Here is a 57,671-nt window from a genome sequence, read left to right as displayed (position 1 = left end):
ATCCATAAGCGATGAAATACCAATATAGACTTGTTCTTTCACCGACATACCTTCTTCTAAAAAATCAATTCGACCGAAGTAAGGCACTTTCTGCATCCGACGCAGTGTAGACAATCTTTTAGAAGCATGTTTGTGTGTGCTTTGACTGACAGACAGTGCTTGCGTTTCTTGTCTTAAGCCGATAATCGTCTCAAGGTAATCATCAAAGGTATCCATATTGACCTTAATTTCGTCCCAAAAATGTTTGCGAATATTTACTACTTCATTCTTACGCTGTAAAGTTTCTTTCTCTAACTTACTCAGTTGCTCTGAAATAGTCTCCATAACAATGTCCAAACGTTGTTGCTCTTGCTGAAACTCCGACTTCATCGCATTCACTCCTTAAAAATTAAAGTATATGGGTTGACTTATGAAAAACAATGCTCTATAATTAAAATAGAGATATTATACACTTTTAAATAAGAAAGTGCCTATCTATATAAATCTAACACATGCTCACATTTTTATCAATGGATTGAGCATTTTTTCTATTATTATAAATTGATATCCCAAACACTTCTAAGATGCCACTTAGAGGTGTTTTTTATTTAGAAAAAAGCACCTCTCTAAAAATTTAGAACGGTACTTTCTATTTTGGTAACTCATGCATTAATTACTTACTTTTTTATTTTTGGGTACAAACCACACTACAATAAATGCTATGAGCGCTATTACAAACATAAAGAAATAAGTAGAATTAGCTACTATTGCATACTAGTTAATGGTTTCCTGCAATGCGAACATAAGTGATAGCAAGTAAACATGATACAATTAATGTAAGAAGAACAGTTGGAGTGACGAAAATGAGTAAACGAGAACAACAAAAACTACAACGTCGCCAAAATATTATCCAAATTGCCAAGGATTTATTTTTAGAGCAAGGCGTTCAAAACATACAGATGCAAGACGTGGCAGATGCCGCTGGGGTTGGGATTGCAACAATATTTCGGTACTTCCCTAAAAAAGAGTATTTAGTTATCGCTGCTTCCAATTCTATTACAAATGAAATGGCGACAGATATAGGACAAATTGTCGAGCAGACGATTAGGGCTTTTGAAAAAATCGAGCAAATTTTAGATTATTATATAAGCGGCTCAAAGGACCCACAGCTACGTTTAGCAAAGTTTTTTGAGTCCTTTGATTTATATGAAAAAATGGCTGCTGAATCAACGGAGCAATATGCGGAATACTTATTTGCACGAAGCAAATTAGCTACTATCTTATTAGCATTAGCTGAGCAAGGCAAGAAAGATGGCTCATTAAGAACAGACATTGATTTAGATGTTTTTATTATAACGATGGTGCAGAATTTCAGTTTATTTACATTTAAATCAAGCCTAACAACCCATGATACGAACCTCTCTACATTCCTTTCAGCGGACAAGCAGCTCACGATGATAAAGGATGTATTTTTAACCTATATTCGACCACAATAATTGGGTAGTCGTTTGAATTGACATTCCAACTAGAAAGTTGTTAACTAGGAAGTATAAAGTGATAGTCAACTATCACATTTTAAAAATGAGGTTTAGGGGGCTTTTTATATGAGTCGTTTATCAGGTAAAGTAGCAATCATTACAGGCGCTGCACAAGGTATGGGTGCTGCACATGCTAAATTATTCGTAGAGCAAGGTGCAAAAGTTATTTTAACAGATTTAAATGAAGAAAAAGGCCATGCATTCGCTACTGAATTAGGTGAAAATGCAATTTTCGTTAAACAAAATGTTACTTCTGAAGAAGATTGGGCTACAGTCATTGCAAAAGCGGAAGAAGCATTTGGTCCAGTAAACGTATTAGTTAACAACGCCGGCATTACGATGGCGAAAAATATGCTTGATATGACATTAGAAGAATATCGACGCATTGTAGATATTAACCAAGTATCTGTATTTTTAGGTATGAAAGCTGTGGCAGCTTCAATGATGAAAGCTGGTGGCGGTTCAATAGTCAATATTTCTTCAATGAACGGTTTAGTTGCTGGTGCTGTAGGATATACAGATACAAAATTTGCAGTACGTGGTATGACAAAAGCAGCCGCAATCAATCTAGCTCCAATGGGCATTCGCGTAAACTCAGTGCACCCAGGCGTAATCGCAACGCCAATGGTTGTACAAGAAGATACAAAAGCAGCAGTAGAAGAATTCTCTAAACACATTCCATTAAAACGTGTAGCAGAACCAGAAGAAGTATCGAATATGGTACTATTTTTAGCTTCTGATGAATCTAGCTATTCAACAGGCTCAGAATTCATTATCGACGGCGGATTAACTGCACAATAATAAGTGATCCACAACTGAAAAAGTGTTAGATTGACTGCGTCAATCTAACACTTTTTTTGTTAATTGTAATGCCTACGTTTAGTATTATTGAGAAGATGCTATAGTTAAAGCATAATTAGTATTAATATCTTTTACTATAGGGGCTGAATAATATGCAACCATTTACTAAAAATGTAATAGCTGTCTTAAAAAATATACCGAGCGGTAAAGTTATGACTTATAGCCAAGTTGCAGCATGTGCTGGCAGTCCTAGAGGAGCCAGACAGGTGGTAAGAATATTACATACAATGAGTGAAAAATATAATCTTCCTTGGCATCGTATTGTAAACATCAAAGGAGAAATTACCTTTAAAAATGCAGCCCATCAAAAGGAATTATTAGAAAGCGAAGGGATAATTTTCACAGATTCTCTTACACTCAACCTAGAGGACTATCAATATAAAATCGGTCCTATGGATTTTGATTTCTGAACTAACTTTATGAATCGGTCCAATCATCCATCTACTAGTTCAAATGGTAAATCCCTTGTCTCCTTGTGAAGGGGTATTTGAATTACCTAAAAGCAACTGTTGCCATTCCTTCCTTATTAAAACCCCATGGTAAATTACCATTTTTATGTACAAAAAACACTTCATTTCAACCATATATTTTAAATAACAACCTTTTAACATGTCTCCCTCAATTTACAGCTCTAAATCAAATGGCATATTACACTTCAGATTAGCTAAAAACTTCATTCAAACATCTATATTTTCGCAAAAAGTTACTATGTATAATTTTACCTTACATTACAATAAAACTAAAATTATGTATTGTATTCACTAGTTTCCATTTTTGTTATATACTATACGCTAGAATAATAAAGGAGCTTACAAATATGGCAAAAAATATTAATTTTTTATTGCAAGTTTTTTTCTTTTGCCATCAAAGACCAGACCGCTCATTCCATTTTAAAGGTAAAAAGTTCCCTTTATGTGCAAGATGTACTGGGATGGCTGTAGGATATCTCTTATCCATCATGTTAGTGATACTTTTAGGTTTAATAGATTTGCGGATTATCATATTACTAATTTTACCAATGGCTATTGATGGTTTTGGACAATTATTTGGTAAATGGACAAGTACTAATAATAGACGGTTCCTTACTGGATTATCGGGTGGTATCGGTATTATATATATTTTCTACATTATGGGTTACCAATTTTTTTTATTGGGTCAAAATGTTGGAAGGAATTTACAATGAATTATTGGAGGTACTATTATGTTTTGTAGAAACTGTGGCGAACAAATTTCAGAGCACGCCGAAATTTGTATTCACTGTGGTGTCCGAGTAAAAAATGCAGTTGGGGATGACAAACCAAACTGGGGTATTAACATCATTACACTTTGCTGTGTACCACTTGTTGGATTAATTATGTATTTTATTTGGAAAAATGAAAAACCAGTTGCGGCTAAATCCGCTTTAATATTCTTCTTCATTAGCATAGGAGTTATCGTATTATTCTATATCGTAATGTTCATTATTGGACTAGCAAGTCAATAGCACGAGGGCATAGTTATGTATTGTACTCACTGTAGTGAACCTATTGCTGCGTTAACGGAAATTTGCACGAAATGTGGTGTACGGCCTTACGTCACTAAAAACTTCTGTCACTCATGTGGCTCTAAGGTAGATTGTAATCAAGCCATGTGTATTGCTTGCGGCTCTATGCTAAAAGAAATTAAAAAAACGCAAGCTGCAGAATCTTATCATCCAGCGATTATAGGGATTTTAAGCTTTTTCCTCGTTGGATTAGGACAAATAATAATGGGACAAATTTTTAAAGGGTTAGTTATGTTAGTCGTTTCTTTTATATTAACATTGATAACCTTAGGATTATCTTCTTTTATTATTACACCTATTAACGTGATCGATGCTGTCCTGATTGCAAATAAAAAACGACAAGGGAAGCAAGTTGGCAAATGGGAATTTTTTTAATATGTAGGGGGTTTTACAATGTTTTGTCCTAATTGTGGTTCTAGCATTGATGACAATGCCGAAATTTGTATACATTGCGGTGTTAACGTATTAACATTTCACAAACAAAAGACTGTAGCAAAAGAAGATGCACCAAATATTTGGATTAATGTACTCAGCTTATGCTGTTTCCCTCTACTTGGTTTTATTATCTATTTTGCATGGAAAGATACACAGCCAAAAGCAGCAAAATCAGCTTTAATATTCGCGGTAATTGGTCTAGCTATTTCAATTATTGTAGCGATTATTTCATTTGTAATAGGCTTTGCAACTGAAATGATGAATGATAGCTATTATTACTATTAATTACAATAGAACACTAACTGTATGAAACAATTAAGAAGGGTAGACATTGAAAAGTCTCCCTTCTTTTAATGTATTGCTATAAATAAAAGCAACAAGCGTAAAATGTATGTACAAACTCATTGTTTTTTATTCACTATTGTACTTCTTATGTTTAATTTGATTTAACAAGGTTGCCGTCTTTATCAGTAAATTTACCAACGATAATTATAATTAAGTCTACTAGTGTCCAAATACCTAAACCGCCTAATGTAATAAACATTAGTATCCCTGTACCTATTTTGCCTACATAAAAACGGTGAACACCTAAACTACCTAAAAAGAAGCAAAGTAATATTGTTGCTACAAAACTTTTGTCTGACATGAAAATACCTCCGATAATTTTATAAATACTATAAGTTCCCACCAAATAATTATATTACATATTAAGGTTTTTTTAACATTTTTTTCTTATACCTTTTTCCGCATTTTTATAATTATATTCTAGTTATTCAGTAACTAGAATATGCTATATAAGTTCCAGTCAGACAGGTATTTTTTACTTAATATACCTATTAACGCCTTATAACATAAAAAAAGACATATTCATTTTTCTTTGAATATGTCTTACGAAGAGCAATCTTTTACTGTGTCATTAGTTTAATTAGCTGTTTATAATACGTATGATGTTCTTGAAGTTCCTCATGTTTTCCTGAACCCGTAATAAGGCCATCCTCAAACACTAAAATTTGATCGGCATGTACAATTGTAGATAAACGGTGTGCAATAATAACGGTTGTACGTCCCTTCATAACATACTCTATTGCCTTTTGTACCGCTCGCTCTGAGTCATTATCAAGGTTAGATGTTGCTTCATCTAATAATAGGATGGCTGGATTTCGGAATAATGCACGTGCGATTGCTATCCGTTGTCTTTGTCCCCCTGATAATTTAATTCCCCCTTCGCCTACTTCTGTATCTAATCCTCTTTCAAACTGTTGAACAAACTCCCATGCGTAGGCATTTTTTAATGCCTCTATAATATCTGTTTCTAAAACATCACTTTTTCCATATGTTACATTATCGCGAATTGTGCCATTCATAAGTGGAGCTTCTTGCGAAACATATCCAAATAAGCTACGCCACTCCTTTAAATGGATTTGTTCAATTGGCTGTTCTCCAAATCGAATAGTACCCTCTGTAACATGATAAAATTGTTCTATTAATGAAAACATTGTCGTTTTCCCTCCGCCACTGGCACTAACCAATGCGGTTGTTTTACCAGCTGGAATCGTAAAAGAAATACCTTTTAAAATTGGATTATCATTGTATTGAAACACAACATTTTCAAAAGTAATTGACTCATTGGAAGACACAATAGCATTTTTTCCATGTCCTTCAATTGGTTCATTTAAAATTTCTTGTAATCGTTCTGTCGCACCCATTGCCTTTTGCAGCGAAGTGAAAAATGTTGCCATTTGTGTAAATGGAATAATGATTTGAACAAGGTAAATAATGATCGCTACAAGTTCACCTGCAGTAATCGCACCTGTTGCTACTTTTGCGCCGCCATAGCCGAATAATAAAATGAGTACCACCATCATAATAAACGTCATAATGGGTGATAACACGGCTAAAATTTTTGATTCTTTTAATCCAAATTGATACAAATGTTGGATTTTTTCTTCTCCATTTAGCTGCTCATAATTTTCTGTTTGCGACGTTTTCACGAGTCGTATATTCGTTAATACACGCCCCAACTGTCCTGTAAAACTAGCAAGCTCATCTTGATTTGCCCTCGCGATTTTATGAATACGTTGTCCCAGAGGCAAGGTCAATAAAATGGCTACCGGCACTGATATTAGCATCAATAATGTCATTTTCCAATCAATGATGATTAATATGATTACCGCACCAACGATGGCAAATAAGCCCGAAATAAAACTAATTAAATGATCTGTAATAAGTTCCTTAATAACATTCGTATCTTGCGTAATTCTGCTCATGGTTTCCCCAGATTCATGTGCATCAAAGTAAGGAATACGTAACCGTAAAACATGCGCCCATACCTTCATACGCAAATTAGCCACAATTCTTTCCCCAAGCTTACGCATCATATAAAACGTTACACCACTAAGTACAGCCTGGAAAATAAGAAATACACCTACTAATAAAATGGACTGCCATGAGAAACCAATCGTTGAAAAATCATTAATCATTCTCATCGTAAATAATGGCACAGTCAATCCAATAAGTGTTTCAACAATACTCAGTAAAAGAGTGCCTATCGTCAGTTTCTTTGATAATCGATTGCTATTCACAAGCTGCCAAATGCCTCGTACTGAATTATTCATCAGCTTCCCCCCTATACACTCCTAGTCGTTCAGCCTGCGAAATAAACCATTCTTCCTCTTCCTTTGTAAAAGGTGTAGGGAATAACCAATCATTAAGCTCAATATCTTCATATTCCTTTAATACTTCGACTAAATCTTCTACCATATCTTGTGGAATTAATGATAATAGCTGCTCCATTAGTGCTTTTAAAGAATCATCTTGAATCGGTTGGATATATGCCTGCTTCAATTGATTAGCTAAAGCCATGTATTTTCGATTAAATTCAATCATGTTTATTCCGGAAAAGTCGTATAGTCGCTCGATTAACTCATCAGGTAACTTACCTCGCCAATAGTCTCGTTGCTCATCCTCTTTGAGTAAGTTAAATATCATCGTTAAAAAAATGGATGTATCAATGGCTTCTTTTTGTTTTCCTATGTTAATCGCCTGATCCAAGCTCGTAATTACCCGATCGATTTGATTTCGCTTCTTCTCTAATTGGCGTTTTTGAAACATTAAAGATTCGATTAACTGCTGTTCCCCGTTCTGTAAAATATCATCTATCTCCTCCAAAGAATAATCTAAATATTTTAATGTGACGATTTTTTGAAGGGTCTCTATGTTACCATCATTATAATAACGATGCCCCGATTCTGAAATATAGCATGGTTCTATCAATCCCTTTTCACTATAAAATCGTAAAGCCCGTACCGTTAGCCCTGTCTTCTTTGCAAATTGCCCAATTGAATACATATTTTCAGCTCCCTTTCCTCCAGTATAAAATCTATCGTTACGTCAGTTGCAACTACTTTCCTCAATAAATAAAAAAGAACACCCATTTCGTGTTCTTTAGTGAATGACAATCTATATTATAATTATTAGCAATGTTGACCGAGAAATAAAATTGAAGAGGGGATAGATGATGAACAATTTAATTCAACAAATTAAAGCATGGGTTCTTAATTCTGATGAGAAACTCATTCTTGGTATTTCTGGTCATGGAGCTGCTGGAAAAACTACCTTCGCTCACCTATTAATGGAGGAGTTAAAGACAGATGTTAACTTTCTTAATACAGACCCCTATATAGTAGATTCAGCAATTCGAAAATATGCTGATATTGATTCCATATAAAGAAATTTCATATCGTTCTAAAATGACTGCCTGCCATCCTGCAGCACATAATATCTCCTCTTTAGAAAGAGATATTTGTATGATAAAAAACAATATGGATTTGTTAACGATAGATACACATTATTCACCTAGCGAAATTTTATCTTCACAAAACCAGTTAACAATTGTAGAAGGTATGTGCGTTGCATTTACTAATCCAAAATTATTTGACCTTCTCATATATTTTTATACTGATGGTGATACAGAATTCGAAAGAAGAGCCGTAAGAGATATAGAGGAAAGAGGTATGGCTATCGATTATTTAAAGCAATCTCACAATAATCGCCGTATGCAATACGAAATCTTTATGCATCCATACAGTCAAAATTTCGATGTCATTATCAAAAGTACTAAAACCGAGCCAACGATTATTGAGAAAAATACATTTGATGTTAAAGTCATTGAACCTACTATTTAAATAAAGCCAGCTAAAACGTTGAAAACAAACGTTTTAACTGGCATTTTTTTAAAACAGCACTTACTTATGATAAGGCTCTCCCTTAATAATGCGAAAGCTTCGGTAAATTTGCTCAATCAAGACTAGCTTCATTAGCTGATGTGGTAATGTCATCTTGCCGAATGATTGTTTTTCGTCGGCACGTTTGAGGACGTCGTCGTGTAGGCCGAGTGAACCGCCTATGACGAAGGCAATTTTACTTTTTCCATACGTCATCAAGGACTCGATATCGGCTGCCATTTCTTCAGATGTTTTCATTTTGCCGTTAATGGCAAGGGCGATCACGTATGTATCTGGGCTTAGTTTTGCAAGGATCCGTTCGCCTTCTTTTTTCTTCACAATTTCCATTTCTGCCTCGCTTAATTGCTCCGGTGCTTTTTCATCAGGCACTTCCGTTAACTCCATTTTGGCATAGCCACCAAGGCGTTTTACGTATTCGTCGATCCCCATTTTTAAGTACTTTTCTTTTAGTTTTCCGACTGATACAATTGTTATATTCACACGTTATCCACCTTTACATTTCATTTACAAACAAATTATCCACAAAAGTTATCAACATATCCACAAGTACTTTCTATATATTGTGTAAAGTTATTTACTTGATACAATATATTCTGCTGGCTGTTCGCAGTAACTACATTTTGTGGATAACTTTTTTTCCTTTTCTACTTTATCCATAATTGGGAATACTTTTTGCTCCGCAACAAACATGTCTAAAGCGTGATCTATATGCTTTTCGCAACTGAATTTTTCCATTTTTTCATGTCTCCTTATTTTCCGAAATTTCCACAAACTTATGCACAATTCGGTCTATGTTATCCACAACCTATTGTAACAAAGGAATAGCAAGTAGGAAAGAAAGGCTTTCTCTCGCTACTTGCTGTGTAAAGTAATTATGCACAAATTTCTAGTTATCCACATCTATATTTGTAAATTCTCTTAGTAAAATACATCTTGCGGATTAATTTTTTAAATTAAAAATCGGTAGTAGATTTTACATCTACCACCGATTAGCTTAGATTAGCTTATTACAATGAATCGCTATTTGTTAATGTTAGTGTTAATTCCACTAACTTACCTTCGCGGTATACTTTCATTGTTAATGTATCACCAATTTTTTTGTCGTTGTACAAATGCTTACGTAAATCAATCGAAGTTTCGATTTTTTTACCGTCCATTTCAACAATTACATCATATTGTTTCACGCCTGCTTTTGAAGCTGGTGAGTTAGCGATAACATCTGTAATGACAACACCTGTTGTAATTTCTTTAGGTAATTTTAATGTTTGTTGTTGGTAGTACGCTGGTACGTCTGTTAAATCGACTAATGAAATCCCCATCGTTGGACGTTTCATTTCTCCATTTTTCTCTAATTCCTGAATAATTGGAATCGCTGAGTTGATTGGAATTGAGAAGCCCAGACCTTCCACTGACGATTCGGAAATTTTCATGGAGTTGATGCCGATTAATTCACCAGCTAAGTTCACTAGTGCACCACCACTATTACCAGGGTTAATAGCAGCATCTGTTTGTAACACTTCTTGTTGCCAATCCGCAACTTTGTCGCCATTTAAATCGACTGGTACTGAACGGTCTTTACCTGAAACAACACCTGTTGTTACAGAGCCATAAAATTCTAAACCTAGTGGATTCCCGATTGCAATCACTGTTTCACCTTGTTTTAGTACATCTGAGTTACCAAATGTCGCCACTGTTTTAACATCTTTTGCACTGATTGAAATAACAGCTAAGTCTGTCCAAACATCGCTACCGACTAATTGTGCCTCTTCTTTTGAGCCGTCTTGCATTGTTACTTCTAACTGTTTTGCGCCTTCAATAACGTGATTATTTGTGACGATAAAGGCTGTATCACCTTCTACTTTATAAATAACACCTGAGCCGCTTCCTGTTTCTTTATCTTGGGTTGTTTGCTGATTCCAAAAACCGCCACTTGCCACTTCTTGAATATTGGTAATACCTACAACAGCACCTGATGCTTTTTCTACAGCACCTGTAACATCAGTTGTTACTTCTGTTGCAACCTGATTGATGGTTGGCTCATTTTTACCAGAACTACTTGTTGTTGTCCCCGGCATCTGATTGACAAGCCCAGGAAGCATTAGCCACACGAGTAATGCACCGATAATAACCCCTATTAGACCACTAAAGAAATAGCCACCTTTTCCTCCGCCGCCGTCTTTCTTTTTAGAACGCTTCGCTTGCATTTCTTTTTCCTCACGTTCCAATCTCTCCTGTAGAGGGGATTTTTGGATTTCATCATTATTTAGAAAATCACTGTTTTTGTCATCATCATTTAAATAACTCATGTTCCTCATCCTTTCGTACAACTTCTATCTATTAATTCTTGCCTTTATCATACGATTCAAACATTAAAATTACATGAAAAATAAATAAAATGGACATAAAAAATAGCTGTTCAATGCATTAACTATAAAATGTCATTGAACAGCTTTTCTTTTTTATATGAACGCTTGAACCTGATTTATTCTTAAACCGTTACTAGCTTTGTTGGCTCCTCTGCATCCGTATCTACTAAATGAACAAACTCACCTGCGATAATCCCGCAAGATTGCAACGTTTGTGTCACACTCATACGCGCAAGCTCTTTCATATTATTATCTTTACTTAAATGGGCTAAATAAATATTCGTTGGCTTTTCAAATACTACCTCGCTCATTGCAATAGCAGCATCTTCGTTCGATACGTGTCCTACATCACTCAAAATACGACGTTTTATAGACCACGGATAGCGACCCATTTGTAGCATATTGACATCATGATTACTTTCAAACACGAAGGAATCTGCGCCACGGATAATGCCCTTCATACGATCACTAACATAGCCTGTATCGGTAATAACCACGAGTTTACGACCATTTTCATGAAATGAATAAAACATCGGATCTGCTGCATCATGTGAAACAGCAAAAGATTCTATAGCTAAAGAGCCAAAATGCTTCACCGTCTCCATTTCAAACTCAAAACGTTGCTCTAGCGGAATATCTCCAACGAGTCCATCCATTGCTTGCCACGTTTTAGCATTTGCATATACCGGTACATTGTATTTCCGAGCCAAGACACCAATTCCTTTAATATGATCACTGTGCTCATGTGTAACTAAAATGCCACTTAGCTGTTTCATATTGCGATCGATTTTTGTGAAGAGCTGCTCCATCTTTTTGCCACTTAAGCCAGCATCGACAATAAATGCATGATTATCGTTCTCTACATAAATCGAATTGCCTGTACTACCACTTGCTAAAACACTAAATCGCATCTTTAAACTCCCCAGTCTTCTTCTTCAACCTCTTGCTTGTCTTCTTGAATTTCAATAATCTTACCTTCCACAGCATCAACAAAATACTCTTCCATTTCACCATCTTCTAATTTCACTCGTACTTCCCATGTTGGCAATAGTACTTGTGTTTGCGTTAAATAGACAAGTGTGGAATAGCCTAGCTGCATCTTGTCAACATGTGAATCTGGCTTTAAAAGCCCTTTTGCGTATAATGCTTGCACCACTTGAATCGGCGGTAGCACACTTTGTTGTTGCTCCACTTCCTCAATATTGTCTAGCATCGTTTGTTCATACATCGTTACTTCATCGTTGGCATTCCATTGTATTTTTAACAACCCACTCTTATTGTAATAGAGCATTCGGTTATTTGTTTTTTGAAAGAAGATGGCTACACGCTCTTCACGATTAATCTTCCATAATCCATAGGAACTGCCTTCTTTAATATTTGCTTGCACAAATTCTGTGAAACTGGCATCATCATTAACATTTCGTAATTTTACTGGATTTACGAGAATGACATGCGCCTCTTTTCCTTCTAATTTTGCATCTAAATTATTTATGCGATGATTAGGATTGGTAAAATCAGCAGCCGTAAAAGTGTGGACTTTACCAGTAATAAAGGTAGCTGTTTCCACATTATTCGGCAGTATACCATACGTAATATTATCCTCTTTCAATCGAGCATCTATCGTTTTCTCACCTGTTACTTCAACACTTTGCGCCTCATTGTAACGATTAACATACAATGAATATAAGAATATATTTAATATTAAAAAGACAACTATAAAAATGGATTTTGTTCTATTCCAATCCATTTTTTACACCCCCAAGCATTTCAGGTGTCAGTAAAACCCATGAACCATTGCGAATAACAAACCAGCTTGGTTCTAATGTAAATAATCTTAAATTTTCATCTTGTGTTAAATAATACCCAACAGCAATTTCATCGATATCTGATAATACAATATTATTAAGTTTATGAATTTTTTCAACGATCTCTGTACCAGATGGCAGTTCTTTAATCTCTTTTTCCGATATGTCTAAAGAGAAGTATGGACGATTGTAGCGGAAAATGCGGGTATCTCCCCATACCGTTTTGATTCGCGTACTTGCTTGATCACTATAGACAGGGAACCCTTGTAAATACAGCTGGTACTCGATTTGATTTTTACTTGGATTGCTTGATACATAGCGGTAATCTGTTGTAAAGCCTCCGTGCTCATTGATAAATTCAAAACTATCTCGGAAGAGTTTCGATGGCTCTATGCGTTCACTACTTTCTGCCGCTGGATATACATAAGTCAATGATTTAAACCTTGTATCCACAGTCATTAGAGAAAAGCCATCGGTATATTTTTCAAATGTCGCACTTTCTACATTACGCTGTACAACGTTTGGCTCTGAAAATAAGACATTTTTAAATAATTCAGGTGAAAGTTCATTCATATAATACGTATATTTTACAGATTCAATTGTATCATTTGGCACGTAAAGCGACGTATAGCCATCTCGTTCCACTTCTTTATACGTACTATGCAGTTTAGATGGTTCAATAATATCTTTTGCAAATTGATTGGCATTTGTAATACTTACATGTGAGCGTAACAGAGTTTTGTTAGAGCTACTAATGAAATACATTTGTACTTCTTTGTTAGCGTAATTTGTCCAATCGATTATAATGCGATTAAACGTTGTCTCTGGTAACTCTTTTTCACCAAAGTTAAAAATTGTACCTAGCTCTGAAAATGGAATTTCCCCAGCAAAAAATACAGTCATACGGTTATTAGCACGTATCATCTCATTAACATTTTCTGGTGAAATATTATTGTTCACTCGAACTAGGTCTAGGATGTTCCAGCCATGAAAGATATTCATAATATCTTTCATGGCGCCGTTTGATACAGTACCTGTTAATTCTTCGTCACTGCTATAAATAGCTTTATACGGCTTAATAACATCTTCTATTTTCTTTTGTGTACCAATTAAAATTTCCTTACCTTCAGTTTGCTCAATTACGTTGTAATCAGGCGTATATGTCCAGATAATAAAGGTTAGTACTACACTTAGCATAACGAGTAGAAATAAAACAATGGATTTTACCGGTTCTATATATTTCATTCCCACTCACCTGCCTCGTCAAAATCGTCTAATTCAAATGGTAATGTGAAGAAAACGGTTGTCCCATATCCTTCTTCACTTTCAGCCCAAATCTTCCCACCATGTGCTTCAATCATTTCTCGCGCAATCGCTAGCCCAAGACCTGTACCACCCATAGAGCGTGCACGGGCGCGATCCACCCGATAAAAACGATCAAAAATACGCCCTACATTTTCTTTTGGAATACCCATGCCATCATCCGAAATCATGACCTTCAGTGTATCTCCTTGGACGGTAAAACCAAAACGTACACTACCCCCATCTGGAGAATATTTTATTGCATTTGAGATCACATTATCAATTACTTGCGTCACCTTATCCGTATCAATTTCAACGTAATAGGATGTCTCTGGAAGTAATCGTTCAAATGTTACATTTTCTGATTTAGACATTTCAAAGCGATCGATAATCCGATTAAAGAATGAATTAAATAACACAATATCTGTGTTCAATTTGTAATTACTACTATCCATTCGTGATAATTGTAGTAAATCATTCACTAAACGAATCATTCGCTCTGTCTCTGTTTGCGTAACATTTAAAAATGTAGGTGCTATATTTTCGTCTTTCCAAGCCCCATCAATTAATGCCTCAAGGTAACTACGCATCGTTGTTAATGGTGTACGAAGTTCGTGTGAGACATTCGATACAAACTCTCTACGCTCCATTTCAATCTTTTCCTGTTCCGTAATATCATGAAGTACAGTAATTAACCCATTAATAAACCCTGTTTCTTTTTGAATTACCGAGAAATTGGCACGTAAAATATACGGTGCCTCTGATGTGCTAAAATCCAAATTGACGGCATCATTCATATGGATTAAATCCTCAAAGCTATATTCTTGGTCGATGCCTAACACCGAAGCGATTGGACGTCCCAATGTGATATCCCTCGAAATATGCAATAACTCTAAGGCTGGATCATTAATAAGAATAATGCGTCCTTTACGGTCTGTTGCAATTACACCATCGGTCATATTACTAAGGACCGAATGAAGTTTCCGTCGTTCAGCCTCTGTCGTCGATTGAGACTCTTGCAATCGATTGGTTAAGTGGTTAAATGTAGTAGCCAGTTGGCCAATCTCGTCAGTTCCATAGACTCGTACTTTACGAGAAAAGTTCCCTTTCGCCATGGCTTGTGCTTGTTTACGCATATCAGCAATCGGTTGCGTAATAGTACGCGCTACTAAAATGCCTAAGAAAATAGTAACCACTAATGATACAGCGGTACCCCCTAGGAAAATACGGTTAATATCACTCATTTGCTCAAAAACAGATTCAATATTTGCTTCAATGTATAGCACCCCGATAATTTCATCATCAGGTCCAGCGCCATCACGAATTGGCGTTGCCAACACCCATACTCGATTTCTCGTTTTATTGTCCAATTTTATCAGATCAAATAGTGTTTCGGCTGATATAGCTCGACGGACAAGGTCTGTATTCGAACGTTGTCCTATTAAATTTTGATTATCTACTTCTGAAGTTGCAAGTATACGCTGTCTACTATCAATTACGCGAATTTCTAAAATATCGCCTGTCGAAACATCCTTCAACCCTGTGGAAAATTCTTTTACAATGGATTTCAAACTTTCCTCAAGTGAAGGCATACTTTCATCGCGTTCTTTTAAAATTTCTTCACGAATGCTATATTGCATCAAATCTACACGCTGAAAAATAGACTCTTGAAAATTACTTTTCAAATTTTCCTCTAGTTGCTTGGCAAAATAGATGCCTATAATTTGTAACGCCAACATAATCAACAAAATATAAATTAGTACAAGCTTGACATGAATTGATTTAAAGAAGCTTACTTTCTGCATTTCCTTTACTCCTGTTCAGGATTTCGTAAATAATACCCTACGCCACGTCTAGTGACAATCCATGCCGGATGACTTGGATTATCCTCGATCTTTTCACGAAGGCGACGAATCGTTACATCGACTGTACGTACGTCACCGAAATAATCGTAACCCCATACAGTTTGTAAAAGATGCTCACGCGTCATCACTTGTCCAATATGTTTTCCTAAATAATGTAGCAATTCAAACTCACGATGTGTTAATTCAATTGCTTCATCGCGCTTCATCACCTGATAAGCGTCAGGTTGAATAACAAGAGAGCCTACTACAATCTCATTGGATGTTTCCTCTTCTTCCTCTGCTGCAGGAGCTACTACTTGAAGGCGACGCATATTCGCTTTCACACGCGCGATTAACTCACGAGTACTAAAGGGCTTCGTTACGTAATCATCCGCACCCATTTCTAACCCTAATACTTTATCAATCTCTGAGCCTTTAGCGGTTAACATAATAATAGGGAAATCGTATTTTTTTCGAATTTCTCTACAAACTTCCATACCATCTCTTTTTGGTAACATTATATCTAACAGCATTAAATCTGGCTGCTCTTCCTCAACCTTTTCTAATGCCTCATCTCCATCATACGCACAAATTACTTTGTAGCCTTCTTTAATTAAATTAAACTGTAAAATATCTGCGATTGGTTTCTCATCGTCAACAACTAAAATTGTTTTACTCATACATTCTCTCCCTTTCGCTATTCATCTATTCTAAACAATGTGTATTTGTAAAGTTACTACTCTTAACTGTAACATGCTTTTTGCTTCCATGCATTATTCACAAACAGTTTCCGTATTTCGACAATTATTTCTTGGGAAATAATTTAGTTTTTTATGCTTACTATACAAAAAAGCAGCCCACTATTTGGACTGCCTTTTACAATTACTGACCTACATATGATAAAGGATTGACCAGCTCACCATTTTTTTCAACTTCAAAGTGTAAATGTGTACCTGTTGAATTTCCTGTAGAGCCCATAATTCCAATAACAGAACCTTTTTCAACAACCTGCCCAACGCTAACCTTTATAGAAGATAAGTGTCCATAAAGCGTTGTATAGCCGTTTTTATGATTAATAACAATGCGATTACCATAGGTACCCGAAACGCCAGCAGCTACTACTACACCATTATCTGAAGCTAGTATATTGTAGTTACTAGGACGAGCAATGTCGATTCCGCGATGGATATCACCCCAACGTTGTCCCATAACACTAGATACATAGCCTCCGACTGTTGGCCAAACAAACTCACCCGTTCCACGAGACGAGATTACTTTTGTCCCTACTACTTCAATATGATCCACTGGTTGTTGTAACACTTTTTCTTCTAAAGCTACTTTAGAGGTACGTGTGCCATTTTCAGTCGTGATTAAGTAAGAGGTTTCCTTTTTCCCGTTAACGCCTTGTTGTTTTATAACGGACTCCCCTTTGTACATTGTAGGGTCTTCTTTCATTATTTTTTTAAATGGAATTGTATCTGTAACGGTCTTTTCTTGTTTTACTTCAATAGTTACAAATGGTTTTGCAACCGTAACATTTAGTGCTTGTCCTATTTGTAACACGGTATCTACTGTCAGACCAGGATTTAATTCAATTAATTCAGCAGTTGTTAAATTATGTTTTTTAGCGACTGCTCCTAATACATCCCCTGATTGAATTTTATATTCTTTTTGCTCAAGGGATCCTGTCATTAAGTATTTCACTGCCTCTTCAGGCGATACAATGGCATTAGGATTTACTTTTTGTGTTACACCTGAAACACCTTGTTTAAACGCAATATTTAACAGGCGTGATTCACCAGACTGTAAAGCTGGTAATTCATTTATAGATTGTTGGTTAGCAAGTAAATCATCTAACGCTGGTTGAGAAACATATTGTAGCTTTAATAAGCGAATTGTTTCTTCATAGGCTTTCGCATCTTTTAAAAAGGTGATTGGCTTATTATCTACTAGTAATGCAAAGGCAGGTGATTGTGCAACTAATGATTGCTCTAATTTTGCCAATGTTTCTGCATCCTTTGTTTCATTACTAAACACTTGCTCTGGTATTATTTTCACAACCGAGTTAGCATCGATTAATAAGTCTTTATACCGATTACTTGCTTGCTGTTCTTTCGATGCAATTATTTCTTGAACAGCTTTGTCATCAGATACAGCACCCATATATTCATTTTCTACATATACATGATATATTTTATTTAGTGTTTCTTTATGATTATTTTCTTTTGTAAAGCCTGCGCTTATTGTGAAACTAGCCATTAGTACCGCAATAATTGACACTTTTTTAAAAGAAGAAAAATTGTAGGTGAATCGATTGCTTTCTTCTTTTTTATTACAAGACGAACTCATCAATAAAGCCCCTTCCAACTTTAGCCTAACATAGGTTTAATTACCCACAAAGATTTTGCACCACTATAATGTACCATAAAGAAAATGTCGTTTGAATATTTTATCCCTTTTGTAATGAAAATGTATTATTTCTCTACGAATTGTTACATAAATCTTATATTTGATAATCTCATTCTCACTCCTTTTATTTTTAAATTAGGAAGTATTATCCTTATTATTTTGTTTTAAATGAGTATTTAAACATATTTCTTTTTACTTTTTCAATATTTCGATAAAATAGAGTAAGAGACGTATACTAGTTGATTGGAGCGATTGATTTGAGTGATTCACAGACCACTAAGATAGCTAAAGCAAGACAGCAAAAAAAGAATACAATTCGGAAAATAACCGCCCGAATTGTTATGGTTGCCATAGGTGCTATCATTATGGCATTAGGACTAGAGCTATTTTTAGTACCCAACCACATTATGGACGGAGGAATCGTTGGTGTTTCCATTATTACCTCGCATTTATTAAGCTTACCCCTAGGTATTTTCATCTTCGTTTTAAACTTACCTTTTATCTTTTTAGGCTATAAACAGATTGGTAAAACATTTGCACTTTCTACAGGGCTTGGCATCACAGTGCTCTCCGTAACCACAATCTTCTTACATAATCTTGAACCATTTACAACAGACACTTTACTAGCGACAGTTTTTGGTGGCATGATTTTAGGTATTGGTGTCGGTATCGTTATACGTTACGGTGGTTCTTTAGATGGAACTGAAATTTTAGCCATTTTATTTAATAGAAAATCTCCATTCTCAGTCGGAGAGATTATTATGTTCTTCAATGTACTGATTTTTACCATTGCAGGTTTTGTTTTCACATGGGAGCAAGCTATGTACTCTATCATTGCCTATTATATAGCCTATAAAATGATTGATATTGTTATACAAGGGATGGAAGAGTCAAAATCTGTTTATATTATCAGTGATGAAATTGAAGAAATTGGTCAAACTATTATGGATCGACTTGGTCGTGGGGTTACTTTTCTTCACGGGGAGGGGGCCTACACAGGCAACGACAAAAAAGTTATTTTTACCGTTATTACACGCTTGGAAGAATCAAAATTGAAAACAATTGTTGCGGAAATAGACGACCATGCATTCCTTGCAATAGGGAATATTGCAGAAGTTAAAGGTGGCCGCTTCAAGAAGAAGGATATTCACTAAAAAGCACAGCTTGGACAAAAGAGAAAAAGTGTTAGATTGACTCAAATCAATCTAACACTTTTTACTATGTCCGTTGTTGTCCGCTACGGCGGACGCTTTCCGCGGGCACACCGTAAGCCGCAACCCTCGCTGTCGCGCGGCTTGTTGCGTCTTACGTGCTGTGCGTTCCCGCAGGAGTCGTCCGCCTTCGCTACCAACAACTATAAGGTTCCATTCATTTTAAACAGTGGAGATTTACGAATACCGTTTTCCCTCTTTTTAAAATTGATCCTCGCCTCTTGATTATGCTTCCCAAATGTCTACTAATACATTTGTTTGTTCACGACCAGGGCCGACAGAGAAGGTAGCAATTTGAATGCCCGTTAATTCACTTACACGTTCTACATAGCGTCGTGCATTCTCTGGTAACTCTTCTAATGTGCGGCAGCCTGTAACATCTTCTGACCAGCCTGGAAGCTCCTCATAAATAGGTTCACATTGTTCAATAATATGAAGATTTGCTGGGTACTCTGTAATTGTTTCATCTTTATATTTATAAGCTGTACAGATTTTTACAGTGTCTAAACCTGATAAAACATCAATTGAATTTAACGCTAAATGCGTAATACCACTTACACGGCGTGAATGGCGAACGACAACTGTATCAAACCAGCCTACACGACGAGGGCGTCCAGTCGTTGTACCATATTCGCGACCTACTTCACGAATTTGCTGACCAACTTCGTCAAATAATTCAGTTGGGAATGGGCCATCTCCTACACGTGATGTATAGGCTTTACATACTCCAATAACACTTGAAACTTTTGATGGGCCAATACCTGCACCAATCGCTACACCACCAGCAACAGGGTTTGAAGAAGTAACAAATGGATAAGTCCCTTGATCGACATCAAGTAAAATACCTTGTGCCCCTTCAAATAATACTCTGCCACCTTCATCTAATACATCATTTAAAATTTTTGAAGTATCTGTAACATATTTTGCGATTTCTTGTCCATAACCGTAATATTCTTCGAAGATTTCTTCGAATGTTACACCTTCCACTTCATAAAATTTCTCGAACAACTTATTTTTAATTGCTAAATTATGACGTAGTTTTTCTTCAAATACTTCTTTATCTAATAAATCAGCCATACGGATACCGATACGTGCTACTTTATCTTGATAGCAAGGTCCGATACCTTTACAAGTTGTACCGATTTTGTTATCGCCACGGCTTTCTTCATCTGCGATATCTTGTTTAATATGATATGGTAAAATGACATGGGCACGATTTGAAATTCGAAGATTTTCTGTATTGATGCCTCGTTCCTGCAGTCCTTTTAACTCTGTTACAAGTGATTTTGGGTTAACAACCATCCCATTTCCCATTACAGACGTTTTCTCTTTGTAGAAAATACCTGATGGGATTAAATGTAACTTATATGTTTCACCATTAATTTTAATGGTATGTCCAGCGTTATCGCCACCTGCAAAGCGGGCAATAGCATCTGCCTTTTGTGAAAGGAAATCTGTAATTTTACCTTTACCTTCGTCTCCCCACTGTGTTCCTACAACTACAACTGATGTCATAATCAGCACCTCCGTTAGATACGTATTGTATCTCATTAATCAAGCCGTAAATTATTGTAACAATGTTAGAAACAACTCGTCAATAAAAAAATAGTTAAAAACACGAACATAAAATCAATTACTATGATTTAACGTTCGTGTTTAATGACGGAATGGTATGAATATTATCTCATTTATAGATAAATATTACTAATCACGTGGTGGCGGTGGTGGCATTTGTGACCAATCCACGTTTATAAATTTATTGAATTCCTTTTTAAAAGCAAGTGTAACTGTTCCTGTAGGACCGTTACGCTGTTTAGCAATAATAATTTCAATCATATTTTTACTCTCGGACTCTTTATCGTAATAGTCATCACGATATAAGAAGGCAACAATATCCGCATCCTGCTCAATACTTCCTGATTCACGTAAGTCACTCATCATTGGTCGCTTATCCTGACGTTGCTCCACACCACGCGAAAGCTGTGATAGTGCAATTACTGGTACCTTTAACTCACGCGCTAATCCTTTTAATGAACGTGAGATTTCTGATACTTCTTGTTGACGGTTCTCTCCAGGCTTCCCACTACCCTGAATAAGCTGTAAGTAATCGATTAGAATCATTCCAAGTCCATGCTCTTGTGCTAAACGTCTACACTTTGCTCGAATTTCATTGATACGGACACCTGGCGTGTCATCAATAAAAATACCTGAATTCGATAAACTTCCCATTGCCATCGTTAGTTTACCCCAATCTTCGGTAGTTAAAGCACCTGTACGTAAAACTTGTGCATCAATATTTCCTTCGGCACATAGCATACGCATGACAAGCTGCTCAGCACCCATCTCTAATGAGAAGATGGCAACATTTTCACGTGCTTGTACAGCTACACTTTGTGCAACATTTAACGCAAAAGCCGTTTTCCCTACAGAAGGTCGTGCCGCAACAATAATCAAGTCATTGCGTTGGAAGCCTGCTGTAATATGGTCTAAATCACGGAAACCTGTTGGAATACCTGTTACATCGCCCTTACGTGATTGAAGCTGCTCGATATTATCGAATGTCTCCACTAAAACATCTTTTACATGTTTAAAGTCGCCAGCATTTTTGCGGTTGGCGACCTCCATCATTTTCTTCTCTGCTTCGCCGAGTAATGCCTCTACCTCGTCCTCACGTGTGTAGCCATCTTCAACTATTTTTGTAGCTACACGGATTAAACGACGTAATAACGCTTTTTCCTCAACGATTTTGGCATAGTGAGCAACGTTTGCTGCCGTAGGGACAGCATTGGCGAGCTCTAGTAAATACGATAGCCCGCCAACATCCTCAATCTCTTTTTTTGCTGATAATTCCTCAGTAACTGTTACAACATCTATCGCTTTTCCTTGATCACTTAAACGCAACATGGTCTCAAAAATCTTTTTATGCGCGTTTTGGTAAAAATCATCAGCTAACAGAATTTCCGATGCTGTGATTAGTGCCTGTGGTTCTAGAAAAATTGCACCGATAACCGATTGCTCCGCTTCCCGGTTATGCGGTGGAACGCGGTCTATCATCGGTTCGTTCATGGATAGTCGCCCCTTATTCTTCCGTTACTTGTACTTTTAATGTCGCTGATACTTCGTGATGTAGTTTTACAGGTACATTTGTAAAGCCTAGTGCACGGATGCCATCAGGTAAAGTCATTTTGCGTTTATCAATTTTAATGCCATGTACTTTTTGCAGTGCTTCTGCAATTTGTTTTGTCGAAACTGAACCGAATAAGCGTCCACCATCTCCTGATTTTGCTTTTAACTCCACTGTTAGTGCTTCTAGCTTTTCTTTTAAAGCTTGTGCTTCAGCTAATTCTGCTGCTGCGTTTTTTTCTTCTAGTTTCTTTTGACCTTGTAATTGGCTCATTGCTTGTGCATTTGCTTCTGCAGCATAACCGTTTTTAATTAGGAAGTTTTGTGCATAGCCATCTGCTACATTTTTTACTTCCCCTTTTTTTCCTTTACCTTTAACATCTTTTAAAAATACTACTTTCATAATTCAGAACTCCCTTCGAGTACCTCATATATGGCCTCTTCTAAATATTTTTTTACTTCACTAATGGAAAGTGCTTCTATTTGGCAAGCCGCATTTGTTAAATGTCCGCCACCGCCGAGCCTTTCCATGATAAGCTGTACATTTACTTCTCCTAATGATCTTGCACTAATACCAATTTTACCATCAGCACGATGCGCAATGACAAAAGATGCGTTTACATCTTTCATCGTTAGTAAAATATCAGCCGTTTGCGCGATTAAAACGGAATCGTAAATTTTTGAATCTTCACCTACGGCTAGTGCGATGCCAGGCTTCACGAATTTCACAGTTTGCACAATTTTCGAACGTTCAATATACGTATGGATGTCTTCTTTTAGAAGTCTTTGTACTAAAACTGTATCGGCTCCATTTGTTCGTAAATAAGAAGCTGCCTCAAACGTGCGGGCACCTGTACGAAGTGTAAAACTCTTTGTATCTACAATAATCCCTGCTAATAGCGCTGTCGCTTCTAGCATATTAATTTTTGCCCGCTTTGGCTGATACTCTAATAACTCAGTAACAAGCTCTGCTGTAGACGAAGCATAAGGCTCCATATACACAAGCGTTGGATTTTCAATAAAGTCTTCACTACGACGATGATGGTCGATTACGACTACCTTTTCCGCAAGCTTTAATAAGTATGGATCAATGACTAAATTCGGCTTATGTGTATCTACAATAATAAGTAAGGATTTTTCAGTCATTTTTGTAGCCACTTCTTCTGGCGTTAAGAAGTGCTCGTAGAAATCGGATTTACTTTCAATTTCATTCATTAAACGTGTGACACTACCGTTCAGTTCATCAAAATTAATGACGACATAGCCTTTTACATCATTCATTTGAGCCATTTTGCGAACCCCAACAGATGCACCAATAGAGTCCATATCAGGATTTTTATGTCCCATAACAAACACTTGGTCACTGTCTTGTATTAAATCACGTAGGGCATGTGAGATAACCCGCGCCCTAACACGTGTACGTTTTTCAACAGGGTTGGTTTTCCCTCCATAGAACTTGAGCTTTCCTGTAGGTTGTTTGATGGCTACCTGATCCCCACCACGACCTAAAACAAGATCCAAACTCGATTGGGCTAATTCACCAAGTTCGACTAGTGAAGAAGAGCCAGCACCAACACCAATACTTAGTGTTAGTGAAAGGTTTTTTTGTGCTGTCTTTTCACGAATTGTATCTAAAATAGCAAATTTTTTCTTTTCTAGTTCTGTTAAAATCGATTCATTTAAAACTGCTAAAAAACGATCCGATGAAATTCGTTTGACAAATATTCCGTGCTCCGCTGCCCAGTCATTGACAATAGACGTTACCATCGTATTAGTTAAGCTACGCGGCTGGTCATCCATTGCTTGTGTAATTTCATCATAGTTATCGACAAATAATATAGCAATAACTGTACGATCTGCAAAGTATTGTTTTTCAATTGCAATTTGCTCTGTAATATCGAAGAAATATAGTAGACGCTCCTCTTCCTTGTAAAAGACACGATATTTACGATCACGAAGCGTAATCGTTGCTTCTTTTGTTTCCTCGGTCTTCATCAGTACGTAGATGTCGTCGGATATATTGACAATTCCTTCACCCACTAATGCCTCATTGTTTAATACATTTTGCATATATGGGTTTGACCACTCAATTTCGTATTCCTCATTGACGAGCAATATCCCAATCGGCATTTCAAGTAATGCCTCTTCCCCAACCTTTTTCATACGGAAGGAAATGGATTCTATATGCTTTTCGGTCTCTTCAAAAGTAGCTTTTTCAATTTTCCATGTGTAGGCCATTAACAACGCAAAGCCTACTCCATAGCCAATACCAATCGCGATATTCCAAATACAAAGAAGCACGAACGTCACAATGCCAAAAATGGAAAGAACAAAAAGCGGATAGCGGATTGGTCGTTTTCTAAAAGTCCCCATTACTCATCAGCCCCTTATTCCTTAGTCTTCCCTTTCACAAGTGAACGCACGTCGAAACCTAAATCTATAATACCGAGTAAGATAATGAATGATGATAGTGGAATAGCTAAAATGGTAGCTATCCATTTGACAACACTCGGCATTCCTTTCGTCGCAATGAAATAATGAATAAATGATATTCCTTGAAGAATTAATAAAAGCCACAAAATATAAGACACATTTAATACAATAATATCTAGCATAGAGCCCGCTTCTGGACGTATAAATAGATTAATACACAAAATAATCATGTAGTACCATAAAATAGAGCGTGGAAGTCGCATATTTTCATATGCTGGAAATTTTGGTACTGCTAAACCTAATCGTTTTAAAATAGGTAAATTCAATGTAATGATAATAAATGCTATTAAAAATGCAAAGATTGTTACTGTCGAAGGTATTGTTAGCTCAATTGTGTTAAGCATAGCCTCCATTTGTTCAGGTTGAATAGCGATTTGACCTGTCATACTTTTAGCAAGCTCGTTGGATTGCTCATAACTATCTCGGGCAATGTCCAAGCTCATTTCAATCACGTTAATTCCCGCTAATTGCACATAGGCTAAATAGACAAGTGCTGACGATAAAAGTACCGCGATACCAGATGACATAAATAAATAAAGTTTGCTCTTCTTTAATTGAATTGCATTACCTATGATTACCCCAAGTAACGCCATAATAAAGGCGAATGGTAGCATAAACAGTCCACTCGTTAGCACAGTTAATATACAACCTACAACTGCGACGAGTATTGATGAGGAACGCTTGTAATTTGCGCTATACCAAGCAATTGGTAATGGAGTAAATAGTAAGGCTACTAAAGAAATAATTGGTACATATGCTGAAGCAATCATTAAGATTGTAAACATTGCAACCATCATCGAGCCTTGTACAAGCGCCTTTGTTTGATTATTCGGCATTGAAAACCTTCCTTTTTATCAGTCAAACTTACTAAACTTTATTGTACCATTTTTTCACCTTATTGAACAAAAAACGCTAAGAACGTCTAAAGGCTTTTTGATGAAATAATGACAAAAGTGAAGTTTCCTTATCAAAATAGGATAATGGTATGGAATTTTACTATTTTGGGGCAAAAAAATCACCCCAGATAAAGGCGAAAATAAAAAATGAGTCCGGTACAATACCGAACTCAAAATACCAAAATTCACCGAATAATAGCTACATATCACCCACGGTTTGAGCGTTTTAAAAAATCCCCGCCGAACTCATCCTATATTCTTTATCAGCATATTGAGAACTTAAATGACTATGAGTAGCCATAACGATAGTCGTTCCACTTTCAGACAGCCTTTTAAAAAGGTGAAACACTAAAATTGTCGTATCGTCATCCAATGACCCAGTCGGCTCATCAGCAATCAACAATATAGGCTTTTTAATCAGTGCTCTGATGACTCCTACTCGTTGTCTTTCTCCACCAGATAACTTGTCAATTTTCTTATCAAGTAAATGATTAATTTTTAAACAGGCACTTAGTTCATCGAGATATGCCGTGATTTGCTTTTGATTATAGTTGCCTAATAATAAAGGTACTACGATATTTTCCCGAACTGTAAGGTTGCGAATCATTGGATTGTATTGTGATATGTATCCGATTCGACTGCCTCTTATTTCCGAAAGCTCATTAAGATTTTGGGCATGCATTTCTATACGATCCAAAATATATTTACCACTATCCGCTTTTTCAAGTCCAGCCAATATATTTAAAAGTGTGCTTTTTCCAACGCCACTAGGTCCTTTTATAGAAATGAATTGATTGTTAACAATTTCTAAATTAATGTGATGTAATATTATTTTTTCATTATACGCTTTTACGATGTTATCTAAAGAAATAAAGCTTATGATTTTAATCACCCTTTAACTTTTCAATGATATTCGTCGTTGCTAATAATTGATTCACTAATATATAAACTACGACATAGAATAACAACCAAACCAAGAACCCAGCAATTAATAAAATAGATAGTAGCGTAATGTCTTGCATAAATAGAACGGTGCACAACAATGCCAGTCCTATACTCATACCATTGAGGGTTGAAAATTGGAATTGTATAGTTTTTTTAATTTTATTATTTGTAACCCCACTCATAATGAACACTAAATACGTATCGAATTGTCTTTTTATGAAACTCTTAACGAACAAATAGAAAGCACACAATATGAAAATAAATACAACACCCGATATTGTAAAAATAAGTGTTTGATTGGCATCAACCATTTTGTATAAAAGATTCACTGATAGCGAATTCGCACCAATAATTTGATAATTAGTGAAATTCGTAACTTTTCCTATGTCTGCAACTTCCTTTCTTAACTCAAGCGCGTTTAAGTTGGTCATTAAATAACCACCCATGTTACTTAATAGAAGTGCGCGAAAGAATATTTCATCTACCTCTGTTTTTTGTAACAACATAGAAGGTTGTTCAGAAAGCGACATGGAAGGCAGTAGAATGTAGCGATTGAGCACTTGCTGCGGTTCAAGATTAGTGAAAATAAATGAATTTTCCTTTGCAAAACCGACTACTCGCCCGACAAATTTTTCATAGTAATAATGAAGCTCTAATTGGTCATTTAACTTATAGTATTGACGATAGTCAGAGCCAAGAATGACCGGTATTTCATTTTTTCCTGCTACGTAGACATAAGCAGAATCATCAAAAGGCTGTCCTTCCACCAGTTCAACGACATTATAATCAAAAACGGATTTAGTAATTTGAATCGATTTAGTGGATTGATAAAACTGCCCATCGTACTCGTATACATCATTATTGGAACCAAATTCATAGTTGGCGGAGAACTTCTTATCAGGGGGATATTGTTTTAGGCCTATTGGTTGCGATACGGCATTATAAAAGATCAATTTACTATTTTCAAATACCCGGTTATTAAAATCATTGAGTATATCATAGTTTTTTACATCTTTAAAAAATTCAATTTCTCTTTTACCGATTAAATCATCCGTAATCTGATAGATATTGTAGTGATGAAATTTACTTGCTGAACGTATTTCTATTTTTGAAATATTTATATTTACTAACAGTACAAATAAAACGACAGAAAATAGAAATGAAAGTAACCCTATAAACAACGTAAACCATTTATTATTTTTCAGTAGAAGTCTAGCTGTATTCAAAACGATCTTACTCCTTTTTTAATCAAGGACTTTGTCATGAGCAGACAGGCTAAAAAATACACTATAAATGTTACTAATATATAGAAAACAGATACGTAGTACCACTGATTCCCCCAAATCGAATAGAAATGGTTAAACGCTATTAATGATAAAAATGCCAATAACATGATCATGATGAGCGCAATGAATTCTAATTTAAACACTTTAAGAAATATAAGTTGCCATTTCCCTCCTGCAAAATACAATATTTGAACAATAGATTTTTTACTTTGAATGGCATAAACGACTGAAACAGCTTGTGCAATAATGACAAATAGTAAAGAAATGATTAAGAATCCTTTCAATAAAATATTGGAAGTTAATATGGCAGTTCCTCTATCCTCGTTTTCAAGTAGCTGATAACTCGTATTAGGAAATATTTTTTCAATTAATAGATGTGGATTGCCACTTTCCACATTGAGAATAAACTTCGTTCCATTTTTCAAGTTGATTTGTTGAGACATGACTATATACCATGCCTCTCTATTTAAGTAAGAGGATGGTGTGTCAAATTGTCCAATAACGAGGCTTTTCATATTTCTTGACAGTACCTCTTCAGGAAAAACATTGCCTGTAATTATATAGTCTGTTGAGCGTGGTTGTTTTTGATAGTTTATAGGTGGCAACTTTACGGATGGATGAATATAAATATATTTTAATTGTGGATTGTCTAGTTTATATTGCATTAACAAATATGGTTCTTCTAAGTCAATGTCTAGAGAAGGCTCTTCGGTTTTAATAATGAATTCAACAGCATTTTTACTGATATAGCCATTGTTAATCATATTGGTATAACTAACAGAGTCCAGTATATAAAGCAAGGAAGTGGCGCTAGTAAACAATAGCAACGTTAGTAACAAAAACCTACTAGATACTAAACAGTTTTTCACTTTGTTTTACCTTCATTGTAAGAAAGAGGATGGGACAAAAGAGATCTAACACTTTTTTGCTGCGCCGTTGTTGTCAACTTCGGCGGTGCTTTCCGCTCAGCACAGTAAGCCGCAACCCTCGCTAACGCGCAGGTTTGATGCATCTTACGCTGTGTGCGTTCTGAGCAGGAGTCACCGCCTCCGCTACCAACAACTAGATAGCTAAGTTCTCCATATAGCAAATTTATGAACACCTTTCCTCTGTTCCCCAAATTTTTTTAGTTATGTCCCTGCCTCTTCATGTATATTATTTTCCGTAGTAGGTTTTTGCAACCCAGTCTAAATCTCCAGGGTGCCAACCGCTAATTGCTTGTGTTGTACCAAGCCCCCATACACGGCCACTATCTGCTGCTACACTACCCGTAATAGCCGATTCGTAACGAGCTCTAGAATAATGGTATACACCCGGCCAAGTCGTGTTTGCAATAACACGTTCATACACTGCTGAACCTCTTCTAGTATAATCTTTTGTTGCCCTATGTACAGGGTTAGTAGTAGCCAATGAAGAAATACTGCTATCTTGTCGTAAAGTAAAATAGCCCGTATCTTCACTCCACCCGCCATAAATCGTTGGGTCATCTAGTGTTACTGCCTTTGCTGAAGATAAAATTGTGCCGCTTAAACTTAATGTAAGTGCACCTACCAACATCCATTTTGTAGTTTTCAAATTTAACACCCCTTGAATTACAAAATAAATTTTAAAATTTTCAATATTATAATAATTTAAAATATAATTATCTGTCAATATTCTAAATTTAATAAAAATTGATAGTTTTAATAGTGATGTTTATTTAGACATCTATGTAAATCTGCCTCCGTTTTTAGGGGTTTGTTCTGTATCGATTTTCAAGGAAATAAAAAAGCACAACAAGGCATTAAACCTTGTTGTGCTCAATCATCTTATTTATCTTCAGATACGAATGGAAGTAATCCCATAATACGAGAAACTTTGATAGCTGAAGTTAATTTACGTTGGTACTTAGCGCTAGTGCCAGTTACGCGACGTGGTAAAATTTTACCGCGTTCAGAGATGAATTTTTTTAATAAATCCACATCTTTATAGTCGATATGCGTAATGTTATTAGATGTAAAATAGCAAACTTTACGGCGTTTGCGGCCTCCGCGACGTGGTGCCATAGTGATGTCTCCTCCTTATAAGTTTATAGTTTTTGTAGCTCGAAGAATTAGAATGGAAGATCGTCTTCTGATACTTCAATCGGTCCCTTGCTATTCGCAAACGGATCTTCGTCTACTCGTGTATAGTTCGGCTGATTCATTGGTGGTTGATTTTGCTGATAAGAAGCACCGCCGCCAAATGAACCTTGCTGAGGCATCGCGCCACCATACTGTTGTTGTGGTTGTCCACCGCCATATGACGGCTGGCTATTAGCGTAAGATTGTCCGCCGTATTGGTTCGATGCAGGAGCACCTCCACCACTACGAGGCTCTAAAAACTGTACGCTATCTGCCACAACATCAGTTGTATATACACGCTTACCATCTTGTCCTTCATAGCTACCTGTTTGGATACGACCTTCTACTCCAATCAAACTTCCTTTTTTCATGAAGTTCGCTAAGTTTTCAGCCTGTTTACGCCAAGCAACGCAGCTAATGAAATCTGCTTCTTTTTCACCTTGTTGGTTTGAGAATGTACGATTCACAGCTACTGTAAATCGAGTAGACGCAATACCATTCGGTGTGTAGCGCAGCTCAGGGTCTTTTGTTAGTCTTCCAACTAATACGACACGATTTATCATCAGAATGCAACCTCCTTTTCAGCATTTTGTTTAAAATTATTTTGCTTCTTCGCGAACTGCAATGTGACGAATGATATCTTCGCTGATGTTAGCAAGACGTGTGTATTCGTTGATTGCTTCTGAAGGAGCGTTTACTTTCACGATTTGGTAGTAACCTTCGCGGAAGTCTTGGATCTCGTAAGCTAAGCGGCGTTTGCCCCACTCTTTTGCTTCGATGACTTCAGCACCGTTAGAAGTTAAGATTTCGTTGAAACGTTCAACTAAAGCTTTCTTCGCTTCGTCTTCAATGTTTGGACGTACGATGTACATTAATTCGTATTTTCTCATCTGTTTACACCTCCTTATGGACTCAGGCTCTCCTGTTTGCAGGGAGCAAGGAGTAAGTAATAAATATTACTCACATCAATGAATTGTAACACATTGGCATCTGTCTTTCAAGTCGCAATCAAATAATTCATTCGATATAATGAAGATTACTAATTTCATGAAGGAGGACTTCTATGTTACCCGATCAAAAACCCGAAGTAATTGAATTAGATATTAAGAAACTAATGATGGATAGTGTTGTTATTACTAGTGGCCTCGCTATTTTATTTATTGCCATACAATTCATATGTATGAAGGAGTTTCAAATTTCGGTTTGGCAAATGCTAAGTGGATTTATCCTTTTTGTCGTACTTTATATCGTGCTTATCATATTGCATGAAGCCTTTCATTTAATTGGCTTTATGCTCTTTGGTGGCGTGCCTTTTAAATCGCTAAAATACGGTATTAACTTAGAGCTTGGGGTAGCCTATGCAACGACCGACAAACCTCTCCCTAATTATGCAATGAAAAAGGCGTTGTTATTGCCATTTTGGACAACTGGTATTGTTCCAACCATTGCTGGCTTTTACTTTAACAATACCATCTTACTACTTGCAGGTGCCTTTTTAATTGGCGGAGCAGTCGGAGATTTCGCCATGTATAAGGAATTACGCAAATATCCTAAACATGCTCTTGTAGAGGACGATCCTCAGTTACCAAAGCTGTATGTTTATCCTCCACAGAAAACGGATAAGTAATGGCTATCTTCTAGGAGCATAAGTTATTATGGTGTTAAAAATCCATGTTGTGCAGCTGTACATAAATTTCGCCAAATGCGGTTAATCGTTGCTGTTTCAATAATAGCGTCCATTCCGAGACTGCGAATAATACTATTAGCAATGTCCACACAGTCAGCTGCACTTTCTTTGCTCATTTCCGTAAACTGTTGGTATTCTTGCTCTGTCAGTTCAATTCCCTGTTTATGTTTTTGCCAATAGATTGTCAACATAGCGTAAAAATGTTCTTCAATCTGTCTAAAACGCTTTAGTTGTTGCATATAAAGAAACTGCAATGCGCCAATACGTTCTGTGCGATGGGATTCTTTATTTTTTCGTTCAATGACAGTTGCAGCCTCCTCTAAGAAATTCTCCGTAATGCCCAGACAAACACTTAAAAAAGAAGCCTCTGCAAAAGTGCCAAACGGAAAACGATAGACTGCATTATCATAATTATTTTTACAAATACCTAATTGGAATGTTTGATCTAATGGTATCCATATATCTTGTACTCGGATTGTATGACTTGCTGTTGCTTTTAGACCCATTGCTTGCCAATCATTGATAATTTCTACTTGCTCCCGGCTCACCGCGCAACTAATGATTTTATCTGTCAGCATACCATCTTCTTTAATAAAGCAATTCATGGTAAATGTTGTTGCATAGTCAGCACCACTACAATACTTCCACTGCCCTGTTACCGAATAACCGCTGTCCATTTTTACGGCTGTACCTGTAGGGTAGCCGCTCCCTGCTATTACTGCATCGCTTGGTGAAAAAATCTCTTCAGCTATTTCTTGCTTAAACGTTGGCACAAACATATTTCCGCCTGTTCCTATTGTCACAAGCCAGCCAAAGTTTCCATCGATAGCAGACATGCGCTGAAATACTTTTATTCCTTCGAGTAAGTCTAAATCTTTACCACCTAACTCTTTTGCAATAAATAATTTAAACAATCGTTGCTCATAAATAATTTCTAATATATCTTGTGGTAACTTTCCTGACTGTTCGATTTCTAAAGCCCGCTTTTTTATTTCTACTATGTTCATAATATCCCCCTTTAGAAATTGAAAATTCTGATATCTATATAACCAAAAATAGGCTATCCCAAACATGAAAAGATTCGCTAGGAGATAGCCTATTATGTTTTTATGAATATAAACTAAGTTCTGTTCGTATTTCATGAGAATTGCTTACATTCATAATGGCAATTTTAAATTACACGTTAAAGCGGAATAACATGATATCGCCGTCTTGTACAATATATTCTTTACCTTCAAGACGTACTTTCCCCGCTTCTTTCGCAGCAGCTTGTGAGCCTGCTTCTACTAAATCATCGAAAGCAACTGTTTCTGCACGAATAAATCCACGCTCAAAGTCTGTATGAATAATACCAGCACATTGTGGTGCTTTCATGCCTTTACGGAATGTCCATGCACGTACTTCTTGGACTCCAGCTGTGAAGTATGTGGCAAGACCTAATAAATCATATGAAGTACGGATTAGTTGGTCTAAACCTGATTCTTTAATGCCTAGTTCTTCTAAGAACATCGCTTTTTCTTCATCGTCAAGCTCAGAAATTTCTTCTTCAATTTTTGCACAAATTGTAATGACTTGTGCACCTTCAGCTGATGCATATTCACGTACCTTTTGAACATATTCATTATTATCTGCATCTGCCACTTCGTCTTCTGAAACATTGGCAACATAAAGCATTGGTTTAATCGTTAATAGGTGAAGACCTTTAATCACTTTTAGTTCGTCCTCTGAAAGTTCAGCAGCACGAGCAGGTCGTCCGTTTTCTAATTCAGCTTTGATTTTTAGAAGAATCGGTTCTTCCACCATCGCTTCTTTATCTTTTTGTTTTGCCATTTTGCTTACGCGTTGTAAACGTTTATCCACTGATTCTAAATCAGCAAGTGCTAGCTCTAAATTAATTACTTCAATGTCATCAATTGGATCTACCGCACCTGACACGTGTGTAATATTTTCATCTACAAAGCAACGTACTACTTGGCAGATTGCATCTACTTCACGGATATGTGCAAGGAATTTGTTTCCTAAGCCTTCTCCTTTAGAAGCACCTTTTACGATACCTGCAATATCAGTAAATTCAAATGCTGTTGGCACAGTCTTTTTTGGTATTACTAACTCTGTCAGTTTGTCTAAACGTGCATCAGGTACTTCAACAATACCTACGTTTGGATCGATTGTTGCGAATGGATAGTTGGCAGCCAAAGCGCCCGCTTTTGTAATTGCGTTAAATAATGTTGATTTTCCAACGTTAGGTAAACCAACGATTCCAGCTGTTAATGCCATAAATGGACACAACCTTTCTATAATCAGTTCAATTTTGTTTCTGTTAAACCACAGTATTATGACACTCTAACGCCTAATCCGTAATGAAGGAGACCGACACAAGCAATTACACCCTACGTCATTTTGTCCAGATTTTTCTTTCGAGCTTCCTTGTCAAAAAGTTTCTCTATAAATCTGTCCATTCGCTGGGGCAATTCACTTGAAGCAATCGGGATTGAAATCCCCCATGAATTTAAGTGCATAGTTGGTATTCCCCACCTAAGGGCAGGGAACTTCTGTTGAAGCAAGTTAAAGTTTTCTTTATAACCCTATCTATTATATTGATTCGCCCATAAAAAGTCTAATACACAAAAAGCTAGACTTCACTTGCACGCTTTATGATTTTCTTCATTTTTTTCTCAAATTCTCGACGCGGAATCATCACACTGTGCTGACACCCTTCACATTTAATGCGCACATCTGCACCCATTCGAATAATTTTCCACTCATTTGTACCACATGGATGTTGTTTTTTCATTTCGACAATATCATTTAGATCAAATTTTTTTGCTTCCATATTATTCACTTCTCCCATCATCTTTTCCACTTCCACCATATAACATCATTTTAGGATACGCCATAGGAATATCATGTTCCTCAAATAATTGCGTCACATCACGGCGAATTGTTCGAGCTACGCCATATTGTTGTTGTGGTAATGTTTCAGCGGCAATGCGAATCGTTACTTCTGTTCCCTTTACATTTTGGACACCTAAAAAGGTAGGTACTGCCACAAGCTCTTTATGCATATCAGGTAGTGTTTCTAAATACTTTTTAATAAGCCCTTCTGCTTTTTCGAAATTTGCATCGGTTGTCATTTGTAAATCTATAAAAATTTTCGAGTTATTGATAGAGTAGTTAATAACCTCGCCAATTGCACCATTTGGAATAATAAATTGCTCCCCAGTAGCACCATTAATCTTTGTTGTACGTAATCCTATTTCTACAACCGTTCCTTCCGCTGCGTTTATTTTAATATAATCCCCTACACCGAACTGGTCTTCAAAAATAATAAAGAACCCTGTAATCACGTCCTTTACTAAACTTTGCGCACCAAACCCGATAGCTAAACCGACGATTCCCGCCCCTGCAAGTAAGCCCGCTACCTTAATGTTCAGTGAAGAAAGAATAGCTATAATTGCAGAAAAATAGACAACATACGAAATAACACTTTGTAATAATCTTGCAATTGTTCGTTGTCGGCGTTCTGAATGATTTAATGGTGAGCGCATTCGTATTAAAAATGCTTTTTTAATAAATTTTTTACCTAATCGAACAGCTAACCACGATGCAATAAGGATGACTGTAATCTCAAAAGTTGCCTCAATTACATTGTCCCAAAATTTCTCGGACGTAAATATATCCCATTTCTTCTCTATCCATTTCTTATTTGAATCCATTATTACCACCTCTTGAATAACTTGTTAAAAATTTGCGTATACTGCATAAAAATTGAGCACTTCTTACAAATAAAAATGAAAGTGAGTTTTTTTATGAATACTATTCCAAATTTAGTACTGCCCTATTCGCTTCATCACGAAAGTAAAAATGCTGTTTGGCAATTGAGTACATTATTTTTAGAGTATATTCCTTTTCATCATGAACGTCTTATTTTTTGTTGTATCGGAAGTGATCGTTGCACTGGGGATACATTAGGGCCGTTAACAGGTAGTTTTTTGAAAAAGTCTGTTAGTTTCCCTTATGAAGTTGTAGGAACTTTAGAAAATCCATTGCATGCCCTCAACTTAGATTCAACCATACAGCAGTTACACCATCATACTACGAAACCTTTTATTATTGCGATTGATGCATGTCTAGGTAGTGAACAAAACGTTGGACATATTGCAGTGCAGAACGGGCCAATATTGCCTGGGAAAGCAGTAAAAAAAGAATTGCCCCCAATTGGTGACATTTCCGTTAAAGGAATCGTCAATATTGGAGGCTTTATGGAAATGCTCGTGTTACAAAATACGCGACTGCATATCTCTTATGCTATGGCTGAAAAGCTTTCAAGAGCTTTACTGCTTGCTGCGCATCGCTACTCATTGAAAAGGATAGATGATGGCAACCATGATGCCGACAACGACAATACCCGGCAACAAGTTAGCAGCCTTGATCTTTGTTAGGCCTGCTATATTTAACCCTATCGCTAAAATCATAACACCACCTACTGATGTCATTTCTGTAATGAACATCTGTAGGGCGTCATCTGGGATATATACACTGATGACGCCTGCAAAAATGGCAATTACCGCTTGGTATACAAATACTGGAACTGCTGATAATAATACGCCAATCCCTAAAGTAGAAGCTAAAATAATGGATGTAAAACCATCAATAATACCTTTTGTTATTAGGACATTATGATCCTGTCGTAGCCCGCTATCAAGTGCGCCTATAATCGCCATGGAGCCAACAACAAATATTAATGATGCAGTTACAAAGCCTTCTGCAATATTAATTTGATTGTCATTCGTACGTCTTTTACTAAAAAGTGATTCAATCCACTGACCAAGTCGATTCATTTGCTTATCTAAATCTAGCCATTCTCCTATCACAGTTCCTACTACTAAACTTACCACTAATATAATAAAATTATTACTCTCGAAGCCCATTTTGATTCCTAAAAGTGCAACGGATAAGCCAATAATCGATAATACAGAAGCTTTCATCGACTCAGGAATATTTTTAAAAATGCGCCCCACCAATGCACCGACTATAATCAACAGTGCATTAATTAATGCTCCTAAAATTACCACAAAAAGGCCTTCCTTCTCTCTAGAAAAATAGAGAGCGCCTAGTATATTGGCGCTCTAATTACATTAGTGGACTATAAATCATCTTCTTGAATGTTTAATATTTCCAAAATACGTTCCAAATCATCTTCTGAGTAAAATTCAATTTCAATTTTACCTTTGTTATTTGTCTTTTTAATTTGAACGTTTGTACCAAAATAATCCCGTAATTGCGATTCTTTCGCTACAACAAAAATATCCTTCTTCTTCGGTTGCGATGTTTCACGTGAAACTTCTTCATTTAAACTTTGCACCAAAATTTCTACCTGACGCACATTCAAGCCTTGTTTAATAATCTTGCGTGCAACTTCTGGGATTCTTCTTTTATTTTTTAATCCAAGTAAGGCACGTCCTTGTCCCATTGATAATATACCTTCATTCATCAACGCGCGAATTTCCTCTGGCAAAGCTAATAAACGAACGTGATTCGCAATATGCGGTCTACTCTTACCTAAGCGTTTAGATAACTCCTCCTGTGTTAGATGTAAGTTTTCCATTAGACTTTGGTATGCTTCTGCCTCTTCAATAACTGTTAAATCTTCACGTTGTAAATTTTCTAAAATAGCAAGCTCCATCATTTGTGAGTCCGTCAGTTCTTTAACAATCGCTGGCAGTAATTCTAGGCCTGCTAACTGTGCCGCTCTATAACGACGTTCTCCTGCTACAATTTCATATTTCTGTCCTTTTTTCCTTACAGCAATTGGTTGTAAAATACCGTGTTCCTGAATTGAATCAGCTAATTCTTGTAATGTTTCTTCATCGAATATTTTACGAGGCTGAAATGGATTTGCGACTATTAGCTTTAGTTGTAGTTCTTCTACTTTTTCACTTTGTTCTAACGATTCTCCTGGAAATAGAGCACCAATACCTTTTCCTAAACCTTTAGCCATTTTTTATCACTTCCCTCGCCATCTCTAAATAAACTTCAGCACCTCTTGATTTTGCATCATAAATAATAATAGGCTGTCCATGACTTGGAGCCTCACTTAATCGTACATTACGAGGAATAATCGTTTTATATACTTTATCTTGAAAATATTTTTTCACTTCATCAATTACTTGTAACCCTAAATTGGTTCTTGCATCAAGCATTGTTAGTAATACGCCATCAATATATAACTGCTGATTCAAATGCTTTTGCACTAAACGCACAGTCGATAATAATTGACTTAACCCTTCTAATGCATAATATTCACATTGCACAGGAATTATCAGTGCATCAGACGCGGTTAACGCATTAATTGTTAGTAGCCCTAATGAAGGTGGGCAATCAATAATAATATAGTCATAATCTTCTTTAATGTCTTGAAGTGCATGCTTTAAGCGTACTTCACGAGAAATCGTTGAAACTAATTCAATCTCTGCTCCCGCTAAAGAAATGGTCGCAGGGACGATATATAGATTTTCAACATTTGTTTGTTGGACGACATTTTCAACGTTTTCGTCATCGATTAGTACATCATAAATACAACTTTGTATTTCCCCTTTATTAATGCCCAGTCCACTTGTTGTATTGCCCTGTGGATCTGTATCAATCAATAGCACTTTTTTTCCTAAATATGCTAGACAAGCGCTTAAATTGACCGATGTTGTTGTTTTACCTACGCCACCCTTTTGATTGGCGATTGCTATAATTCTACCCATTTAAAAGCACCTGCTTTCATCTATCAAAGTTTGCTTTGACAAATCCATTTGTAAAATCATTGTTCAATACCGTTATCTTACTTATCATTCTATCAAAAAAACTCAACAGAGTTGTATAAAATATTAAGAATATATACAAAAAAGGAGGCATCTTAGATTTATTTCTAAGATCCTCCCCTGTATTCCACATATAAAACCGCACAAATTACTTTTTTAATATAATTAAATAAATTAAGATTTCTTCTTTTTAGGTATTTTTACTGTAATTTGATAGTATTCTTCTGTATCTTCTTCTTCTGTCTTAACCGTTATACCACTTTTTGTCACCATTGATAGTGATTGTTTAATCGTATTTAGGGCTATGCGGACATCCTTACTTATTGCTTTTCTTTTCGGCTTCACTTTTTTAGGAATGGCTTCTTCTTGATCCACCGCTTCTGGATGTAATAATGCATGGATGTGCTCTTCTAATTGGCGAACATTCCAATCATGCTCAATCGCTTGATGCAAAACTTCTAATTGTAATGTTTGATCTTTAATAGCAATTAGTGCACGTGCATGTCTTTCAGAAATTTGACGCTTTAATATAGCTTGCTGCACTTCTTCAGGAAGCTTTAATAGACGTAATTTATTGGCTACCGTGGATTGTCCTTTTCCTAGTCGTTGGGCAAGAGCTTCTTGTGTTAGCTCATGAAGCTCTAATAATTTTTGGTAGGCCACTGCCTCTTCAATTGCCGTTAACTCTTCACGTTGAAGGTTTTCAATTAATGCAATTGATGCTGTTTCCTTATCCGTTAAATTCCGTACAATCGCAGGAACTTCTGTCCATTGCAGCTTTTTCATTGCGCGGTAACGACGCTCACCGGCGATGATTTCATATTGATTGTTTGCTGTGCTACGTACAACAATTGGTTGAATCACACCATGGGTATGAATGGTTCTAGATAATTCTTCAATTTTTTCGTCATCAAAAATAGTACGTGGCTGAAAACGGTTTGGTACGATTTGATCGATTGGAAGCTTAATGACCTCTTCTGTTGCACGAACCGCCTCTGCTTGTTCTACTTCATTTTCCACAATAGGCTCTGCTTTATTTCCGCCTCCAAAAAAACGTGAAAAAGGACTTTTCATCCAAGTGGCACCACCTTTAAGTAACTATCTTGCTCTGTCTCATTCTATTATTATTTATTATATTTCCTAAAATGTATATAGTTCATAGATGTCATTTGCGTGAACCATCCATAACTAGTATGTATGCTCAAACTAGAGAAAATATTTTTCCAGTTTGAGAAGTTTCACATGAAACACTAATTATTGAATAGGTGTTTTATTTGGTACACCAGGCTTACGCGGATATTTTTTTGGCGTTCCTTTTATTTTATCAAAAACATATAAAGTACGTTCACTTTCTTCAACAGGTAAAGTAAAAGAAAATTCTTCTTTTAATGTCACACCTAAAGTGACCAATGCTTTTTTTGCATCTTTTAATTCTTCTGGACCTGCCGCAGCCTTTAACGCAACAAAGTAACCACCCTGTTTTGCTAGTGGTACACATAATTCTGATAGTACAGACAAGCGAGCTACTGCACGGGCTGTTACAACATCAAATTGTTCACGATATTTAATATTTTGACCAAATTCTTCTGCACGGGCATGGACAAAATGCATATGATCTAACTGTAATTCTTCACTTAAATGATTTAAAAATGTAATGCGTTTATTTAAAGAATCTACAATTGTTACTTGTAAATGTGGGAAGCAGATTTTAATTGGAATACTAGGAAAACCAGCTCCAGCTCCTACATCACAAACGGTTGTTACCTGTGTAAAATCAAAATAAAATGAGGCACTAATAGAATCATAGAAATGTTTTAGATAGACACCTTCAAAATCTGTGATTGCTGTTAGGTTCATCTTTTCATTCCACTCGACAAGCAGTTCAAAATACTTTTTGAACTGTGCTAGTTGCTTGTCAGAAAGTTCTATCCCCTTGTCCTTCAATGCCTCAATAAATTGTTGTTCGTTCATGTAAGGTCTCCTTTAAAAAATGGCTCAATATTTGTTTGGTCGCACATAACAAAACGTTGAAGGATAACATAGCCTTAAAAATAGGAAGCGGGCACAATGGTATGCCCGCCTCTTATTCACTTTGTTGTTGCGCTATTATTCGCCACTTACACGTGCGATTTTCCCTTGTTCAATGTAAACAAGTAGAATCGAAATATCTGCAGGATTTACCCCTGAAATTCGAGACGCCTGTGCAATGGAAAGCGGAATTACTTGTTTTAATTTTTGTCGTGCTTCTGTTGCAAGACCTGAAATGGCATCATAATCAATGTTCTCTGGAATTTTTTTATTTTCCATTTTATGAAGCTTTTCAACTTGTTGCAATGCTTTTTCAATATAACCTTCATATTTTAGCTGAATTTCGATTTGTTCTTTTACTTCATCAGAAAATTCAATTTCAGCTGGTATTAACGAAGACACTAAATCATAATGCATTTCCGTACGTTTTAATAAATCGGCGCCACGTATACCATCTTTCAGTTCACTACCACCTACAGAGCGAATGGCAGCTTGTGTTGTTTCATTTGGTTTAATGATTACTTCACGAAGGCGTGCAATTTCATTTTCAATTAACGCTTTTTTCTCCATGAATTGTTCATAACGTTGCTGTGATATCATGCCCATTTTATATGCACGTTCAACTAAACGTAAATCGGCATTGTCATGGCGAAGTAGTAAACGATATTCAGCACGAGATGTTAGGAGACGATATGGCTCATTTGTACCTTTTGTTACTAAATCGTCGATTAATACACCGATGTAAGCTTCTGAACGACTTAAAATCAGTTCTTCTTTACCAAGGACATTGGCAGCAGCATTCATCCCCGCCATCAAACCTTGAGCAGCTGCTTCTTCATAGCCAGATGTTCCGTTAATTTGACCGGCTGTATATAAACCTTTAATGCGTTTTGTTTCCAATGTTGGCCATAATTGTGTTGGAACGATAGCATCGTATTCGATTGCGTAACCAGCACGCATCATTTCAGCTTGTTCTAATCCTGGAATGGATTTTAACAAACGATGTTGCACATGTTCAGGTAAGCTTGTCGATAAACCTTGGACGTACACTTCTCTTGTATTGCGACCTTCTGGTTCTAAGAAAATTTGGTGGCGTGGCTTATCATTAAATCGTACGACTTTATCTTCGATTGAAGGACAATAGCGCGGGCCTGTTCCTTTAATCATACCTGAGTACATCGGTGAAAGATGTAAATTTGCCTCAATAATTTCATGTGTTTGAGGGCTTGTATATGTTAGCCAACATGGCAGTTGGTCCATGATAAATTCAGTTGTTTCAAAGCTAAATGCACGTGGTACATCATCGCCTGGTTGTATTTCTGTTTTTGAATAATCAATTGTACGGCTATTGACACGAGGTGGTGTACCTGTTTTGAAGCGTACAAGGTCAAAACCTAATTCTTTTAAATTGTCCGCTAAGCGAATGGATGGCTGTTGATTATTAGGACCACTTGAATATTTCATGTCTCCGATAATAATTTCACCACGAAGGAATGTACCCGTTGTTACAACTACTGCTTTGGCACGATAAATTGCGCCAATTTGTGTAATAACGCCTTTTACTTCACCATCTTCTATAATAAGCTCTTCTACCATTGCTTGATGAATTGTTAAATTTTCATTTTCTTCTAACTCACGTTTCATTTCGTGTTGGTAGAGTACTTTGTCCGCTTGGGCGCGTAGTGCACGTACAGCTGGACCTTTCCCTGTATTTAACATACGCATTTGAATATGCGTTTTATCTATAACTTTCCCCATTAACCCACCTAGTGCGTCAATTTCACGAACGACAATCCCTTTTGCAGGGCCACCGATCGATGGGTTACATGGCATAAATGCAATCATATCTAAGTTGATTGTTAGCATGAGCGTGTTGGCACCCATTTTAGCAGCAGCATAGGCAGCTTCTGAACCTGCATGTCCTGCCCCTATAACAATCACATCAAACGTGCCTGCCTCATATTGTGTTGGCATGCTCGTATCTTCCCTTCTCTAGTAGAATTATTTCCCTAAACAGAACTGTGAAAATAGTTGATTGATAAGGCTTTCTTGCACCGTATCTCCAATAATTTCACCAAGTATCTCCCACGTTCTTGTTACATCTATTTGCACCATATCAACAGGTACACCAGCCTGTGCTGCAGCTAGTGCGTCCTCTACCGTCGCTTGCGCTTGGTGGAGTAATGCAATATGACGTGCATTCGATACATATGTTAAATCGCCCGCTTCAATTTGACCCTCGAAGAATAATGCAGCTATTGCTTCCTCTAACTCTGCTATTCCCTCTTCTTGTAAAAGAGAAGTTGTCACAATACGATGACTACCTGCTAATGCTTTTACACGGGCTAAATCAATTTTTTGCGGTAAATCGGTTTTATTGACAATGACGATATAATCCATCGCCTCAATTGTTTCGAATAGACGTTCATCCTCAATCGTTAATTCATCCGCATAATTTAGTACGAATAAAATTAAGTCTGCGCTACGTAACGCCTCACGAGAACGTTCAACGCCAATTCGCTCCACAATATCTTCTGTTTCACGAATGCCGGCTGTATCGACTAAACGAAGTGGTACCCCACGTACATTTACGTACTCTTCTATAATATCACGAGTTGTACCTGCAATATCTGTCACAATTGCTTTATTTTCTTGCACTAAACTATTTAAAAGTGAAGATTTCCCTACATTTGGTCGTCCTAAAATAACCGTCGATAAGCCTTCACGTAAAATTTTGCCCTGAGAGGATGTTTGTAAAAGTTTAATGATTTCATTACGTACCCATGTACATTTTTCAAGTAATACGGGCACTGTCATTTCTTCTACATCATCATACTCTGGATAATCTATATTAACCTCTACTTGCGCTAAAGTCTCTAGCAATGCTTGGCGCAAATCTCCAATAAGGCGAGATAATTTCCCATCCATTTGACCAAGTGCGACATTCATTGCACGATCTGTCTTCGCTCGAATTAAATCCATTACTGCTTCGGCCTGTGATAAATCAATACGCCCATTTAAAAACGCACGTTTTGTAAATTCACCTGGCTCTGCCAATCTTGCCCCATTTGTTAATACTAATTTTAATACGCGATTAACTGAAACGAGTCCTCCATGGCAGTTGATCTCTATTACATCCTCACGCGTGAACGTTTTTGGTCCTCGCATTAACGATAGCATTACTTCTTCTACTACCTCATTTGTTTTAGGATCGACTAAGTGTCCATAATGAATTGTATGTGAAGCCTGCTTCTTTAAACTTTTTCCACCAGGCGATTTAAAAATCTTATCTGCAATAGCTACTGCTTCATCACCACTTAAGCGAACTATGGCAATAGCTCCTTCACCCATCGGTGTGGATATCGCAGCAATTGTATCGAACTCCATTTTATTACCTCCTTAACGTTATCCACATGTGGATAAATAAAACCGATCAACACTTTCTAACATCTTAGACTAACATATTTTCGATAAAATCTAAAGTAAGGATCATTTCCATTTGTGGATAAATAAAAATTTACTTACCCTTCATCATTTTCGCTTTAAACGTTCAATATCCGACATTTTACGACTGGTCACATTGCTTCATAATCTTCCTGTTTTTCAGACAGTAAAAAACGGTCACTTTATCATAACGATAAAATGACCGGTCTTTTTAGCATATGTCTGTATGCTTTTACGTAAAGAAAGTCTAAGCGTTCTTTACTGGTTCAATAACTAAATAGCGGTTTGGTTCTGTGCCTTCTGAATATGTTTCTATATCCAGACGATTCGCTAATTGATTATGAATAATTTTTCTTTCGTATGATTGCATCGGTTCAAATGCCACACGTTGATTTAACCGAAGTGCCTTGTCAGCCATACGATCCGCCAGTTGCTCTAAGGCTTGTTGTCGACGTTCACGATAGTTTTCTACGTCTAATTTCACCATTAAGAATTGTTTAGCGGTTTTATTTAAAACGAGTTGTGTTAATTGTTGTAAAGAATTTAACGTTTGACCGCGTTTCCCTATAAGTAATGCAGCCTTCTCACTTTTCAATTGAAACAGCACATATTTACCTTCACGGGCCGTTTCAATGTCAAGATCTTGAATTCCCAATTCCTCCGCTATACTTACTATATAAGCTTTTGCTTCTTCAATTGGATTTACAGTGTTATCTTCTTCCTCTTTAATGGCTTGTTGAACAGCTTCGATGTCCATTGGTTGTTCCGAAACTTGTGAACTTAATTTTGCAACGTCATCCACTACTTTTTGTTCGTTCAATTGTTCTTTAGCCGTTTCGTCTTGCTCAGCTACTTTTACTATTTCTGTAGTTGGACGAGCTTGTATTTCTTTTACAGTCACACGTACTTCTGCAGAACGTGCTCCAAAACCTAAAAATCCTTTTTTACCTTCTTGTAAAACTTCAACATCTACTTGTTCACGGGTTTTGCCAAGTTTCTGTAACGCCAATGAGATCGCTTCTTGTGTTGTTGCGCCTATTTGCGTAAGTTGTTTCACTTTTTAGCCCCTCCATTTTGAGCAGGTTGTGTTTTGTTGTTTTGCCAAGGTTTATAAATATACAGGTTTTGAAGAATCGAGATAATGTTCCCGATTACCCAATAAAGTGATAATGCAGCTGGTAATGCCATACCAAAACCGATGATCATGAATGGCATAATGTAAATCATAATTTTCATCTGAGGGTTGTCCATTGCTGGGCCCGTACGTAATACGAAAAATTGCATAATACCAGCGATAATTGCTAAAGCTGGCGCAGGGTCTGCTAATGGGAAGATAAAGAAATTTCCTAAATCAAAAGCAGCTGTAGCGTTCATTCGACTAATTGCGTGATAAAAACCAATTAAAATTGGCATTTGAATGATTACTGGTAAACATCCAGCAACTGGGTTTACACCGGACTCACTCATCAGCTTCATCATTTCTTGCTGATACTGTTTCTGTGTTTGTGCATCCTTAGAAGCATACTTCTTCTGCAATTCCTTCAATTTTGGCTGAATTTCTTGCATTTTTTTCGAGCTCTTTGTTTGTTTAATCATCAATGGAAGAATTGCTAAACGAATAATAATTGTTACTGCAATAATCCCCCATGCATACGTACCAAGTAAATCAGCAAAATATTTTATCGCTGATACTAACGGCCAAACAATGAATTCATTCCAGAAGCCTTGGCTATCTTTGGATATTGGATCGTTAAATTCTGTACACCCAGATAGTAGTAATGCTACTGATACTAGCGACAAAATTACCCAAAGTTGTTTTTTCAACCGTCTTCCCCCTACAAATACTATTCACTTTTCTAAAATCTATATGCATTGTCTCTATTCAATTTTATTTTTTCAACTGAATAAAGTTATCAGTTATTTTATCATGCAAATTAGCTTTCACTCTACTAAATATGCCAATTAAAATGTGCTCATGCAGTAAAGGGACTATCTACATTTACATAAGTTATTGTAGAACCTTTTAAAAGTGTACTTTATCGCCACTTTGGTTGCTGAATGTCTTACGATTTCTTCAATACTCTAGCAATTCGTAGTACATGCTGCAAACTTTGTTTCACTTCATGAAAATCCATAGTGGCCGCCGGATGTCTGGCGATAATAACATAGTCCATATTCGTCTTTAATTCATCTTTTAACTCATGAATACTTTGTCGAATATAACGTTTAATTTGGTTGCGTGTTACCGCATTCCCAAGCTTCTTACTAACAGATAACCCTACACGAAATTCTGTTTGTCCCTCTTTCGGCAAAAAATAAACGACAAACTGACGATTCGCGAAAGATTTCCCCTTTTTAAACACCTTTTGAAAATCCTCATTCTTTTTCACTCGTTGGCGTTTTTTCATTACTTTCACCTGCTACTGAATTATTCTTTTGATCCTTAACGGCTTCAAAAAATAAAGAAAAAAAAGACCACTGATGTGGCTCAGTGGACTTATTTTATGCTGATAAAACTTTTCTTCCTTTACGACGACGAGCAGCAAGAACTTTGCGACCGTTTTTCGTGCTCATACGTGCGCGGAAACCGTGAACTTTGCTGTGCTTACGTTTCTTTGGTTGGTAAGTACGTTTCATTGTATATAGACACCTCCTGAATGAAAGTTGAATTTTTCAACATACAGACCTGCATATTATATAAAGTAATTAGCTATTTTGTCAATGTATTTTATAAATTTCTTTCAAATCGCCAATTCTATGTTTCCCTTTTCTCTCTTTTAAATTATCCACAGAATACTTGTTTTTTTTACACAGACTTGTGTATAGTATTTTTTGCATTATTTTTTATCCACAACTGTTATCTACAGCTTTTTCACATAAGCAGTGCTTGTGGACAACTTGAAAGTGAGTAAATCAAAGTTATGTGGATAAGTTTCATAAACTATTGAAATAGCTTTGTTTTTCTGATACGATTACTGTGCTTCACTTTGTTGAAAACTAAAACGAACTAATCTTTTATCCACAACTGTTGATATGCTGTGGATAATTTTTATCACAGCCTTTGGTTAAGTATTATCCACAACTTGTGATTTTGTGGATTAGTCGTAAAATGAACGTATTTACTTATCACATAAATGCACTATATTTTTTTATTGCTGTATATGTATTGAACTGTAAAGGAGAATAGCAGCTTGGAACATTTAGAAGAATTATGGAATAATGTCCTGGCTCAAGTTGAACAAAAAATTTCTAAACCAAGCTTCGAAACGTGGCTAAAGTCTACTAAATTACTTTCTTACAATGGAAGTGGTTCAACCGTGACAATAGCGGCGCCAAATTCGTTTGCTCGAGACTGGCTTGAAAATCATTATATTCATTTGATTACAGGTATATTAACGGAGCTAACAGGCGAAGACTTGCTTATTAAATTTGTTGTTCAAAAAAACCAGGATTCGGACGATTTTGACTTACCAGCGCCGATTATCCAAGCAAAAAATAACGACCATCATGATATTTCACCAGGGATGTTAAATCCGAAATATACATTTGATACGTTTGTTATTGGCTCTGGAAACCGCTTCGCACATGCTGCATCGTTAGCTGTTGCTGAAGCCCCTGCAAAGGCTTATAACCCATTCTTTATATATGGGGGCGTAGGGCTTGGCAAAACGCATTTAATGCACGCAATTGGCCATTATGTGTTAGAACATAATCCAAACGCAAAAGTCGTGTACTTATCATCAGAAAAGTTTACAAATGAATTTATTAACTCTATTCGCGATAATAAAGCACTCGATTTTCGCAACAAATATCGTAATGTAGATGTGCTGCTAATTGATGATATTCAATTCCTTGCTGGAAAAGAATCGACTCAAGAAGAATTTTTCCATACTTTTAACACATTACACGAGGAATCAAAACAAATTGTCATATCAAGTGACCGTCCACCTAAGGAAATACCTACTTTAGAGGATCGCTTACGATCTCGATTTGAGTGGGGGCTAATTACAGATATAGCTCCACCTGATTTAGAAACTCGTATCGCTATTCTACGAAAAAAAGCAAAAGCGGACGGTTTGGATGTACCAAACGAAGTAATGCTCTATATTGCGAACCAGATTGACTCCAATATCCGGGAGCTTGAAGGTGCGCTTATTCGTGTCGTAGCTTACTCTTCGTTAGTGAACAAGGATATTACAGCTACATTAGCCGCTGAAGCATTAAAAGATATCATTCCTAATGCAAAACCTAGAACTGTGACAATTTTAGATATTCAAAACGCAGTAGGAGAGCACTTTAATATTCGTTTAGAAGATTTTTCAGCTAAAAAACGAACTAAGCTAATCGCCTTTCCTCGACAAATTGCGATGTTTTTATCACGCGAATTAACAGATTTCTCGCTGCCGAAAATTGGCGAAGAGTTTGGTGGTCGTGACCATACTACTGTTATCCATGCGCATGAAAAAATATCTTCTTTGTTGAAAAATGACGTTCAACTGCAACAAGATATTAAACAAATTCGTAGCATGCTAGGGAAATAAACTTGTGGACAACTCTAATTTTTAAACACAAACTTATACACAGTCTATCTACATGTGGATAGACTGATTTTATTCACCTAGAAGCACTTATCCACAAATCCACAGGACCTATTACTATATCTTTTTATATTTAATAAATAAATAATATAAATATGTGAGGGAAAACAAATGAAATTTGATATTTTACGTGACCGTTTACTAGAAGGTTTAAATGATGTCATGAAAGCCGTAAGTTCTAAAACAACAATTCCGATATTAACGGGGATTAAAATTGATGTAACAAACGAAGGAATTCGTCTAACTGGTAGTGATGCAGATATTACAATTCAAACATTTATCCCAGTAGAAGAAGATGGACAACAAATTATTCACATTGCGGAAACTGGTTCAATCGTTGTACAAGCACGTATGTTCAATGAAATTGTTCGTAAATTGCCGACAAACGAGGTTGAAATTCAAGTAACGACAGGTTTCCAAACGCATATTCGTTCAGGAAAATCAGAATTCCATTTAATTGGCTCTGATGCTGCTGAATATCCTTTATTACCTGAATTAACAGAGGATCAAAAATTTACTATTCCTGCAGACTTACTAAAATCAATTATCCGTGAAACAGTATTCGCAGTGGCGACTTCTGAAAGCAGACCCGTGTTGACAGGTGTAAACTGGCAGATTAAAAACGAAACATTAATCTGTGTTGCAACAGATAGCCACCGTTTAGCAAGACGTAAAGTACAGTTAGAAGATTTACCTGAAGTTGAACATAGTGTAGTTATTCCTGGTAAAAGTTTAAATGAGTTAAATAAGGTGTTAGAAGATTCTACAAATCTTGTCCAAATTGTTATTACAAGTCAGCAAGTATTATTTAAAACAGGAGATGTATTATTCTTCTCTCGTTTACTTGAAGGGAACTACCCAGATACATCACGTTTAATTCCAGAAGAATATCAAACAAATGTAACGATTAACGGTAAAGCTTTATTACAAGCAATTGATCGTGCATCACTTGTCGCACGAGGAGATCGTAATAATGTCGTGCGCTTCGAAATATTAGATAGTCAAGCGGTTGAAGTTTCATCAAATTCTCCAGAGATAGGTAAAGTACAAGAAGAAATACCTGTGGAAGCATTAGAAGGGGATAACTTAAAAATTTCCTTTAGCGCTAAATACATGATGGAAGCATTGAAAGCAATTGATGGTCAAGATGTGGTTATTCAATTTACTGGTGCGATGAGACCATTTATTTTACGCTCTGTTCATGATGATGCAATTCTGCAACTAATTTTACCAGTGCGCACATATTAACCGTCTAATTTCTATTAGTTGTATTATATAGAATAAATTGGATTTTAAGTTATGTTCACTTGCTTTGATAAACTTTGGGATAGTCGCTCGTTGCGGCTATCTTTTTTTACTTATGAAGCATTTTTAGGTATGATAGAGAGATAGACATTCTGTATTTGGAGGGTAACACAGCTATGAAAGACATTGAAATCGATGTAGAGTTTGTCACGTTAGGGCAACTTTTAAAAATGACTGATGCGATTAGCTCAGGCGGTATGGCAAAATGGTTTTTACACGAAAATGATGTTTACGTAAATGGCGAGGTAGATGATCGCCGTGGTCGCAAATTACGTAACGGAGATGTTGTAAATATTCCTGGATGTGGCCGGTTCCGAATTGTTGGGCCCACTGGACAATAAATTATGCATATTGAGCAGTTAAAACTTACAAATTACCGCAACTATGATGCGTTAACGTTAAAATTCTCTCCAAAAATAAATGTATTTATTGGTGAAAATGCCCAAGGAAAAACAAATGTGATGGAATCCATTTACGTATTAGCGATGGCTAAATCACATCGCACGACGAACGATAAAGAATTGATACGTTGGGATTCAGACTATGGTAAAATAGAAGGGGCCGTTCAAAAAAGGCACGGTATTTTACCAATAGAGCTTACCATTACGAAAAAGGGCAAAAAGGGTAAAATTAATCATATTGAACAAAGTCGTCTTAGTCATTATATTGGTCAAATGAATGTGGTTATGTTTGCGCCAGAAGATTTAAATGTTGTTAAAGGGAGCCCGCAAATACGACGACGTTTTATTGATATGGAGATTGGGCAAATTTCGCCCGTCTACTTACATGATTTATTAACCTTTCAAAAGATTTTAAAACAACGCAATCATTATTTGAAAATGAATCAGGGTAAGATAATGACAAACGACGTGATGTATGATGTTTATAATGAGCAGTATATTCACGCAGCTACCCAAATTATTCGAAAAAGATTTCAATTTATGGATTTATTACAAGAGTGGGCAGAGCCGATTCATGCAGGAATTTCACAAGGTAAGGAAACTTTAATGATTAAATACCGCACTGTAGCAGGTATTGATAAAGGACAGACTGCTAGTGAAATGGAAGATCTCTTACTGAAAAAGTTAGTAGAGGCAAAGAATCGTGAATTTGAGCGTGGTGTCACGATGGTTGGACCACATCGAGATGATTTACAATTTTTAGTGAATGGCTATGATGTGCAAACATATGGCTCACAAGGGCAACAACGAACAACTGCTCTGTCATTAAAGCTCGCCGAAATTGAGTTAATTAAACAAGAAACAAATGAAACACCCATTCTACTTTTAGACGATGTATTGTCGGAACTCGATGATTATCGCCAATCGCATTTATTAAATACCATTCAAGGTGAAGTCCAAACCTTTGTAACGACTACAAGTGTTGATGGAATTCATCATGAGACGATGGAACATGCTCAGCTGTTCCACGTGAAACAAGGTGCGATTGAAGAAAGTTAGCCAGGGAGTTTTTTAGATTATAAAAGAATGGTAATAGTCAGCTCGGTTGACTGTTCATTCATTTACACACAATGATGTTATGAAGGAGTAGATGGAAGCCGTGGCTATAGAAAACGAAGGTTTACAAGATCAAGCGTATGAAGCCGATCAAATACAGGTATTAGAAGGTTTAGAAGCGGTTCGAAAAAGACCGGGGATGTATATCGGTTCAACAAGCTCTAAAGGACTTCACCATTTAGTATGGGAAATTGTTGATAATAGTATAGATGAAGCACTTGCAGGTTTTTGTACTGATATCTCAGTTACGATTGAAAAAGACAATTGGATTCGTGTAGAAGATAATGGTCGAGGAATTCCTGTCAGTATTCAAGAAAAGATGGGTAAACCAGCTGTCGAAGTCATTATGACAGTGCTCCATGCCGGTGGTAAATTCGGCGGTGGGGGCTATAAAGTATCAGGCGGTCTTCATGGTGTAGGGGCATCAGTAGTAAATGCTTTGTCAGTTGAGACAATTGTTCAAGTTCATCGCGAGGGACAAATCCACGAAATAAAATTTGAACGTGGTCAAACAACACAGGCATTAACTGTTATTGGTGAAACCGATCATAACGGAACAACTACTCGTTTCAAAGCGGATCCTGAAATTTTCAAAGAAACAACAGAATATGAATTCGATATTTTAGCACATCGTATTCGCGAATTAGCCTATTTGAATCGCGGTATTCGAATTACAATTGCAGATGAGCGTGAAGATGAGATACGTTCCACTACATATCATTATGAAGGTGGTATTCGTTCTTATGTAGAGCACTTGAACAAGTCTAAAGAGCCTATCCATGAGCCAATTGATGTTCTTGGCGAAAAGGACGGTATTTCTATTGAAATCGCCATGCAATATAATGCTGGTTTTTCATCGAATATTTTCTCATTCGCAAATAACATCAATACGTATGAAGGTGGTACACATGAGTCAGGCTTTAAAACAGCACTTACGCGTGTTATCAATGATTACGCGCGTAAAAATGGCTTATTAAAAGAAGCTGATACGAACCTTACAGGTGAAGATGTTCGCGAAGGGTTAACGGCTATTATATCTATTAAGCACCCTGATCCTCAATTTGAGGGACAAACGAAAACAAAGCTTGGTAACTCCGAAGTAAGCCAAATTACGAATGCGTTATTTTCAGATGGTTTTGAACGTTTCATGTTAGAAAATCCAACTGTAGCGCGAAAAATTATCGATAAAGGTTTAATGGCAGCTCGGGCACGTGTGGCAGCCAAAAAGGCACGCGAATTTACACGCCGCAAATCAGCGCTTGAAGTATCAAGCTTACCGGGTAAACTTGCTGACTGTTCTTCTACAAACCCAGCTGAATGTGAAATTTACATTGTAGAGGGTGACTCTGCCGGTGGTTCGGCGAAATCTGGACGTGACCGCCACTTCCAAGCAATTTTACCTTTACGTGGTAAAATTTTAAACGTGGAAAAAGCACGACTAGATAAAATATTATCCAATGCTGAAATTCGAGCAATGATTACAGCCTTCGGTACTGGTATTGGGGAAGAATTTAATTTAGAAAAAGCGCGTTATCATAAAATTATTATAATGACCGATGCCGATGTAGATGGAGCACATATCCGTACATTATTGTTAACATTCTTCTTCCGTTTCTTACGACCTTTAGTAGATGCTGGTTATATTTATATTGCACAGCCACCACTTTATCAAGTGAAGCAAGGGAAGCATGTTGAATATTGCTATGATGATATTGCGCTACAAGAGATTTTAGAGCGACTGCCAAACATGCCTAAGCCTGTAGTTCAACGCTACAAAGGTCTTGGTGAAATGAATGCGGAGCAACTGTGGGATACAACAATGGATCCAGAGCACCGCACATTATTACAAGTGGAATTAGATGATGCAATTAAAGCGAACGAAGCATTCGAACGCTTAATGGGCGATGAAGTAGAACCTCGTCGTCAATTTATCGAAGAAAATGCGGTATACGCTAATTTAGATATTTAATTTTTCTTGAGGGGAGGTCTACACTTTGTCAGAACAAGAACGCTCCGGTGTTAAAGGAGTTAATATAACAGAAGAAATCGAAACATCCTTCCTCGATTATGCAATGAGTGTAATCGTTTCGCGTGCATTACCAGATGTACGCGATGGATTAAAGCCAGTTCATCGTCGTATTTTATACGGCATGCAAGAGTTAGGAAATACAGCAGATAAAGCGTACAAAAAATCAGCACGTATCGTTGGGGATGTAATGGGTAAGTACCATCCACATGGTGACTCTTCAATTTATGATGCCATGGTACGTATGGCACAAGATTTTAGTTATCGTTACATGCTTGTTGATGGTCACGGAAACTTTGGTTCTGTTGATGGCGACGGAGCAGCTGCGATGCGTTATACAGAATCGCGTATGTCTCGTATTGCAATGGAAATGCTTCGAGATATTAATAAAAACACAATTGACTATACTGATAACTATGATGGCTCTGAAAAAGAACCGGTCGTTTTACCAAGTCGCTATCCAAACTTATTAGTAAATGGAGCGGCAGGAATTGCGGTTGGTATGGCAACAAACATTCCTCCGCATAATCTAGGGGAAACGATTGATGGAGTGTTAGCACTATCTGAAAATCCTGCAATTACTACGGAAGAATTGATGGAAATTATTCCAGGACCGGATTTCCCAACTGGTGGATTGATTTTAGGACGCAGTGGTATTCGCCGTGCCTATGAAACAGGCCGTGGTTCCATTATTATTCGAGCTAAAGTAGAAATCGAACAAAAGTCAAACGGTAAAGAAACAATTCTTATTCATGAATTACCTTACCAAGTAAATAAGGCAAAATTAATTGAAAAGATTGCTGAGCTAGTTCGCGATAAAAAAATCGATGGCATTACCAATTTACGAGATGAATCTGACCGCCGTGGTATGCGTGTAGTTATTGAAATACGAAAAGATGCCAATGCAAATGTCGTGTTAAATAATCTTTATAAGCAAACAGCGATGCAATCAAGCTTTGGTGTTAATATGCTGTCTTTAGTAAATGGACAGCCAAAAGTAATGGGCATTAAAGAGATGCTGTATCATTATTTAGAGCATCAAAAAGTCATCATTCGCCGCCGTACTGAATTCGATTTAAAGAAAGCAGAAGACCGTGCTCATATTTTAGAGGGCTTACGAATTGCCCTAGATCATATTGATGAAATTATTGCGATTATCCGCGGTTCTCGTAGTGGTGAGGAAGCTAAACCGCAATTAATGGAACGGTTTAATTTATCTGAACGTCAAGCCCAAGCAATTTTAGATATGCGTTTAGTACGTTTAAGTGGCTTAGAACGAGAAAAAATTGAAGCAGAATATCAAGAGTTACAAGTGCTAATTGCTGAATTAAAAGCAATCTTAGCCGATGAAGCTAAAATTGTTGAGATTATTCGCACTGAAATATTAGAACTGAAAGAGCGCTTCAATGATGCCCGTCGTACAGAGATTACATCTGGCGGTATGGAAATGATTGAGGATGAGGATTTAATTCCTGTAGAAAATTCAGTTGTTACGTTAACGCATAATGGCTATATTAAGCGCTTAGCTGCCAATACATATCGCAGTCAAAAGCGCGGTGGTCGTGGTGTACAAGGAATGGGAACTAATGAGGATGACTTCGTCGAGCACCTTATGAATACATCTACGCACGATACTATATTATTCTTCACGTCTAAGGGGAAAGTATTCCGTGCTAAAGGTTACGAAATTCCGGAGTACGGTCGCACGGCGAAAGGTTTACCAATCGTTAACTTACTGAATATCGATAAAGGTGAGAAAGTTACGGCAATGATTCGTGTTGATTCATTTGACAAGGATGCTTACTTTATCTTTACAACGAAAACAGGTATTTCAAAACGTACACCTGTATCTCAATTTGCAAATATCCGTACGAATGGCTTAATTGCTATTAGTTTACGAGAAGATGATGATTTAATTGCTGTTCGTTTAACGGATGGTATGAAGCAAGTGATTATCGGAACGCGTGACGGTATGCTTGTTCGTTTCCAAGAGGATGATATTCGTTCAATGGGACGTACAGCAGGTGGGGTACGTGGTATTAAGCTACGAGAAGGCGATGAAGTAGTTGGTATGGAAATCGTCGAACCTGGACAAGAAATTTTAGTCGTTACCGAAAAAGGCTATGGTAAGCGTACAACTGAAGAGGAGTATCGTTTACAAAGTCGTGGTGGCGTTGGTTTAAAAACAATTCAAATTACCGATAAAAATGGTCCTATGGTGGCTGTTAAAACTGTTGATGGTTCTGAAGATTTAATGCTTATTACAATCAACGGAATGCTGATACGTATGGATGTCAATGATATTTCATTAATTGGTCGTAGTACTCAAGGTGTTCGTTTAATTCGTTTAGGGGATGACGAACTTGTTGCAACTGTTGCAAAAGTTGAAAAAGAAGACGAAGAGGCCACTGATGAAAATGAGGAAATAGAAGAATAAAAAATAACCGATGAAGACAGCGTTTGTTGCTGCTCATCGGTTTTTATTATATATCGTGAAAAATAAGTAATAATTTAGAAATTCGTGATAATATATAAATAGACCTTAGTTCAAGTAAGTGAAATAGTAAAGAGGTGTTTAATTTCGTGGAAACGGTACATGTCCCAATTTCAGAATTACGTATTGGAAAAGTTATTTCTGAAGATATTTTTGCTAATACACAATATCCAATAATTTTTAAAGATACAGTAGTATCACATGAGCATTTACAAGTTTTTAGCGCATTTAATATTTCAAGAGCTCCTGTATACAAAGATAATTTAAAAGAAGTTTCAGTAGAGACTGAAAAAGAAATAGATTTTGCTTTCCAACCAGAAGCTGTTCCAACGTTTAAAAGAGTTTATAGTAATTCTGTTGAACAATTTAAGAAAGAGTTTAAAAATTGGGAAGCTGGTGCGAAGGTAGATATTACAAAAGCACGTTCGATCATTTTGCCATTATTGGATATGGTCTTAGAAGATCGTACAATTATTTTTAACTTAAACGAATATTCGAATCCAAAAGATTATTTATACCACCATTGTGTAGGAACAGCACTGATTTCTTCTGTAATCGCTCAAAAATTAGGTTACGATAAAGGGTTAACTATTCAAATTGCAATTGGCGGTCTACTAGCAGATTGCGGTATGGCTAAAATTCACCCACGTATTCGAGATAAAAAAACTACATTAACTGAACAAGAATTTTCAGAGATTCATAAACATCCTATATATAGTTATAACATGGTAAAGGATTTAACAATCTTAAAAGATACAATTAAAGAAGCCATTTTCCAGCATCATGAGCGCTTAAACGGAAGCGGATATCCTAAAGGTGAGAAAATCGCAAACATATCGGTTTTTGCGCAGATTATTGCAGTTGCCGATGTTTTTCATGCTATGACATGTGAGCGTGTTTATCGCTCCAAACAATCCTCATTTAAAGTAATAGAAATGATTAATGAGTCTGAGTTTGGAAAATTTGATATTAAAGTAGTAAGAGCGTTGATTGACTTAGTGGCAGACTTACCAATTGGAACAATTATTGAACTTTCTAATCTAGAACGTGGTGAAGTAATGTTTGTTAATAGATATGCACCTACACGTCCTATTATTAAATTAAGTATTACAGGTGAAATTTTTGATTTAGGAAAAAATCGTACGTTTTATATTTCACGAATAATTACAAATGAATAGAGTAAATAAAGAACTAATAAGGCAGTCATAAAAGAGTTGTGATTGCCTTATTACTCCGTTGTTCTACTAGAGTAAATGCATGTAATGAAAAACTATTTTAATTTTTTTAGATAAAGTGTTGACATAGTTTATGAATCTTGATATTATAAATGAGTCGCCAAGAGGTGACGCACTAAACGAAACAAAATGAACCTTGAAAA

The 57,671-nt window shown here is 36.6% G+C and carries 57 protein-coding genes and 1 pseudogene (1 of these 58 running past the window's edge); 18 read left to right on the top strand and 40 right to left on the bottom strand.

Translation table 11 applies throughout. From position 1 onward, the window contains the following. Window positions 1-369: the beginning of an RNA polymerase recycling motor HelD gene (gene helD, locus FC748_RS19435; RefSeq protein ID WP_108031086.1), read on the bottom strand. It extends 1,956 nt beyond the left edge of the window; the window shows 369 of its 2,325 coding nt (coding positions 1-369); its start codon is at window positions 367-369; its stop codon lies beyond the left edge, outside the window. A gap of 473 nt (window positions 370-842) precedes the next feature. On the opposite strand from helD, the gene FC748_RS19430 reads away from it, so the two are divergent. From FC748_RS19430 to FC748_RS19400, 7 genes are all read left to right on the top strand, one after another. Further along, the gene (locus FC748_RS19430) at window positions 843-1,475 is read left to right on the top strand and encodes a TetR/AcrR family transcriptional regulator (RefSeq protein ID WP_108031087.1); all 633 of its coding nucleotides are present in this window, start codon (window positions 843-845) and stop codon (window positions 1,473-1,475) included. Window positions 1,476-1,583: 108 nt separating this feature from the next. Further along, window positions 1,584-2,318 carry a glucose 1-dehydrogenase gene (locus FC748_RS19425; protein WP_108031088.1) on the top strand — a complete coding sequence of 245 codons (735 nt, stop codon included), beginning with the start codon at window positions 1,584-1,586 and terminating at the stop codon, window positions 2,316-2,318. Window positions 2,319-2,470: 152 nt separating this feature from the next. Beyond that, window positions 2,471-2,788 (top strand): MGMT family protein, encoded by a 318-nt coding sequence (locus tag FC748_RS19420; protein WP_108031089.1) that lies wholly within the window; start codon window positions 2,471-2,473, stop codon window positions 2,786-2,788. A 407-nt stretch (window positions 2,789-3,195) separates the two neighbouring features. Next, the gene (locus FC748_RS19415) at window positions 3,196-3,561 is read left to right on the top strand and encodes a DUF2085 domain-containing protein (RefSeq protein ID WP_024364320.1); all 366 of its coding nucleotides are present in this window, start codon (window positions 3,196-3,198) and stop codon (window positions 3,559-3,561) included. 18 nt (window positions 3,562-3,579) lie between these two features. Then, window positions 3,580-3,861 carry a zinc-ribbon domain-containing protein gene (locus FC748_RS19410; protein ID WP_024364321.1) on the top strand — a complete coding sequence of 94 codons (282 nt, stop codon included), beginning with the start codon at window positions 3,580-3,582 and terminating at the stop codon, window positions 3,859-3,861. A gap of 15 nt (window positions 3,862-3,876) precedes the next feature. Continuing rightward, complete coding sequence (locus tag FC748_RS19405) at window positions 3,877-4,296, top strand: zinc ribbon domain-containing protein (RefSeq protein ID WP_024364322.1); 420 nt, start codon at window positions 3,877-3,879, stop codon at window positions 4,294-4,296. Between the two features lie 18 nt (window positions 4,297-4,314). Next, window positions 4,315-4,641, top strand: coding sequence for a zinc-ribbon domain-containing protein (locus FC748_RS19400; RefSeq protein ID WP_024364323.1), 327 nt, complete (start codon window positions 4,315-4,317; stop codon window positions 4,639-4,641). Window positions 4,642-4,792: 151 nt separating this feature from the next. On the opposite strand, the gene FC748_RS19395 is transcribed toward FC748_RS19400, so the two are convergent. The 3 genes from FC748_RS19395 to FC748_RS19385 form a co-directional block, all read right to left on the bottom strand. Then, window positions 4,793-5,002, bottom strand: a complete 210-nt coding sequence (locus FC748_RS19395) for a TM2 domain-containing protein (RefSeq protein WP_024364324.1) — start codon at window positions 5,000-5,002, stop codon at window positions 4,793-4,795. A 259-nt stretch (window positions 5,003-5,261) separates the two neighbouring features. After that, complete coding sequence (locus tag FC748_RS19390) at window positions 5,262-6,971, bottom strand: ABC transporter ATP-binding protein (protein WP_108031090.1); 1,710 nt, start codon at window positions 6,969-6,971, stop codon at window positions 5,262-5,264. Continuing rightward, window positions 6,964-7,704 (bottom strand): MerR family transcriptional regulator, encoded by a 741-nt coding sequence (locus tag FC748_RS19385; RefSeq protein ID WP_024364325.1) that lies wholly within the window; start codon window positions 7,702-7,704, stop codon window positions 6,964-6,966. The genes FC748_RS19390 and FC748_RS19385 overlap by 8 nt, the downstream gene beginning before the upstream one ends. A 169-nt stretch (window positions 7,705-7,873) precedes the next feature. Between FC748_RS19385 and FC748_RS19380 the strand changes: the two are divergent. Continuing rightward, window positions 7,874-8,540: pseudogene (locus FC748_RS19380) on the top strand (uridine kinase family protein). Between the two features lie 60 nt (window positions 8,541-8,600). Here the strand turns inward: FC748_RS19380 and rlmH are convergent. The 9 genes from rlmH to FC748_RS19335 form a co-directional block, all read right to left on the bottom strand. After that, complete coding sequence (gene rlmH, locus FC748_RS19375) at window positions 8,601-9,080, bottom strand: 23S rRNA (pseudouridine(1915)-N(3))-methyltransferase RlmH (RefSeq protein ID WP_024364328.1); 480 nt, start codon at window positions 9,078-9,080, stop codon at window positions 8,601-8,603. Window positions 9,081-9,170: 90 nt separating this feature from the next. Further along, window positions 9,171-9,335 (bottom strand): CxxH/CxxC protein, encoded by a 165-nt coding sequence (locus FC748_RS19370; protein ID WP_036205521.1) that lies wholly within the window; start codon window positions 9,333-9,335, stop codon window positions 9,171-9,173. A gap of 272 nt (window positions 9,336-9,607) precedes the next feature. Continuing rightward, complete coding sequence (locus tag FC748_RS19365; protein WP_108031091.1) at window positions 9,608-10,906, bottom strand: S1C family serine protease; 1,299 nt, start codon at window positions 10,904-10,906, stop codon at window positions 9,608-9,610. Window positions 10,907-11,088: 182 nt separating this feature from the next. After that, window positions 11,089-11,877, bottom strand: coding sequence for an MBL fold metallo-hydrolase (locus FC748_RS19360; protein WP_024364330.1), 789 nt, complete (start codon window positions 11,875-11,877; stop codon window positions 11,089-11,091). 2 nt (window positions 11,878-11,879) lie between these two features. Further along, complete coding sequence (locus FC748_RS19355) at window positions 11,880-12,713, bottom strand: two-component system regulatory protein YycI (RefSeq protein WP_108031092.1); 834 nt, start codon at window positions 12,711-12,713, stop codon at window positions 11,880-11,882. Next, window positions 12,700-14,016 carry a YycH family regulatory protein gene (locus FC748_RS19350; RefSeq protein ID WP_108031093.1) on the bottom strand — a complete coding sequence of 439 codons (1,317 nt, stop codon included), beginning with the start codon at window positions 14,014-14,016 and terminating at the stop codon, window positions 12,700-12,702. The genes FC748_RS19355 and FC748_RS19350 overlap by 14 nt, the downstream gene beginning before the upstream one ends. Beyond that, complete coding sequence (gene walK, locus FC748_RS19345; protein ID WP_024364333.1) at window positions 14,013-15,878, bottom strand: cell wall metabolism sensor histidine kinase WalK; 1,866 nt, start codon at window positions 15,876-15,878, stop codon at window positions 14,013-14,015. The genes FC748_RS19350 and walK overlap by 4 nt, the downstream gene beginning before the upstream one ends. Window positions 15,879-15,883: 5 nt before the next feature. Beyond that, window positions 15,884-16,597: a cell wall metabolism response regulator VicR gene (gene yycF / locus FC748_RS19340; protein WP_024364334.1), complete on the bottom strand. Its 714-nt coding sequence runs from the start codon at window positions 16,595-16,597 to the stop codon at window positions 15,884-15,886. Window positions 16,598-16,799: 202 nt separating this feature from the next. Beyond that, window positions 16,800-18,266 (bottom strand): M23 family metallopeptidase, encoded by a 1,467-nt coding sequence (locus FC748_RS19335; RefSeq protein WP_108031094.1) that lies wholly within the window; start codon window positions 18,264-18,266, stop codon window positions 16,800-16,802. Between the two features lie 401 nt (window positions 18,267-18,667). Here FC748_RS19335 and FC748_RS19330 point away from each other — a divergent pair, with 401 nt between their 5' ends. Then, window positions 18,668-19,480, top strand: a complete 813-nt coding sequence (locus FC748_RS19330; RefSeq protein ID WP_167397278.1) for a YitT family protein — start codon at window positions 18,668-18,670, stop codon at window positions 19,478-19,480. Between the two features lie 282 nt (window positions 19,481-19,762). Here FC748_RS19330 and FC748_RS19325 read toward each other — a convergent pair whose 3' ends face one another. The 12 genes from FC748_RS19325 to rpsF all read right to left on the bottom strand — a co-directional run bounded on the left by FC748_RS19325 (window position 19,763) and on the right by rpsF (window position 31,272). After that, complete coding sequence (locus FC748_RS19325) at window positions 19,763-21,052, bottom strand: adenylosuccinate synthase (RefSeq protein WP_024364654.1); 1,290 nt, start codon at window positions 21,050-21,052, stop codon at window positions 19,763-19,765. Between the two features lie 189 nt (window positions 21,053-21,241). Then, window positions 21,242-22,603 (bottom strand): replicative DNA helicase, encoded by a 1,362-nt coding sequence (gene dnaB / locus FC748_RS19320; protein ID WP_024364653.1) that lies wholly within the window; start codon window positions 22,601-22,603, stop codon window positions 21,242-21,244. Window positions 22,604-22,616: 13 nt separating this feature from the next. After that, the gene (gene rplI / locus FC748_RS19315) at window positions 22,617-23,063 is read right to left on the bottom strand and encodes a 50S ribosomal protein L9 (RefSeq protein ID WP_024364652.1); all 447 of its coding nucleotides are present in this window, start codon (window positions 23,061-23,063) and stop codon (window positions 22,617-22,619) included. Beyond that, window positions 23,060-25,033: a DHH family phosphoesterase gene (locus tag FC748_RS19310; RefSeq protein ID WP_108031095.1), complete on the bottom strand. Its 1,974-nt coding sequence runs from the start codon at window positions 25,031-25,033 to the stop codon at window positions 23,060-23,062. The genes rplI and FC748_RS19310 overlap by 4 nt, the downstream gene beginning before the upstream one ends. Before the next feature lie 14 nt (window positions 25,034-25,047). Further along, the gene (locus FC748_RS19305; RefSeq protein ID WP_025220902.1) at window positions 25,048-25,989 is read right to left on the bottom strand and encodes a YybS family protein; all 942 of its coding nucleotides are present in this window, start codon (window positions 25,987-25,989) and stop codon (window positions 25,048-25,050) included. A gap of 286 nt (window positions 25,990-26,275) precedes the next feature. Continuing rightward, entirely contained in the window at window positions 26,276-26,941 is a 666-nt protein-coding gene (locus tag FC748_RS19300; protein ID WP_051147788.1) for an ABC transporter ATP-binding protein, read from the bottom strand. Then, the gene (locus tag FC748_RS19295) at window positions 26,934-28,220 is read right to left on the bottom strand and encodes a hypothetical protein (protein WP_108031096.1); all 1,287 of its coding nucleotides are present in this window, start codon (window positions 28,218-28,220) and stop codon (window positions 26,934-26,936) included. The genes FC748_RS19300 and FC748_RS19295 overlap by 8 nt, the downstream gene beginning before the upstream one ends. Continuing rightward, the gene (locus tag FC748_RS19290; protein WP_153062816.1) at window positions 28,217-29,149 is read right to left on the bottom strand and encodes a hypothetical protein; all 933 of its coding nucleotides are present in this window, start codon (window positions 29,147-29,149) and stop codon (window positions 28,217-28,219) included. Before FC748_RS19290 ends, FC748_RS19295 begins: the two co-directional genes overlap by 4 nt. Window positions 29,150-29,435: 286 nt before the next feature. Continuing rightward, on the bottom strand, window positions 29,436-29,855 hold the full coding sequence (locus FC748_RS19285) for a hypothetical protein (RefSeq protein WP_108031099.1): 420 nt from the start codon (window positions 29,853-29,855) through the stop codon (window positions 29,436-29,438). Between the two features lie 233 nt (window positions 29,856-30,088). Then, window positions 30,089-30,325 carry a 30S ribosomal protein S18 gene (rpsR, locus tag FC748_RS19280; protein ID WP_024364646.1) on the bottom strand — a complete coding sequence of 79 codons (237 nt, stop codon included), beginning with the start codon at window positions 30,323-30,325 and terminating at the stop codon, window positions 30,089-30,091. A gap of 47 nt (window positions 30,326-30,372) precedes the next feature. After that, the gene (ssb, locus tag FC748_RS19275; RefSeq protein WP_024364645.1) at window positions 30,373-30,945 is read right to left on the bottom strand and encodes a single-stranded DNA-binding protein; all 573 of its coding nucleotides are present in this window, start codon (window positions 30,943-30,945) and stop codon (window positions 30,373-30,375) included. A 36-nt stretch (window positions 30,946-30,981) separates the two neighbouring features. Beyond that, complete coding sequence (rpsF, locus tag FC748_RS19270) at window positions 30,982-31,272, bottom strand: 30S ribosomal protein S6 (protein WP_024364644.1); 291 nt, start codon at window positions 31,270-31,272, stop codon at window positions 30,982-30,984. A gap of 173 nt (window positions 31,273-31,445) precedes the next feature. Here rpsF and FC748_RS19265 point away from each other — a divergent pair, with 173 nt between their 5' ends. Next, the gene (locus tag FC748_RS19265) at window positions 31,446-32,009 is read left to right on the top strand and encodes a DUF3267 domain-containing protein (RefSeq protein WP_108031100.1); all 564 of its coding nucleotides are present in this window, start codon (window positions 31,446-31,448) and stop codon (window positions 32,007-32,009) included. 26 nt (window positions 32,010-32,035) lie between these two features. Here FC748_RS19265 and FC748_RS19260 read toward each other — a convergent pair whose 3' ends face one another. The 4 genes from FC748_RS19260 to FC748_RS19245 form a co-directional block, all read right to left on the bottom strand. Further along, window positions 32,036-33,076 (bottom strand): acyl-CoA dehydrogenase family protein, encoded by a 1,041-nt coding sequence (locus FC748_RS19260; protein ID WP_108031101.1) that lies wholly within the window; start codon window positions 33,074-33,076, stop codon window positions 32,036-32,038. A gap of 169 nt (window positions 33,077-33,245) precedes the next feature. Beyond that, window positions 33,246-34,346: a redox-regulated ATPase YchF gene (gene ychF, locus FC748_RS19255; protein WP_024364641.1), complete on the bottom strand. Its 1,101-nt coding sequence runs from the start codon at window positions 34,344-34,346 to the stop codon at window positions 33,246-33,248. Between the two features lie 355 nt (window positions 34,347-34,701). Then, on the bottom strand, window positions 34,702-34,902 hold the full coding sequence (locus tag FC748_RS19250; RefSeq protein ID WP_024364640.1) for a DUF951 domain-containing protein: 201 nt from the start codon (window positions 34,900-34,902) through the stop codon (window positions 34,702-34,704). 1 nt (window position 34,903) lies between these two features. Further along, window positions 34,904-35,785: a mechanosensitive ion channel family protein gene (locus FC748_RS19245; RefSeq protein WP_108031102.1), complete on the bottom strand. Its 882-nt coding sequence runs from the start codon at window positions 35,783-35,785 to the stop codon at window positions 34,904-34,906. A gap of 93 nt (window positions 35,786-35,878) precedes the next feature. Here FC748_RS19245 and yyaC point away from each other — a divergent pair, with 93 nt between their 5' ends. After that, window positions 35,879-36,511 (top strand): spore protease YyaC, encoded by a 633-nt coding sequence (gene yyaC / locus FC748_RS19240; RefSeq protein WP_025220908.1) that lies wholly within the window; start codon window positions 35,879-35,881, stop codon window positions 36,509-36,511. On the opposite strand, the gene FC748_RS19235 is transcribed toward yyaC, so the two are convergent. The 11 genes from FC748_RS19235 to rpmH all read right to left on the bottom strand — a co-directional run bounded on the left by FC748_RS19235 (window position 36,428) and on the right by rpmH (window position 46,990). Continuing rightward, entirely contained in the window at window positions 36,428-37,144 is a 717-nt protein-coding gene (locus FC748_RS19235; protein ID WP_024364638.1) for a DUF554 domain-containing protein, read from the bottom strand. The genes yyaC and FC748_RS19235 overlap by 84 nt on opposite strands. Window positions 37,145-37,215: 71 nt before the next feature. After that, entirely contained in the window at window positions 37,216-38,070 is an 855-nt protein-coding gene (locus FC748_RS19230) for a ParB/RepB/Spo0J family partition protein (protein ID WP_024364637.1), read from the bottom strand. Continuing rightward, entirely contained in the window at window positions 38,063-38,824 is a 762-nt protein-coding gene (locus tag FC748_RS19225; protein WP_024364636.1) for a ParA family protein, read from the bottom strand. The genes FC748_RS19230 and FC748_RS19225 overlap by 8 nt, the downstream gene beginning before the upstream one ends. Window positions 38,825-39,055: 231 nt before the next feature. Continuing rightward, window positions 39,056-39,955, bottom strand: coding sequence for a nucleoid occlusion protein (gene noc, locus FC748_RS19220; RefSeq protein WP_024364635.1), 900 nt, complete (start codon window positions 39,953-39,955; stop codon window positions 39,056-39,058). Between the two features lie 180 nt (window positions 39,956-40,135). Continuing rightward, entirely contained in the window at window positions 40,136-40,852 is a 717-nt protein-coding gene (gene rsmG, locus FC748_RS19215) for a 16S rRNA (guanine(527)-N(7))-methyltransferase RsmG (RefSeq protein ID WP_024364634.1), read from the bottom strand. Window positions 40,853-40,987: 135 nt separating this feature from the next. Then, a complete protein-coding gene (mnmG, locus tag FC748_RS19210) occupies window positions 40,988-42,883 on the bottom strand; it encodes a tRNA uridine-5-carboxymethylaminomethyl(34) synthesis enzyme MnmG (RefSeq protein WP_024364633.1) in 1,896 nt (631 codons plus the stop codon). Between the two features lie 27 nt (window positions 42,884-42,910). Continuing rightward, on the bottom strand, window positions 42,911-44,296 hold the full coding sequence (mnmE, locus tag FC748_RS19205; RefSeq protein WP_024364632.1) for a tRNA uridine-5-carboxymethylaminomethyl(34) synthesis GTPase MnmE: 1,386 nt from the start codon (window positions 44,294-44,296) through the stop codon (window positions 42,911-42,913). Window positions 44,297-44,600: 304 nt separating this feature from the next. Then, entirely contained in the window at window positions 44,601-45,410 is an 810-nt protein-coding gene (gene jag / locus FC748_RS19200) for an RNA-binding cell elongation regulator Jag/EloR (protein ID WP_108031103.1), read from the bottom strand. Further along, on the bottom strand, window positions 45,407-46,177 hold the full coding sequence (gene yidC, locus FC748_RS19195; protein ID WP_024364630.1) for a membrane protein insertase YidC: 771 nt from the start codon (window positions 46,175-46,177) through the stop codon (window positions 45,407-45,409). The genes jag and yidC overlap by 4 nt, the downstream gene beginning before the upstream one ends. A gap of 239 nt (window positions 46,178-46,416) precedes the next feature. Next, on the bottom strand, window positions 46,417-46,761 hold the full coding sequence (rnpA, locus tag FC748_RS19190; protein ID WP_024364629.1) for a ribonuclease P protein component: 345 nt from the start codon (window positions 46,759-46,761) through the stop codon (window positions 46,417-46,419). Between the two features lie 94 nt (window positions 46,762-46,855). Further along, entirely contained in the window at window positions 46,856-46,990 is a 135-nt protein-coding gene (gene rpmH / locus FC748_RS19185; RefSeq protein ID WP_004233310.1) for a 50S ribosomal protein L34, read from the bottom strand. A gap of 554 nt (window positions 46,991-47,544) precedes the next feature. On the opposite strand from rpmH, the gene dnaA reads away from it, so the two are divergent. The 7 genes from dnaA (at window position 47,545) to FC748_RS19150 (ending at window position 57,471) form a co-directional block, all read left to right on the top strand. Then, a complete protein-coding gene (dnaA, locus tag FC748_RS19180; protein ID WP_024364628.1) occupies window positions 47,545-48,894 on the top strand; it encodes a chromosomal replication initiator protein DnaA in 1,350 nt (449 codons plus the stop codon). A gap of 168 nt (window positions 48,895-49,062) precedes the next feature. Then, window positions 49,063-50,199 carry a DNA polymerase III subunit beta gene (gene dnaN, locus FC748_RS19175; protein ID WP_024364627.1) on the top strand — a complete coding sequence of 379 codons (1,137 nt, stop codon included), beginning with the start codon at window positions 49,063-49,065 and terminating at the stop codon, window positions 50,197-50,199. Between the two features lie 173 nt (window positions 50,200-50,372). Beyond that, entirely contained in the window at window positions 50,373-50,597 is a 225-nt protein-coding gene (yaaA, locus tag FC748_RS19170) for a S4 domain-containing protein YaaA (RefSeq protein ID WP_024364626.1), read from the top strand. A 3-nt stretch (window positions 50,598-50,600) separates the two neighbouring features. Then, entirely contained in the window at window positions 50,601-51,716 is a 1,116-nt protein-coding gene (gene recF / locus FC748_RS19165) for a DNA replication/repair protein RecF (RefSeq protein ID WP_024364625.1), read from the top strand. A 91-nt stretch (window positions 51,717-51,807) separates the two neighbouring features. After that, the gene (gene gyrB, locus FC748_RS19160) at window positions 51,808-53,742 is read left to right on the top strand and encodes a DNA topoisomerase (ATP-hydrolyzing) subunit B (RefSeq protein ID WP_051147787.1); all 1,935 of its coding nucleotides are present in this window, start codon (window positions 51,808-51,810) and stop codon (window positions 53,740-53,742) included. 25 nt (window positions 53,743-53,767) lie between these two features. Continuing rightward, window positions 53,768-56,236: a DNA gyrase subunit A gene (gyrA, locus tag FC748_RS19155; protein ID WP_024364623.1), complete on the top strand. Its 2,469-nt coding sequence runs from the start codon at window positions 53,768-53,770 to the stop codon at window positions 56,234-56,236. 146 nt (window positions 56,237-56,382) lie between these two features. Beyond that, the gene (locus FC748_RS19150; RefSeq protein WP_024364622.1) at window positions 56,383-57,471 is read left to right on the top strand and encodes an HD-GYP domain-containing protein; all 1,089 of its coding nucleotides are present in this window, start codon (window positions 56,383-56,385) and stop codon (window positions 57,469-57,471) included. Window positions 57,472-57,671: the final 200 nt, after the last annotated feature.

The sequence above is a fragment of the Lysinibacillus sphaericus genome (assembly GCF_005217585.1).
GTDB lineage: Bacteria > Bacillota > Bacilli > Bacillales_A > Planococcaceae > Lysinibacillus > Lysinibacillus sphaericus.
The sequence above is the reverse complement of the archived record's forward strand: the minus strand, read 5'-3'. Positions and strand labels throughout refer to the sequence as shown.

What these genes read in the sequence shown, in the direction of transcription:
- FC748_RS19390 (WP_108031090.1), bottom strand. Translation starts at nt 6,971, where the DNA reads ATGAATAATTCAGTACGAGGCATTTGGCAGCTTGTGAATAGCAATCGA.
- FC748_RS19310 (WP_108031095.1), bottom strand. Translation starts at nt 25,033, where the DNA reads ATGGGGACTTTTAGAAAACGACCAATCCGCTATCCGCTTTTTGTTCTT.
- FC748_RS19405 (WP_024364322.1), top strand. Translation starts at nt 3,877, where the DNA reads ATGTATTGTACTCACTGTAGTGAACCTATTGCTGCGTTAACGGAAATT.
- yycF (WP_024364334.1), bottom strand. Translation starts at nt 16,597, where the DNA reads ATGAGTAAAACAATTTTAGTTGTTGACGATGAGAAACCAATCGCAGAT.
- rpsR (WP_024364646.1), bottom strand. Translation starts at nt 30,325, where the DNA reads ATGGCACCACGTCGCGGAGGCCGCAAACGCCGTAAAGTTTGCTATTTT.
- FC748_RS19400 (WP_024364323.1), top strand. Translation starts at nt 4,315, where the DNA reads ATGTTTTGTCCTAATTGTGGTTCTAGCATTGATGACAATGCCGAAATT.
- dnaN (WP_024364627.1), top strand. Translation starts at nt 49,063, where the DNA reads ATGAAATTTGATATTTTACGTGACCGTTTACTAGAAGGTTTAAATGAT.
- FC748_RS19325 (WP_024364654.1), bottom strand. Translation starts at nt 21,052, where the DNA reads ATGACATCAGTTGTAGTTGTAGGAACACAGTGGGGAGACGAAGGTAAA.
- FC748_RS19365 (WP_108031091.1), bottom strand. Translation starts at nt 10,906, where the DNA reads ATGAGTTATTTAAATGATGATGACAAAAACAGTGATTTTCTAAATAAT.
- FC748_RS19425 (WP_108031088.1), top strand. Translation starts at nt 1,584, where the DNA reads ATGAGTCGTTTATCAGGTAAAGTAGCAATCATTACAGGCGCTGCACAA.
- rplI (WP_024364652.1), bottom strand. Translation starts at nt 23,063, where the DNA reads ATGAAAGTAGTATTTTTAAAAGATGTTAAAGGTAAAGGAAAAAAAGGG.
- FC748_RS19385 (WP_024364325.1), bottom strand. Translation starts at nt 7,704, where the DNA reads ATGTATTCAATTGGGCAATTTGCAAAGAAGACAGGGCTAACGGTACGG.
- FC748_RS19430 (WP_108031087.1), top strand. Translation starts at nt 843, where the DNA reads ATGAGTAAACGAGAACAACAAAAACTACAACGTCGCCAAAATATTATC.
- FC748_RS19335 (WP_108031094.1), bottom strand. Translation starts at nt 18,266, where the DNA reads ATGAGTTCGTCTTGTAATAAAAAAGAAGAAAGCAATCGATTCACCTAC.
- FC748_RS19350 (WP_108031093.1), bottom strand. Translation starts at nt 14,016, where the DNA reads ATGAAATATATAGAACCGGTAAAATCCATTGTTTTATTTCTACTCGTT.
- FC748_RS19230 (WP_024364637.1), bottom strand. Translation starts at nt 38,070, where the DNA reads ATGGCTAAAGGTTTAGGAAAAGGTATTGGTGCTCTATTTCCAGGAGAA.
- dnaB (WP_024364653.1), bottom strand. Translation starts at nt 22,603, where the DNA reads ATGAACGAACCGATGATAGACCGCGTTCCACCGCATAACCGGGAAGCG.
- walK (WP_024364333.1), bottom strand. Translation starts at nt 15,878, where the DNA reads ATGCAGAAAGTAAGCTTCTTTAAATCAATTCATGTCAAGCTTGTACTA.
- FC748_RS19370 (WP_036205521.1), bottom strand. Translation starts at nt 9,335, where the DNA reads ATGGAAAAATTCAGTTGCGAAAAGCATATAGATCACGCTTTAGACATG.
- yyaC (WP_025220908.1), top strand. Translation starts at nt 35,879, where the DNA reads ATGAATACTATTCCAAATTTAGTACTGCCCTATTCGCTTCATCACGAA.
- mnmG (WP_024364633.1), bottom strand. Translation starts at nt 42,883, where the DNA reads ATGCCAACACAATATGAGGCAGGCACGTTTGATGTGATTGTTATAGGG.
- FC748_RS19250 (WP_024364640.1), bottom strand. Translation starts at nt 34,902, where the DNA reads ATGGAAGCAAAAAAATTTGATCTAAATGATATTGTCGAAATGAAAAAA.
- FC748_RS19245 (WP_108031102.1), bottom strand. Translation starts at nt 35,785, where the DNA reads ATGGATTCAAATAAGAAATGGATAGAGAAGAAATGGGATATATTTACG.
- recF (WP_024364625.1), top strand. Translation starts at nt 50,601, where the DNA reads ATGCATATTGAGCAGTTAAAACTTACAAATTACCGCAACTATGATGCG.
- FC748_RS19420 (WP_108031089.1), top strand. Translation starts at nt 2,471, where the DNA reads ATGCAACCATTTACTAAAAATGTAATAGCTGTCTTAAAAAATATACCG.
- rsmG (WP_024364634.1), bottom strand. Translation starts at nt 40,852, where the DNA reads ATGAACGAACAACAATTTATTGAGGCATTGAAGGACAAGGGGATAGAA.
- FC748_RS19410 (WP_024364321.1), top strand. Translation starts at nt 3,580, where the DNA reads ATGTTTTGTAGAAACTGTGGCGAACAAATTTCAGAGCACGCCGAAATT.
- rnpA (WP_024364629.1), bottom strand. Translation starts at nt 46,761, where the DNA reads ATGAAAAAACGCCAACGAGTGAAAAAGAATGAGGATTTTCAAAAGGTG.
- FC748_RS19260 (WP_108031101.1), bottom strand. Translation starts at nt 33,076, where the DNA reads ATGAACATAGTAGAAATAAAAAAGCGGGCTTTAGAAATCGAACAGTCA.
- ssb (WP_024364645.1), bottom strand. Translation starts at nt 30,945, where the DNA reads ATGATAAATCGTGTCGTATTAGTTGGAAGACTAACAAAAGACCCTGAG.
- FC748_RS19330 (WP_167397278.1), top strand. Translation starts at nt 18,668, where the DNA reads ATGGTTGCCATAGGTGCTATCATTATGGCATTAGGACTAGAGCTATTT.
- gyrB (WP_051147787.1), top strand. Translation starts at nt 51,808, where the DNA reads ATGGAAGCCGTGGCTATAGAAAACGAAGGTTTACAAGATCAAGCGTAT.
- FC748_RS19415 (WP_024364320.1), top strand. Translation starts at nt 3,196, where the DNA reads ATGGCAAAAAATATTAATTTTTTATTGCAAGTTTTTTTCTTTTGCCAT.
- FC748_RS19225 (WP_024364636.1), bottom strand. Translation starts at nt 38,824, where the DNA reads ATGGGTAGAATTATAGCAATCGCCAATCAAAAGGGTGGCGTAGGTAAA.
- FC748_RS19355 (WP_108031092.1), bottom strand. Translation starts at nt 12,713, where the DNA reads ATGGATTGGAATAGAACAAAATCCATTTTTATAGTTGTCTTTTTAATA.
- noc (WP_024364635.1), bottom strand. Translation starts at nt 39,955, where the DNA reads ATGAAAAGTCCTTTTTCACGTTTTTTTGGAGGCGGAAATAAAGCAGAG.
- yaaA (WP_024364626.1), top strand. Translation starts at nt 50,373, where the DNA reads ATGAAAGACATTGAAATCGATGTAGAGTTTGTCACGTTAGGGCAACTT.
- FC748_RS19305 (WP_025220902.1), bottom strand. Translation starts at nt 25,989, where the DNA reads ATGCCGAATAATCAAACAAAGGCGCTTGTACAAGGCTCGATGATGGTT.
- rpsF (WP_024364644.1), bottom strand. Translation starts at nt 31,272, where the DNA reads ATGAGAAAATACGAATTAATGTACATCGTACGTCCAAACATTGAAGAC.
- ychF (WP_024364641.1), bottom strand. Translation starts at nt 34,346, where the DNA reads ATGGCATTAACAGCTGGAATCGTTGGTTTACCTAACGTTGGAAAATCA.
- mnmE (WP_024364632.1), bottom strand. Translation starts at nt 44,296, where the DNA reads ATGGAGTTCGATACAATTGCTGCGATATCCACACCGATGGGTGAAGGA.
- rpmH (WP_004233310.1), bottom strand. Translation starts at nt 46,990, where the DNA reads ATGAAACGTACTTACCAACCAAAGAAACGTAAGCACAGCAAAGTTCAC.
- FC748_RS19395 (WP_024364324.1), bottom strand. Translation starts at nt 5,002, where the DNA reads ATGTCAGACAAAAGTTTTGTAGCAACAATATTACTTTGCTTCTTTTTA.
- FC748_RS19265 (WP_108031100.1), top strand. Translation starts at nt 31,446, where the DNA reads ATGTTACCCGATCAAAAACCCGAAGTAATTGAATTAGATATTAAGAAA.
- FC748_RS19360 (WP_024364330.1), bottom strand. Translation starts at nt 11,877, where the DNA reads ATGCGATTTAGTGTTTTAGCAAGTGGTAGTACAGGCAATTCGATTTAT.